The organism is Clostridium puniceum (assembly GCF_002006345.1).
GTDB classification, from domain to species: Bacteria; Bacillota; Clostridia; order Clostridiales; family Clostridiaceae; genus Clostridium; species Clostridium puniceum.
The window spans coordinates 1-57,671 of the sequence record NZ_LZZM01000223.1; the positions used below are offsets into that span (position 1 = coordinate 1).

Annotated in this window: 51 protein-coding genes and 1 riboswitch (1 of these 52 running past the window's edge); of the genes, 47 read left to right on the plus strand and 4 right to left on the minus strand. The window is 28.8% G+C overall.

Going from position 1 to position 57,671, the window contains the following annotated elements:
- Positions 1–451 precede the first annotated feature (451 nt).
- From CLPUN_RS23375 to CLPUN_RS23415, 9 genes are all read left to right on the plus strand, one after another.
- Positions 452–2,836, plus strand: a complete 2,385-nt coding sequence (locus tag CLPUN_RS23375) for an FtsK/SpoIIIE family DNA translocase (RefSeq protein ID WP_077849613.1) — start codon at positions 452–454, stop codon at positions 2,834–2,836.
- A 361-nt stretch (positions 2,837–3,197) separates the two neighbouring features.
- Positions 3,198–4,517: a 30S ribosomal protein S12 methylthiotransferase RimO gene (gene rimO / locus CLPUN_RS23380; protein WP_143329122.1), complete on the plus strand. Its 1,320-nt coding sequence runs from the start codon at positions 3,198–3,200 to the stop codon at positions 4,515–4,517.
- The gene (gene pgsA, locus CLPUN_RS23385) at positions 4,501–5,091 is read left to right on the plus strand and encodes a CDP-diacylglycerol--glycerol-3-phosphate 3-phosphatidyltransferase (protein ID WP_077849615.1); all 591 of its coding nucleotides are present in this window, start codon (positions 4,501–4,503) and stop codon (positions 5,089–5,091) included. The genes rimO and pgsA overlap by 17 nt, the downstream gene beginning before the upstream one ends.
- A 240-nt stretch (positions 5,092–5,331) precedes the next feature.
- Entirely contained in the window at positions 5,332–6,411 is a 1,080-nt protein-coding gene (gene recA, locus CLPUN_RS23390; protein ID WP_077849616.1) for a recombinase RecA, read from the plus strand.
- Between the two features lie 162 nt (positions 6,412–6,573).
- The gene (locus CLPUN_RS23395) at positions 6,574–7,557 is read left to right on the plus strand and encodes an EFR1 family ferrodoxin (protein WP_077849617.1); all 984 of its coding nucleotides are present in this window, start codon (positions 6,574–6,576) and stop codon (positions 7,555–7,557) included.
- A gap of 317 nt (positions 7,558–7,874) precedes the next feature.
- Positions 7,875–7,976, plus strand: a riboswitch (purine riboswitch).
- 216 nt (positions 7,977–8,192) lie between these two features.
- Positions 8,193–9,485: an NCS2 family permease gene (locus CLPUN_RS23400; RefSeq protein ID WP_077849715.1), complete on the plus strand. Its 1,293-nt coding sequence runs from the start codon at positions 8,193–8,195 to the stop codon at positions 9,483–9,485.
- Positions 9,486–9,596: 111 nt separating this feature from the next.
- The gene (locus CLPUN_RS23405; RefSeq protein ID WP_077849618.1) at positions 9,597–9,794 is read left to right on the plus strand and encodes a hypothetical protein; all 198 of its coding nucleotides are present in this window, start codon (positions 9,597–9,599) and stop codon (positions 9,792–9,794) included.
- A gap of 125 nt (positions 9,795–9,919) precedes the next feature.
- A complete protein-coding gene (locus tag CLPUN_RS23410; RefSeq protein ID WP_077849619.1) occupies positions 9,920–11,146 on the plus strand; it encodes an aminopeptidase in 1,227 nt (408 codons plus the stop codon).
- Between the two features lie 162 nt (positions 11,147–11,308).
- Positions 11,309–13,297, plus strand: coding sequence for a carbohydrate-binding domain-containing protein (locus CLPUN_RS23415; RefSeq protein ID WP_077849620.1), 1,989 nt, complete (start codon positions 11,309–11,311; stop codon positions 13,295–13,297).
- A 264-nt stretch (positions 13,298–13,561) separates the two neighbouring features.
- Here CLPUN_RS23415 and CLPUN_RS23420 read toward each other — a convergent pair whose 3' ends face one another.
- Positions 13,562–14,770, minus strand: coding sequence for a GGDEF domain-containing protein (locus tag CLPUN_RS23420; RefSeq protein WP_077849621.1), 1,209 nt, complete (start codon positions 14,768–14,770; stop codon positions 13,562–13,564).
- A gap of 336 nt (positions 14,771–15,106) precedes the next feature.
- On the opposite strand from CLPUN_RS23420, the gene CLPUN_RS23425 reads away from it, so the two are divergent.
- From CLPUN_RS23425 to CLPUN_RS23525, 21 genes are all read left to right on the plus strand, one after another.
- Positions 15,107–16,432 carry a DUF512 domain-containing protein gene (locus CLPUN_RS23425; RefSeq protein ID WP_077849622.1) on the plus strand — a complete coding sequence of 442 codons (1,326 nt, stop codon included), beginning with the start codon at positions 15,107–15,109 and terminating at the stop codon, positions 16,430–16,432.
- A gap of 13 nt (positions 16,433–16,445) precedes the next feature.
- Complete coding sequence (gene der / locus CLPUN_RS23430) at positions 16,446–17,762, plus strand: ribosome biogenesis GTPase Der (RefSeq protein ID WP_077849623.1); 1,317 nt, start codon at positions 16,446–16,448, stop codon at positions 17,760–17,762.
- Positions 17,763–17,764: 2 nt separating this feature from the next.
- Positions 17,765–18,757 (plus strand): NAD(P)H-dependent glycerol-3-phosphate dehydrogenase, encoded by a 993-nt coding sequence (locus tag CLPUN_RS23435; RefSeq protein ID WP_077849624.1) that lies wholly within the window; start codon positions 17,765–17,767, stop codon positions 18,755–18,757.
- 222 nt (positions 18,758–18,979) lie between these two features.
- Positions 18,980–20,458 carry a stage IV sporulation protein A gene (spoIVA, locus tag CLPUN_RS23440; protein WP_077849625.1) on the plus strand — a complete coding sequence of 493 codons (1,479 nt, stop codon included), beginning with the start codon at positions 18,980–18,982 and terminating at the stop codon, positions 20,456–20,458.
- Between the two features lie 227 nt (positions 20,459–20,685).
- A complete protein-coding gene (locus CLPUN_RS23445) occupies positions 20,686–21,108 on the plus strand; it encodes a PBECR3 domain-containing polyvalent protein (RefSeq protein ID WP_077849626.1) in 423 nt (140 codons plus the stop codon).
- 596 nt (positions 21,109–21,704) lie between these two features.
- Positions 21,705–22,586, plus strand: coding sequence for a YicC/YloC family endoribonuclease (locus CLPUN_RS23450; protein ID WP_077849716.1), 882 nt, complete (start codon positions 21,705–21,707; stop codon positions 22,584–22,586).
- A gap of 14 nt (positions 22,587–22,600) precedes the next feature.
- Entirely contained in the window at positions 22,601–22,873 is a 273-nt protein-coding gene (gene remA, locus CLPUN_RS23455; protein WP_077849627.1) for an extracellular matrix/biofilm regulator RemA, read from the plus strand.
- Positions 22,873–23,511, plus strand: coding sequence for a guanylate kinase (gmk, locus tag CLPUN_RS23460; RefSeq protein WP_077849628.1), 639 nt, complete (start codon positions 22,873–22,875; stop codon positions 23,509–23,511). The genes remA and gmk overlap by 1 nt, the downstream gene beginning before the upstream one ends.
- A complete protein-coding gene (gene rpoZ / locus CLPUN_RS23465) occupies positions 23,492–23,710 on the plus strand; it encodes a DNA-directed RNA polymerase subunit omega (RefSeq protein ID WP_077849629.1) in 219 nt (72 codons plus the stop codon). Before gmk ends, rpoZ begins: the two co-directional genes overlap by 20 nt.
- Position 23,711: 1 nt before the next feature.
- Positions 23,712–24,896: a bifunctional phosphopantothenoylcysteine decarboxylase/phosphopantothenate--cysteine ligase CoaBC gene (coaBC, locus tag CLPUN_RS23470; RefSeq protein WP_077849630.1), complete on the plus strand. Its 1,185-nt coding sequence runs from the start codon at positions 23,712–23,714 to the stop codon at positions 24,894–24,896.
- Positions 24,897–25,362: 466 nt separating this feature from the next.
- On the plus strand, positions 25,363–27,558 hold the full coding sequence (gene priA, locus CLPUN_RS23475) for a primosomal protein N' (RefSeq protein WP_077849631.1): 2,196 nt from the start codon (positions 25,363–25,365) through the stop codon (positions 27,556–27,558).
- A 12-nt stretch (positions 27,559–27,570) separates the two neighbouring features.
- Complete coding sequence (gene def / locus CLPUN_RS23480; protein ID WP_077849632.1) at positions 27,571–28,014, plus strand: peptide deformylase; 444 nt, start codon at positions 27,571–27,573, stop codon at positions 28,012–28,014.
- Positions 28,015–28,031: 17 nt separating this feature from the next.
- Entirely contained in the window at positions 28,032–28,958 is a 927-nt protein-coding gene (gene fmt, locus CLPUN_RS23485) for a methionyl-tRNA formyltransferase (RefSeq protein WP_077849633.1), read from the plus strand.
- A 13-nt stretch (positions 28,959–28,971) separates the two neighbouring features.
- Positions 28,972–29,661: a zinc metallopeptidase gene (locus CLPUN_RS23490; RefSeq protein ID WP_077849634.1), complete on the plus strand. Its 690-nt coding sequence runs from the start codon at positions 28,972–28,974 to the stop codon at positions 29,659–29,661.
- Positions 29,662–29,675: 14 nt separating this feature from the next.
- Positions 29,676–30,992, plus strand: a complete 1,317-nt coding sequence (gene rsmB / locus CLPUN_RS23495) for a 16S rRNA (cytosine(967)-C(5))-methyltransferase RsmB (protein ID WP_077849635.1) — start codon at positions 29,676–29,678, stop codon at positions 30,990–30,992.
- 14 nt (positions 30,993–31,006) lie between these two features.
- The gene (gene rlmN / locus CLPUN_RS23500) at positions 31,007–32,050 is read left to right on the plus strand and encodes a dual-specificity RNA methyltransferase RlmN (protein WP_077849636.1); all 1,044 of its coding nucleotides are present in this window, start codon (positions 31,007–31,009) and stop codon (positions 32,048–32,050) included.
- A gap of 1 nt (position 32,051) precedes the next feature.
- Positions 32,052–32,771, plus strand: coding sequence for a Stp1/IreP family PP2C-type Ser/Thr phosphatase (locus CLPUN_RS23505; RefSeq protein ID WP_077849637.1), 720 nt, complete (start codon positions 32,052–32,054; stop codon positions 32,769–32,771).
- A 1-nt stretch (position 32,772) separates the two neighbouring features.
- Complete coding sequence (pknB, locus tag CLPUN_RS23510) at positions 32,773–34,686, plus strand: Stk1 family PASTA domain-containing Ser/Thr kinase (RefSeq protein WP_077849638.1); 1,914 nt, start codon at positions 32,773–32,775, stop codon at positions 34,684–34,686.
- Positions 34,687–34,947: 261 nt separating this feature from the next.
- Positions 34,948–35,820, plus strand: coding sequence for a ribosome small subunit-dependent GTPase A (gene rsgA / locus CLPUN_RS23515; protein WP_077849639.1), 873 nt, complete (start codon positions 34,948–34,950; stop codon positions 35,818–35,820).
- A complete protein-coding gene (rpe, locus tag CLPUN_RS23520; protein WP_077849640.1) occupies positions 35,814–36,458 on the plus strand; it encodes a ribulose-phosphate 3-epimerase in 645 nt (214 codons plus the stop codon). Before rsgA ends, rpe begins: the two co-directional genes overlap by 7 nt.
- A gap of 4 nt (positions 36,459–36,462) precedes the next feature.
- A complete protein-coding gene (locus CLPUN_RS23525; protein WP_077849641.1) occupies positions 36,463–37,098 on the plus strand; it encodes a thiamine diphosphokinase in 636 nt (211 codons plus the stop codon).
- Between the two features lie 409 nt (positions 37,099–37,507).
- Here CLPUN_RS23525 and rpmB read toward each other — a convergent pair whose 3' ends face one another.
- The gene (gene rpmB, locus CLPUN_RS23530; RefSeq protein WP_008424849.1) at positions 37,508–37,699 is read right to left on the minus strand and encodes a 50S ribosomal protein L28; all 192 of its coding nucleotides are present in this window, start codon (positions 37,697–37,699) and stop codon (positions 37,508–37,510) included.
- A 207-nt stretch (positions 37,700–37,906) separates the two neighbouring features.
- Between rpmB and CLPUN_RS23535 the strand changes: the two genes are divergently transcribed.
- From CLPUN_RS23535 to CLPUN_RS23560, 6 genes are all read left to right on the plus strand, one after another.
- Positions 37,907–38,257 carry an Asp23/Gls24 family envelope stress response protein gene (locus tag CLPUN_RS23535; protein WP_077849642.1) on the plus strand — a complete coding sequence of 117 codons (351 nt, stop codon included), beginning with the start codon at positions 37,907–37,909 and terminating at the stop codon, positions 38,255–38,257.
- Positions 38,258–38,271: 14 nt separating this feature from the next.
- Complete coding sequence (locus CLPUN_RS23540) at positions 38,272–39,918, plus strand: DAK2 domain-containing protein (RefSeq protein WP_077849643.1); 1,647 nt, start codon at positions 38,272–38,274, stop codon at positions 39,916–39,918.
- 59 nt (positions 39,919–39,977) lie between these two features.
- Complete coding sequence (recG, locus tag CLPUN_RS23545; protein WP_077849644.1) at positions 39,978–42,011, plus strand: ATP-dependent DNA helicase RecG; 2,034 nt, start codon at positions 39,978–39,980, stop codon at positions 42,009–42,011.
- Between the two features lie 235 nt (positions 42,012–42,246).
- Entirely contained in the window at positions 42,247–42,804 is a 558-nt protein-coding gene (gene rsmD / locus CLPUN_RS23550; protein WP_077849645.1) for a 16S rRNA (guanine(966)-N(2))-methyltransferase RsmD, read from the plus strand.
- A gap of 2 nt (positions 42,805–42,806) precedes the next feature.
- Positions 42,807–43,286 carry a pantetheine-phosphate adenylyltransferase gene (coaD, locus tag CLPUN_RS23555; RefSeq protein WP_077849646.1) on the plus strand — a complete coding sequence of 160 codons (480 nt, stop codon included), beginning with the start codon at positions 42,807–42,809 and terminating at the stop codon, positions 43,284–43,286.
- An 11-nt stretch (positions 43,287–43,297) separates the two neighbouring features.
- Positions 43,298–43,840: an ATPase gene (locus tag CLPUN_RS23560; protein ID WP_077849647.1), complete on the plus strand. Its 543-nt coding sequence runs from the start codon at positions 43,298–43,300 to the stop codon at positions 43,838–43,840.
- On the opposite strand, the gene ylbJ is transcribed toward CLPUN_RS23560, so the two are convergent.
- A complete protein-coding gene (gene ylbJ / locus CLPUN_RS23565; RefSeq protein ID WP_077849648.1) occupies positions 43,820–45,001 on the minus strand; it encodes a sporulation integral membrane protein YlbJ in 1,182 nt (393 codons plus the stop codon). The two genes, CLPUN_RS23560 and ylbJ, sit on opposite strands and share 21 nt — an antisense overlap.
- Positions 45,002–45,137: 136 nt before the next feature.
- Positions 45,138–46,334, minus strand: a complete 1,197-nt coding sequence (locus CLPUN_RS23570) for a nucleotidyltransferase (protein WP_198944399.1) — start codon at positions 46,332–46,334, stop codon at positions 45,138–45,140.
- A 794-nt stretch (positions 46,335–47,128) separates the two neighbouring features.
- Here CLPUN_RS23570 and pta point away from each other — a divergent pair.
- The 11 genes from pta to ftsY all read left to right on the plus strand — a co-directional run.
- Positions 47,129–48,130: a phosphate acetyltransferase gene (gene pta / locus CLPUN_RS23575; protein WP_077849650.1), complete on the plus strand. Its 1,002-nt coding sequence runs from the start codon at positions 47,129–47,131 to the stop codon at positions 48,128–48,130.
- A 33-nt stretch (positions 48,131–48,163) separates the two neighbouring features.
- Positions 48,164–49,369, plus strand: coding sequence for an acetate kinase (locus CLPUN_RS23580; protein ID WP_077849651.1), 1,206 nt, complete (start codon positions 48,164–48,166; stop codon positions 49,367–49,369).
- Between the two features lie 167 nt (positions 49,370–49,536).
- The gene (locus tag CLPUN_RS23585) at positions 49,537–50,043 is read left to right on the plus strand and encodes a YceD family protein (protein WP_077849717.1); all 507 of its coding nucleotides are present in this window, start codon (positions 49,537–49,539) and stop codon (positions 50,041–50,043) included.
- A 3-nt stretch (positions 50,044–50,046) separates the two neighbouring features.
- Positions 50,047–50,229 carry a 50S ribosomal protein L32 gene (gene rpmF / locus CLPUN_RS23590; RefSeq protein WP_077849652.1) on the plus strand — a complete coding sequence of 61 codons (183 nt, stop codon included), beginning with the start codon at positions 50,047–50,049 and terminating at the stop codon, positions 50,227–50,229.
- Between the two features lie 257 nt (positions 50,230–50,486).
- A complete protein-coding gene (gene plsX, locus CLPUN_RS23595; protein WP_077849653.1) occupies positions 50,487–51,488 on the plus strand; it encodes a phosphate acyltransferase PlsX in 1,002 nt (333 codons plus the stop codon).
- A gap of 79 nt (positions 51,489–51,567) precedes the next feature.
- Entirely contained in the window at positions 51,568–51,798 is a 231-nt protein-coding gene (gene acpP, locus CLPUN_RS23600; protein WP_077849654.1) for an acyl carrier protein, read from the plus strand.
- Between the two features lie 123 nt (positions 51,799–51,921).
- The gene (rnc, locus tag CLPUN_RS23605) at positions 51,922–52,620 is read left to right on the plus strand and encodes a ribonuclease III (protein ID WP_077849655.1); all 699 of its coding nucleotides are present in this window, start codon (positions 51,922–51,924) and stop codon (positions 52,618–52,620) included.
- Positions 52,613–53,641, plus strand: a complete 1,029-nt coding sequence (locus CLPUN_RS23610; RefSeq protein WP_077849656.1) for an elongator complex protein 3 — start codon at positions 52,613–52,615, stop codon at positions 53,639–53,641. The genes rnc and CLPUN_RS23610 overlap by 8 nt, the downstream gene beginning before the upstream one ends.
- A gap of 122 nt (positions 53,642–53,763) precedes the next feature.
- Positions 53,764–53,856 carry a DUF4044 domain-containing protein gene (locus CLPUN_RS28255; protein ID WP_198944400.1) on the plus strand — a complete coding sequence of 31 codons (93 nt, stop codon included), beginning with the start codon at positions 53,764–53,766 and terminating at the stop codon, positions 53,854–53,856.
- Positions 53,857–53,873: 17 nt separating this feature from the next.
- Positions 53,874–57,437: a chromosome segregation protein SMC gene (smc, locus tag CLPUN_RS23615; RefSeq protein ID WP_077849657.1), complete on the plus strand. Its 3,564-nt coding sequence runs from the start codon at positions 53,874–53,876 to the stop codon at positions 57,435–57,437.
- 12 nt (positions 57,438–57,449) lie between these two features.
- Positions 57,450–57,671: the beginning of a signal recognition particle-docking protein FtsY gene (gene ftsY / locus CLPUN_RS23620; RefSeq protein ID WP_077849658.1), read on the plus strand. Its footprint extends 687 nt past the window's final position; the window shows 222 of its 909 coding nt (coding positions 1–222); it begins with the start codon at positions 57,450–57,452; its stop codon lies beyond the right edge, outside the window.

A 57,671-nucleotide genomic window follows, 5' to 3' on the forward strand; every position in this document is an offset into this window, starting at 1 on the left:
TCTTTACCTAAGAAAATATAATTTACTAATATATATGTTCTAAAAAATTTTGTTCATTAAGATTTAATTTCTATATTAGAGTGATTGGATAAGACAACCAACTAAATTATGAACTTTCTTAATTAGAACTTATATACAAGAATAGATAATTTAGTTAATGTGCTATATTAGTTTTTAATACTGATATAGCACATTTTTTGAATTAGAATTTCATAAAATTTTCAAGTTGAAAAAACTAATAAAATTTATCATGCTTTATGAGATTCTATTTATATGAATTTAATAAAATATAATAAAGTAGAGATGATAATTTAATCATTACAGAAAAATTAAAAAATATTTGAGTTTTAAAATTAGACATATTGTTGTAAAATAGTAGTATTGTCAAAGTAAAAATATTTATAAAACTTTTGAGTAAAAGAGAAAGTGAATAAAAACGAGGTGATTTAAGTTGGGTAGGTCTAAAAGTAAGAGTAGCACTGCAAAAGATAAAAAAAATGAAAATACAATAAATCCTGATATAGTAGGGATAGTATATATTGCAACCGGTATAATACTTGGAATAGCAATATATTCATCTTTAGCTGGAATATTATCATCTTTAGCTCAAAGTATATCATATGCACTAATTGGAGTGGGAGCAAATGCATTACCTATTTATTTAATATATTTTGGTTTTCAGTATATAAAAACAAGAGGAAATATTAAGTTTAATAAAAATTTTGTTGGTATTAGTATATTAGTAATTGTTATTATGTTAACTTTTGGAACTATAAATATCCAAAGCCTAGATATTCAAAGTGATTTTTTTGAAAATATTAAGATAATAATTAGCGATAATACCAAAACTATGCATGGAGGAATACTGGCGTATTTTATATGTTATCCACTATACAAAGCTGTAGGTGCTTTAGGAACATATATTATACTTCTTGCTTTTTCAATAATAGCTATTATTTTAATTTTTGATATTACACTATATGATCTAGGACTAAAGGCCTATAATAAAGGTGAAAAAATGAGGAATAATAGAAGTAAAAGGATAAGAGAAAGAGAACAAAATCAAGAAAAAAGAGAGCGGGAAAACTTTATAAACATAGTAGAAAAGGATGAAAGTGAGAGAGTAACTCAAAATGAAAAAGAAGCCTTTTTATCTGGAGTAAACAAAAAAATAAAAATTTTAGATTTTATGAAGGAATCAAGTGAAGATGAAGAAGCTATACCACAGGTAAAAGCTGAAATTTCATCAGATATTCAAATAGATAATTTTTTAGATAAAACGGTGCAAAACCATACGCGTAAAAAAGAAAGCTTAGATAATGAAGTTAAAAATGTAGTTAGTAAAGAAATACAAGAGCAAATATCAGAACATAAAGAATTAAAAGAGTATAAGCATCCGAACTTAGAATTATTAAAATTAAATGCTAATACAAAATTAAATAGCACAGATAAAAAAGAATTAATAGAAAATGCAAACAAACTTGAGGAGATATTATCTAACTTTGGAGTTGATGCAAAAGTGACTCAAGTAACTAAGGGGCCTTCTGTAACAAGATTTGAGCTTCAACCAAGTCCAGGGGTAAAAGTTAGTAAAATAGTAAATTTATCAGATGATATAGCGCTGGGACTTGCAGCATCAGGAATAAGAATAGAGGCACCAATTCCAGGGAAGGCAGCTGTTGGGATAGAAGTACCAAATGGGAAACAAACGCCAGTATTTTTAAGAGAAGTATTAGAAAATGATGAATTTATTAATTCTAAGAAAAAATTAGCATTTGCATTAGGAAAAGATATTTCAGGTAAGTGTGTTGTGGGAGATTTAAGTAAAATGCCTCATACATTAATTGCAGGGGCAACAGGTTCAGGTAAAAGTGTGTGTATAAATTCACTTATAATAAGCTTGTTATATAAATATAATCCAGATGAAGTTAAGCTCCTTATGGTGGATCCTAAGGTTGTTGAGTTAAATGTTTATAATGGAATACCTCATCTTTTAATTCCTGTAGTTACAGATCCTAAAAAAGCAGCAGCAGCTTTAAATTGGGCTGTAAATGAAATGACCAATAGATATAAGCTTTTTGCAGAGTGTGGAGTTAGAAATATGGAATCTTATAATGAATTATTTAATAAAGGAGTTATTGAAGCAAAGCTTCCTTATATAGTTATAATTGTAGATGAGCTTGCTGACCTTATGATGGTATGCCCAAATGACGTGGAAGATTATATAGGAAGATTAGCTCAAATGGCAAGAGCAGCTGGTATGCATTTAGTTATAGCAACTCAAAGACCATCGGTAGATGTAATAACAGGAGTAATTAAAGCTAATATACCTTCTAGAATTTCTTTTGCAGTATCATCTCAAATTGACTCTAGAACTATTTTAGATGGTTCAGGTGCAGAAAAGCTTCTTGGAAAAGGGGATATGTTATATTATCCTGTAGGAGAAAGTAAACCACAAAGAGTTCAAGGTTGTTTTATATCGGAAGAAGAAGTAGAACAAGTAATTTCATTTATTAAGAGTGAACAAGGCGATATTAATTATGAAGAAGATATAATTGATCACATTAATAATGCAGCAGACTCAAAATCCACAGAATTAAGTGAAAACAATGATGACGTAGATGAATTGCTTAATGAGGTAATAAACGTAGTAGTAGAGTATGGTCAGGCTTCAACTTCATTTATTCAAAGAAAATTTAGAATAGGATTTAACAGAGCCTCTAGAATTATGGATCAATTACAGGAAAGAGGTATAATCTCAGAGAAGGATGGAAGTAGACCAAGACAAATACTTATTACAAGGCAGCAGCTTTTAGATGAAAATAATGATGAATAAATAAATTTAAATATATGGGAATTTAAACTTTTTAGTATATGATTTGTAATTAACTTATCACATTAAAATTAAATAAAGCAAATAATTATATGTAGTTTGTTTATTAGAACATGTCCTACTATTTGAAATAAATCATTAATAATAAAATTAATTTTGTGTTAACTTTTTCTTTCATAAATATTAAAATGGGAGAATTAAAGGATTTTCAGTGCTATATAGCAATGCATATAACTAAGCATTAGCTTGTAAAATATAGTTTTAATTTGTATAATAAAGACTATTAGAACACAGGAGGATATAAGACTTGAACGAAATAAAAATAGAAAAATTAAATAATACTTCAAATAAGTATAAAGTCGGAATGGTTAGTTTAGGTTGTGATAAAAACAGAGTTGATTCAGAAATAATACTAGGAAAGATGAGTAATGAGTATGAGATAACAAGTGATCCTAAAATAGCCGATATAATTATAGTAAATACATGTGGATTTATAGAAAGTGCAAAACAAGAATCTATTGATACAATTTTAGAAATGGCAAATTATAAAATTAATTATAAATGTAAGCTTCTCATAGCGACAGGATGCCTTACTCAAAGATATGGAGAAGAACTAGGAAATTTAATACCTGAGATAGATATAATGCTTGGGGTTAATGACTATAATAAAATAAATGAATTTATAACAGATTTTATAGAAGGAAATAAAAAAGCACTCGAACTTTTAAATTATTCTGATGAAAATATTAATGAAGGAAAGAGAATACTTACAACCCAAAAAGAAAGTGCATATATTAGAATTGCAGAGGGATGTAACAATTTTTGTACATATTGTATAATTCCTAAAATAAGAGGGAAGTTTAGAAGTAGGAAAATGGAAAATATCATAAATGAGGCGAAAGATTTAAGTGAAAATGGAGTTAAGGAAATAATACTTATAGCTCAAGATACTACTTTGTATGGCAGTGATATATATGAAAAGAAAAGTCTTCACTTATTAATAAAAGAGTTGGCTAAAATTGGGGGAATTAAGTGGATTAGAGTACTTTATTGTTATCCAGAAGAAATATATGATGAACTTATTGATGAAATTGCAAATAATAATAAAGTTGTAAAATACTTAGATTTGCCAATTCAACATATAAGTGATAAAATTCTTAAGCTTATGGGAAGAAAAACTAGCAAAGAAGATATAATAAATAAAATAAAAAAATTAAGAGAGAAAATTTCAAATATTGTTTTAAGAACTACGTTTATAGTTGGGTTTCCACAAGAAACAAAAGAAGACTTTAATGAAATTATTGATTTCCTACAAGAATATAAGCTTGATAAAGTAGGGGTATTCCCATATTCTCAGGAAGAAGATACTCCAGCTGCAAAAATGGATGGACAAATCGGAGACCATATTAAAAGCAAAAGAGCAGAAGAATTAATGACGATACAAAAAGATGTTTCAGAAGAGATAAATAAATTGAAAATAGGAAGGTTATATGATATTCTTGTTGAAGGACATAATGGAGAGCATTATTATGGAAGAAGCTATGAAATGGCTCCTGAAATAGATGCAAATGTATTATTTAAATCATCAAAAAGTATAAAAAATGGTCAATTTATAAAGGTAAAAATAGTTGAGAATATGGATTATGATTTAGTGGGAGTTGTCGATTATGAATCTTGCAAATAAGTTAACCTTAGTTAGAATATTTTTAGTTCCTGTTTTTTTGGTGTTTATAGCTGTTAAGGGAATACCTTATGGGAGTTTTATAGCTACATTTATATTTATTTTGGCATCACTAACTGATAAATTAGACGGATATGTTGCTAGAAGTAGAAATCAAATAACTAATTTCGGGAAATTTATGGATCCCTTAGCAGATAAATTATTAGTTACTGCAGCTTTAATTTCTTTAGTTGAATTACAGGTAGTGCCAGGATGGGCAGCTGTAGTTATACTTGCACGAGAATTTGCTGTTTCTGGATTAAGGTCAATAGCGGCAGCACAAGGAAGAGTTATAGCTGCTAGTTGGTGGGGGAAAATTAAAACTGTTATACAAATAATAGCAATAATTTTATTATTATTAAAAGTAAATATACATGATGCTAGATTATTAAAAATTTTTGTAATAGATAATCATTATGTAAAAGAGTTTTTCAAAATAGCACCAACTGCAATGCTTATGATTGCAGTTATTGTAACACTAATATCAGGATATGACTACTTTAAAAAGAATAAAGAAGCTGTTTCAATTGATAAATAGAAAATAAATTATAGATAGAAATTTTAAAATATACACTAATTAAAATGTAGGATTCTAATTAGAATGTTTATATAAATAAAATTTATGTTTAAGAATTAAAAAAAATGGATATAAATAAAAAGATTCCTTCTTTAAATAAATTAAAGAAGGGATTTTTCTTAGAATTAATTATTGACTATAGTTTAGAATTAATTTATAATAAAAAGAGAACGTAAGTTCGATGAGGAGGAGTTTAGTATTATGGGAAATATAGATTCGGAAAAATTAAAAGCAATTGAAAGTGCCATGAGTCATATAGAAAAGCAATTTGGAAAAGGATCAGTAATGATATTAGGCGATCATAATGTTTCAAATATGGAAGCAGTGTCAACTGGATGTTTAGATTTAGATATAGCTCTTGGAATTGGCGGATTACCTAAGGGTAGAATTATTGAAATTTATGGACCAGAAAGTTCGGGGAAAACTACAATTGCGCTTCATGTAGCTGCAGAAGCGCAAAAAAAAGGTGGAGCTGTAGGATATATAGATGCTGAACATGCTTTAGATCCTAGTTATGCTCGAAAACTTGGGGTTGATGTAGATAGCTTAATAATATCTCAACCTGATACAGGAGAACAAGGTCTTGAAATTGCAGAAGCTTTAGTTCGTTCAGGTGCAATTGATGTTTTAGTAGTAGACTCTGTTGCAGCATTAGTTCCTAAGGCTGAAATTGAAGGCGAAATGGGAGATTCACATATGGGTCTTCAAGCGAGACTTATGTCACAAGCATTAAGAAAACTTGCAGGATCAATAAATAAGACTAATTGTGTCGCAATATTCATTAACCAATTAAGAGAAAAAATTGGGGTTATGTTTGGTTCACCAGAGACAACAACTGGAGGAAGAGCATTAAAGTTCTATGCATCTGTAAGAATGGATATTAGAAGGATAGATTCTATAAAACAAGGTGATGCTATTATTGGTAACAGAACAAGAATAAAAGTTACTAAAAATAAAGTTGCACCACCATTTAAGCAAGCAGAATTTGATATCATGTATAATGAAGGTATTTCAAGAACTGGTAACATAGTAGATGTTGGAGTAAAGGAAGATATCGTCCAAAAAAGTGGAGCTTGGTTTTCTTATGGTGATATAAGATTGGGTCAAGGAAGGGAAAATGCTAAGATATATTTAAAGGAAAATCCAGAAGTAGCATTGGATATAGAAAATCAAATTAGATCAAAATACAATCTTCCGTTAGCAGAATTACCTAAAACAAATATAGCAAATGAAACTAAGAGTGACAAAGCTGAAAGCAAAGTAAAAGAAGATATAAAATAATTTTGAAAAAATTATAAAAAAACAAGTCGATATGATGGATATTAAAATCATATCGACTTGTTTTTTATATTAATGCTACTGTTATCTTATATATTAAAGTATAATAGAGTAAAAGATAAGCTTTTAATGAAAAGTTATTAAGTAAAAAAGAGAGGATTATTTATGAGGAGATATCTTATTCATTATTTTTCAGGAACAGGAAATACACATCATATGGTTAAAGTAATAGAGCGAGATTTAAAAAACAAAGGATATTCAGTGGAGTTGTTAAATGTTGAGGGGGATAGTGAGAATTATCTAAATTTAAAGGATTATGAATTTCATATATTTTGTTTCCCAGTTTATGGATTTGGAACGCCTTCAATTATGCTTAAATATATTTTAAATATGAAGACAACGATACAAGCCAATGCAGCAATTATATGCACTTCTGGTGGGTTTGAGGGGCAATCTTTGAGCCATTTCAAATATTTGTTAAATAAAAAAGGATTTAAAGTATTTTTTACTGATATGGTGATGTATACTTATAATTGGACTCAAGTTTTAAATCCTCAAGACAAGAAAGTAGAAGAAAAGGTATTTAAAGAAGCTGATTTTAAAGTGATAGCAATAACAGAAAAAATAATTAATACCGAAGCTAACTTTAAGAAAAGAAATGGTATAAGTTTAATATTATGTTGGATTGTTTTTATTTTATTTAGTAAAGTGGCCAGAAAAATTTTAGGAAAAACTTTTATAGCTGATAAGTCTTGTATTAATTGTAGAAAATGTAAAGATATTTGTCCGGCAAAAGCGATAAATATTTATAATGGAAGACCAACTTGGAATTGGAAGTGCGAAAGTTGCCAAAGATGTATTAATATATGCCCTCAAAAATCAATTCAATTATCAATAGTAAAATTGATTATTTTTTTTGTCTTAGGATTAATACCAATTTGGATAATAATAGATATAAATACTTATATAATTCAGTTCTCAATAATAAATAATATAATTTTATATTTTATAATGTTTTTTATAAATAATATTCTGTCTACTATACTAATTTCATTTATGGAAAAAGTTCGGATATTTAGAGATATATTAGAAGTTAGTTATACTAAAAAATATAGAAGAAACATAGCATTTGATTTTAAAATTAAATAGTTATGCAATTTGTTGTGTATTTTAAAGGTAGCAGTAGCATAAATTTAAATACAATAATGCAAATTAAATAAAAATTTAAAAATAATAGCAGAAGATATTGTGAAAATAGTAAATTTGCGCAAAAGACGAACGTTACATTGATAATAAATAAAAAAATTCATAAAATAAGAAAAATGGTCTTGATTTATAATGAATTTTATTGTAGCATTAAATATGTAAAAAAGAGTTATATATCACATATGTAATTTATGATATTCATATTTTTGTTAAAATTAAAAATAATATGAATTAAGAATTTAATACATATATGTTGTTATGTAAATAATGGAAATTATACCTGTATATGCTTAGAAATAAGGTCTAAGTGTTTCTACCGGACTACCGTAAATTGTCTGACTATGGGTGTTTATAGATATTCGTGATTATTTATAAACCCCTTTGTAATGTCAAAGGGGTTCTATATTTTACTGAGTGTCTATGAAATTCTGGTTATATTCTTTTATTAATGTTAGCATAAGCAGCTAGCAAAAAATATTATTTCTGAGTCGAGTGTATAATACGTAACTCATAAAAATAGGAGGAATTTTAAAGTGGACAATTCATTAAAAAAATCGGTAAACGAAACGGAGAATAGTATGTTAGAAAAAATATTTCATTTATCAAAGAACAAAACAAATGTTAAGACAGAAATCCTAGCAGGTATAACTACTTTTTTTACTATGGCATACATATTGGTGGTAAATCCTGATATTTTAAGTCAATCAGGTATGGATAAATCAGCTGTATTTACAGCAACAGCATTGGCTTCTTGTATTGGTACGTTAATTATGTCATTTGTTGCAAATTATCCATTTGGTATGGCACCAGGTATGGGTTTAAATGCTCTTTTTACATATACAATTTGCTTAACAATGGGATTTTCATGGCAAACAGCTTTAGCGGCTTCGTTTATTGAAGGACTTATATTTTTAGCACTTAATTTATTTAAAGTTAGACAGGCAATTATTGACAGTGTTCCACAAAGCTTAAAGCATGCAATTAGTATCGGTATCGGATTTTTTATAGCTTTTATAGGTTTGCAAGGTGCGAAGATAATTGTACCTAATCCAGCAACATTAGTTGGTCTTGGAGATGTAAAAAGTATACCAGTTTTATTAGCTCTTGTTGGAGTAGTATTAATAGCAATACTATATCAGAAACAAGTGAAAGGTTCCTTTGTTATTGGAATGTTTGTTGTGTATATACTTGGTATAATATTTGGAGTTGCACAGTTACCTAGTGGAATAGTGTCTATGCCTCCATCGGTTGCGCCAGTATTTATGCAATTTGATTTTAAGAGTGCAATGGTAATAGGAATAGTTCCTGCTATAATTACTATGTTATTTATAGATATATTTGATAGTATTGGTACTTTAATTGGTTTAGCTTCAAAAGCTGGTTATTTAGATGAGAAAGGTAATGTTGTTAATGCAGATAAAGTTTTAACAGCTGATGCTATTGGTTCAACAATCGGTGCATGTTTAGGAACATCTACACCTGTTGCGTTCGTTGAATCAGCATCTGGGATTGCGGAAGGTGGAAGAACAGGTTTAGCTGGTGTAACAATAGCTGGATTATTCTTCTTATCATTATTCTTTTCACCAATTTTAACAATTATACCAGGTTTTGCAACAGCACCAGTTTTAATTGTTTTAGGATTATTAATGATGGAACCAATAACAAAGATAGATTTTGCAGATTTCACTGAAGGATTACCTGTATTTCTTACATTAATATTAACACTTTTAACATATTCAATTACAGATGGTTTGGCATTTGGATTTATATCTTATGTGTTGATAAAATTATTTACAGGAAAATCAAAAGAAGTTCCAGTGTCAATGTATGTTATTTCAGCTTTCTTTATTCTGATGTTCGTATTAAAATAGGATAGATTATTATTTCAATTTTATTTGTGATAATGTTCATGATTTAAGATTAATTTTCGAATATATCTTAATCATAATTAAAAAAATACTTCGTGGTTTTTCTATTGAACCATGAAGTATTTTTTTGTTAATACTAATCGAATTATTAATAAAATAAATTTAATTTTACTAGCAAACTATCCTAATTTAATTTTACTTAAAAATGATTTAACAGATACAGGCATATTAGAAATAAGTTCTGGATCAGGCCTTTTCATATTGGTTTTTATAGCTTTTTATTCAGCAAAAGGAAAAGGAATAGCAGAATAAGGTACTCATGAAGAATTAATAAGACTTGGTGGAGTTTATAAGTGATTGTATTTAGCTCAAGGAGTATAACTAGAAATGTGGTATAATTATGGTATAAATAACATGAAAAGATGGGAGCGAATAAAATGAATACAGAAAATTTAAAAAAATATGCAGAGCTTGTGGTTAAGATTGGAATAAATTTACAAGAAAAACAACAATTGTTTATAATGACACCATTAGAGTGCGCAAGTTTTGCTAGAATTATAGCGGAAAAAGCATATGAAGCAGGAGCCATAAATGTAATAATCGATTACCATGATGAAAATCTTGAATTAATAAAATATAATAAGGCTCCAAAGGAAAGTTTTGAAAAAAAACCAAAGCATCTTGCATTATCGAGAGAAGAACTGGTGAAAGAAAAGACTGCATTTATAAGCATATCTGCAAGAGACCCAGAACTATTAAGTGGAGTAGATTCGAATAAGATCTCTACTTTATCTAAGACAACAAATAAGGCCTTAAAAAACTTTAGCAATGCATTAATGAGCAATGAAGTTCAATGGTGTGTTGTTTCAATACCTACAAAAGCATGGGCGAAAAAGGTATTCTCTAATGTCTCTGAGGGTGAGGCATTAGAAAAACTTTGGAATTCAATATTTAGTATAGTAAGAGTAGATAAAGAATCACCAGTTTCGGCTTGGAGTGAACATTTGGCAAACCTAAAGGTACGAAAAGATTATCTAAATGAAATGAATTTTAAGTATCTTTATTATAAATCAGAAGGAACTGATTTAATTGTAGAGCTTCCAGAAGATCATATTTGGTTAAGTGGTGAAGAACATACTAAAGATGGAATTAAGTTTGTAGCTAATATGCCAACAGAAGAAGTATTTACTCTTCCAAAGAGAGATGGGGTAAATGGTTATATTACTAGTAAGAAGCCTCTAATTTATGGAGGAAATATAATAGATAACTTTAAATTGATTATTAAAGATGGAAAAATAGTTGATTTTACAGCAGAAAAGGGGACAGAAATATTAAGAGGACTTTTGGATATTGATGAAGGTGCACGATATTTAGGTGAAGTTGCTTTAGTTGGTTATAATTCACCTATATCAAATTCAGGTCTGATATTTTATAATACATTATTTGATGAAAATGCATCTTGCCATTTTGCTTTTGGTGAAGCGTATCCAAGTTGTTTAAAAGGTAGTGATAACATGACAAAAGAAGAATTAATAGAAAAAGGTGCGAATGACTCACTAACTCATGTTGATTTCATGGTAGGTTCAGCAGAACTTGAAATAATAGGTGAAACTGCAACAGGAGAAAGAATTGAAATATTTAAAGATGGTGAATGGGTAATGTAACAATTGATTATATTAGTTATAGGATTTATGAGTATATTTATTAGTTTTTCTCATGATATATTAACAGTTAAGCTAACATTAAGGTTGCAGTGTTAAGGTATATTTATCAACAATATTTAAATAAAAATTAATTTAACTGTAATATATAGGAGGAAATAATTTATGAATAAAAAGCTTATAACTATATTAGTAGCGTTATCTTTAAGTGTAAGTATGTTTGGATGCACAAAGCAAAGTAGTGTTTCGGCTATTAATACGGTAACAACTCAAACAGAAGATACTTCAGATGCAAAAATACTTTCAAATATTAATATATCTTCTGGTAAAACTGAAAGTGTAGGAGAAGCTGATACATTTATTGAATTAGGTGAAAATATAAGTATAAAAGGTGATGGTGCAACTGTAGATAACAAAAAGATAACTATTACTTCAGCAGGTACTTATAGTATAAAAGGTACTTTAACAGAAGGACAAATAATAGTAAATGCTGGGGATGATGATAAAGTTTATATTATTTTAGATGGAGTGAATATTACTTGTTCTAACAATGCACCTATTTACGTTAAAAATTCTAAGAAAACAATTGTTTCATTAGCTGATAACACAGAAAACTCTATAAAAGATGGAGAAAATTATATATTTGAAGATAGCTCTACTGATGAACCTAATGCAGCAATTTTTAGTAAATCAGATCTTATTTTCATTGGAAATGGTTCGCTGGTTATTGATGCGAAATATAATAATGGTATTACAAGTAAGGATGATTTAAAAATAGAATCAGGCAATATTATTGTGAATGCTAAAGCTGATGGTCTTAGAGGAAAGGATTCGGTTGTTATAACTAATGGAAATATAATAATTAATTCAGGTGAGGATGGAATTAAGTCAAATAATGATGAGGATTCAGAAAAAGGATATGTACTAATTGAAGGTGGAAAAATCAATATAACTTCTGGAAAAGATGGTATTCAGGCAGAAACAAATGCTTTTGTAAAAGAAGGAGATATAATAATTAATACAGGCGGAGGAAGCGAAAATGCTAGTGCTAAGAAAGGAGAGAGTGGTGGTCCTGGTATGGAAAAACAGTTGGAAACTAGTGAAAATACTGCTGAAGAAGAGTCCATTAGTACAAAAGCTATAAAAGCTGGTATTAATATAATAACAGAGGGTGGAACTTTTAATATAGATGCTTGTGACGATGCTATACATTCAAATAATAATTTAGTGATTAATGCAGGAACTTTTAATTTATCTTCTGGTGATGATGGATTACATTCGGATTCTACATTAACAATAAATAATGGAAGCATAGATGTTAAGAAATCTTACGAAGGTATTGAAAGTGAAACTATAACGATTAATGATGGAGAAATTATGGTTTTATCAAGTGACGATGGAATTAATGCTTCTGGTGGCAATGATTCATCAGGTATAGATGAAAACATGGGTAAAGGAGCTCCGCCACAGATGGATGGGCGTAACGCTTCTGGAAATTCACAAGAAATGACAGGAAATCAAGCACAAAGTGATCCACAAGGAGCAATAACACCAGGTGGAAGCTCTTCTGGCAATGGAATAATAAATATTAATGGTGGACATATTACAATAAATTCTAATGGAGATGGAATTGACTCAAATGGTTTAATATCTATGAAAGGTGGAACTGCTATTGTAAATGGACCTACAAATGATGGGAATGCTTCATTAGATTATGATGGAAGTTTTAACATAACAGGTGGAAATCTTATTGCAGCAGGCAGTTCAGGAATGGCACAAGCACCAAGCAAAGAATCAACTCAAAATTCTGTGAAGATAACTTTAGCTTCACAATCAGCAAACACTTTGATTAGAATTGAAAGCGAAAGTGGAGAAGAAATTATTACTTTTGCACCATCAAAACAATATTCTTCAGTTGTTGTATCATCGCCTAAATTTAAATCTGGGGAAACATATAAAGTATATTTAAATGGTAGTTCAACAGGAACAGTTAACAGTGGCATATATACAGATGGAGTATATACAAAAGGAAAAGAAATTGGAAGCTTTACAATATCAGGAACTGTAAGTGAAGTGACTCAAGATGGAGTCACTGTTACAAACCGCATGGGTGGAGGAAGAGGCCAAGGTGGGATGAAATCACCAAAACAATAAATTAAAATGTATAAAATTATAAACTTCTACAAGATATATTATTAATGAAATGAAAGTCAAGGTTGTAGTTAAAATTATAACTTTAAATTAGAATTTAACTATAAAAGATTTAATGGGGTGGCAGAGAAAAATAAAATTTTATCTACCACCCCATTAAAATTTTTCTTTAAAATTTAGAGAAGAATTACAAATGTAAAATTTGTATAGTAACTTTTCTTACAAAAAATTCTGTGAAATATGTAATCCAAGAAATTGTGAGTCTTGTTACTTACTTACACAATTTCGTCCTTTTTTCTTAGCTCTGTAAAGGGCTTTGTCAGCTCCTTTCATTACTTCGTCAATTTCTTTAAATTTAATGCTCTTCTCACATACTCCAATACTTATTGTAACAAATAATTGACTTGAACTTCCTTGTTTTGCTTTTGAAATTTGAGCTTTTGAGGATTTTTTTGTATATCCTGATTTAGATACTTGCTCACGTAAGGTTTCTAAATGAGGTATTGCATCATCTATTGATTTGCCTGGAAAGATTATTGTAAATTCTTCGCCTCCATAACGGAAGGCTTTCCCGCCACCTGTAATCTTCACTAAATTGGAAGCCACCAATTTTAAAACATCATCTCCAACATCATGGCCATATTTATCATTGAATTTTTTAAAAAAATCAATGTCTATCATTGCAATAACATATTTAGTTCCTAATTTCATCAAATCTTCTCTAAGAGCACGACGAGAAGGAATTTCAGTAAGTTCATCAAGATATGCCATGGAATAAGAGTCCTCAATGATGCTGGTAATTAAAACTAAACCAGTAGCACTTAGAAATATAGAGAAAGATAATCTATCATTAACAAAAAAAAGGGCTGCGAAGATAGAAATAATAATTCCAATTAATCGTACTTCAAAAACACTATTTTTAACATAAGCTTTTATTATAAAAAATAGTAGCGTTAAAAAAAAGATTAGTAAAGCTGTTTGATTCATGATAATATTCTCTAAAGGAAGATTTATGAATTCATAATTTAATAGATCTTGCATTAGTGGGTTATTTAATAAAGTGAATCTATAAATAGCAAACATTTCAATTAACATTAAAAAAATACGAATTTTACCCCATGAGGAGAATATTCCTTTTTCCTTTAATTGTGAAAAAGCAACAATATTAAGTGGGAGAAGAATGCACATCATTGGATAAAGAACCTTAGAATAAATTGTTGTGTCTATTGATAGCTCTAAATAATAGTTTAAAAGCAATTCAAAAAGAGTAAGCAGCAAAATCATAAGAAAGACTCTTCCTTTATTAAAGCGAATGCTTAGAATTAAGCCAAGTCCAAATATAATATATGAAGAATACTTAACAATAAGAATAACAGGAGGCGTAAATGAAGGAAGTTTTTTTATTAAGAAATAACATCCCAAAAGAATAAAAATATATGTGATATATGGTAAAACAGTTTTAAAAGTAATTTTCACTGAAGCAGAACCCCCTTAATTATGTGAATATATTGATGGTATATGTAGCTTATGAGATTAATTTGTCGATAAAGAATATATATTATATTTCGCTTAATAAAATAGAATCTTTAATTTTCCTAAAAGTAAAGGAAATATCTTAAAAATAGAATTTAATTACTAAATAAACCATATTATAATCATTTAATATTATAATTATGTTAATTTAAAATTAAGCTAAATAAGCTATAAATAAATTAAAAGCTTTATATTAGTTTGAAAATATGACTTATTGACTTAACTAAGGGATTAATGTAATATAACAAGGATAAGTATGTTATAATTAGGAGTGATGAGATGAAAAATATTATAACTAAAGTAATCTCAAATGGAATTGCAGAAGAAGTCGGGATTGAAGTAAATGATGTTTTACTATCTATTAATGATAATAAAATAAATGATATTATAGATTATAAATTTTTATCAGCAGATGAAGAAATCATTTTAGAAGTAGAAAAAACTAATGGTGAGATATGGGAAATTGAAGTTGAAAAAGAATATGGTGAGGATTTAGGTATAGAATTTGGTGGAGGTATAATGGATAAAGCAAAGTCATGTAGCAATAAATGCATATTTTGTTTTATAGACCAGCTACCAAAGGGAATGAGAGAATCGCTATATTTTAAAGATGATGATTCAAGATTATCTTTTTTACAAGGGAATTTTGTTACATTAACTAATATGAAGGATGAAGATATTGACAGAATAATACAATATCACATAAGTCCTATAAATGTATCTGTTCATACAACAAACCCAGAACTTAGAGTTCAAATGCTTAATAATAGATTTGCTGGAAATGTCTTTGATAGAATGAAAAGATTAGCAGATGCAGGGATTACAATGAATGCACAAATAGTTTCAGTTCCGGGAATAAATAATGGAAATGAACTTGAAAGAACAATTGCAGATTTATATACATTATATCCACAAGTTTCAGATGTAGCAGTAGTACCAATAGGTATAACTAAATTTAGGCAAGGACTTAAGCATGTGGATACATATACTAAAGAACAATCTGTAGAAGAAATTGAAAATGTTAAAAAACTTCAAGATATATATATGAAGGAAGTAGGAAAACCATTTGTTAGATTATCTGACGAGTTCTATTTAGTTGCAGATAAGCAAATTCCCAATAAAGAGTTTTATGATGACTATCATCAAATAGAAGATGGTATAGGTATGGTTCGATGTTTTAGAGATACTATAGATAGTACCTTAGAAGATTTGGATTTAAAGTCAGAGGGGAGTTTTTCAATTGTTACAGGTGAACTTGCATATAATGAATTACTAGAAGCTAGTAATAAAATTAAAGAGAGAAACCCTAATATACAACTGGATGTCTACAAGATAATAAATAATTATTTTGGAAAAACAATTACAATAGCTGGACTTTTAACAGGGACTGATATAATAGATCAAATGAAGGACATAATAAATAGTAAGTATTTAATATTGTCTAATAATATGTTTAGAAAAGGATATGAATTAGCAGATTCTGATGAACAAATTATGTTAGATAATACAAAAATAAAAGATATTGAATCAGCTTTAAATGTGAAGGTTATAGTGGTAGATTACACAGGAGAAGATTTAATTCAAAAACTAAATCAATACAAATAGGAGGAAATTAAAGATGGCTAAACCAATAGTTGCTATAGTTGGAAGACCGAATGTTGGGAAATCGACATTGTTTAATAAATTGGCAGGAAAAAGAATTTCAATAGTACAAGATACACCAGGAGTTACAAGAGATAGGGTGTATGCAGAAGCTGAATGGCTAAGTTATAACTTTACTATGATAGATACAGGTGGTATTGAACCAGAAAATAATGATATCATAATAAAACAAATGAGAAGACAAGCAAATATTGCAATTGAAACAGCAGATGTAATAATTTTTATAGTTGACGGAAAAGAAGGCTTAACTGCTGCAGATAATGAAGTTGCAACTATGCTTAGAAAAAGTAAAAAACCAGTAGTTTTAGTTGTTAATAAAGTTGACAATTTAAAAGATGAAAATAATGCATATGAATTTTATAACTTAGGAATAGGTGATCCTATAACAATATCAGCAGGTCAAGGTTTAGGTCTTGGAGATATGCTTGATGAAGTGGTAAAATATTTTGATAAATCAATTTATGATACTGACGAAGATGAATATATTAGAATAGCTATGATTGGCAAACCTAATGTAGGAAAGTCTTCTTTAATAAATAAATTGCTTGGTGAAGAAAGAGTAATAGTTTCAGATATTCCGGGAACTACAAGAGATTCAATAGATAGTTATTTAGAAACTGAAGAAGGTAAATTTATTTTAGTTGATACAGCTGGGATTAGAAGAAAAAGCAAGGTTAAAGAAGAAATTGAAAGATATAGTGTTATAAGAACTTATACAGCAATTGAAAGAGCAGATGTTTGTATACTTATGATTGATGCAACAGAAGGTGTTACAGAACAAGATGAAAAGATCATAGGATATGCTCATGAGCTTAGAAAAGCTATTATGGTTATAGTTAATAAATGGGATCTTATTGAAAAGGATGATAAGACATTAGATAAATTTAAAAAGGAATTACAATCAAACTTAAAATTCTTAAGTTATGCTGAATATTTATTTATTTCTGCATTAACAGGGCAAAGAACACAAAAAGTTCTTCAAATGGCTAAATATTGTTATGATAATTATAACAAGAGAATTTCAACAGGAATATTAAATGATGTTATAAGTAAAGCAGTTCTTATGAAGGAACCACCTACTGTTGGAGTTAAGAGAATGAAAATATATTATGCAACTCAAGTTGCAACTAGACCACCAAAATTTGTTTTCTTCGTAAACGATGAAAGTGCTAGACATTTCTCATATGAAAGATATCTAGAAAATCAATTAAGAAGCAGTTTTGATTTTAAGGGAACAGGAATACAAATAGAATATAGACAAAGAAAGGAATAATTATGAGTAAAATTACTTTTCTAGGCGGAGGAAGCTTTGGAACAGCTTTAGCTGTTTTACTCGCAGAAAAAAATAATATTGTTAATATATACGACAGAGACAAAAATGTTGTTAATGAAATAAATATTAAAAGAACAAATGGAAAGTATATGAAAGATCTAAAAATTCCTAGTGAAGTAATAGCTTTTGACAATGTTGAAGAAGCAATTGAAGGTACTGATTATGTAGTATTATCAGTACCTTCCCATGTTATCAGAAGTATGTGTAAATCGTTAAAGGGAAAAATATCTAAGAACATACCAATAATATCAATTGCTAAAGGAATTGAGGAAAACAGTGATAAAAGATTATCCAATGTAATTGAAGAAGAATTAGATAATCCTGTGGTTGTTTTATCAGGACCAAGTCATGCAGAAGAAGTTAGTATGAAGCTTCCAACTACAATCGTAAGCACTTCTAAAGACATGAAATATGCCGCAGATGTTCAAGATTTATTTATGAATTCATATTTTAGAATTTATACTAATGATGATATTATAGGTGTTGAAATTGGTGGTGCAGTGAAAAACATAATAGCATTAGCAGCTGGTGTTATTGACGGTCTTGGATATGGTGATAATACGAAGGCGGCACTTCTTACAAGAGGTATGAAAGAAATATCTAGAATTGGAATAGCGCTTGGTGGAAAAGCAGAAACCTTTTATGGGCTAACTGGTATGGGTGATTTAATAGTTACTTGTACATCAATGCATTCTAGAAATAGAAAAGCAGGTTTTTTAATAGGAAAAGGAATGTCTGTTGATGAGGCGTTAAAAGAAGTAGGTATGGTTGTTGAAGGCGTAAAAGCATGTAGGGCTTTCTATCAATTAAAAGAAAAGATTAATATTTCTATGCCTATAACAGATGGACTTTACAAAGGGTTATTTGAAGGTAAGGATCCTAAAGTTATTATTGATGAACTTATGATGAGAGATAAGAAAAACGAAATATTTTAAAGTTTGGATATAATAAACCTTAATAAGAAACCTAATATTACTATTTATTATAAAAAACAAAAAAATGAGAAGATTTAAAAATAAAAAATAAGATTCTAAAGTAATTTTAATCTAATATTATATTAAAGTTACTTTAGAATTTTTTTATTTAGCGTAAGTTGTATATTTTAAAATTGTCATGAATATATATATATTGGTAAAAAGAATATAGGAGGGAAATATATGGATGATTTTAACATATACAAAGATATAGCGAATAGAACTCAAGGGGACATATATGTAGGTGTTGTAGGTCCAGTTAGAACAGGAAAATCTACATTTATAAAAAAGTTCATGGATCTAATGGTTATACCTAAAATTGATAATACTTATAAAAAGGAAAGAGCAAAAGATGAATTACCACAAAGCGGATCTGGAAAAAATATTCATACAACAGAACCTAAATTTGTACCTAACGAAGCGATAGAAATAAATTTAGGAGATGAAATTAAATTTAAAGTGAGGATGGTAGATTGTGTAGGATACATTGTAAAAGGAGCACTTGGATATTTAGATGGTGAAGAAAATAAAATGGTTCATACGCCTTGGTATGATTATGAAATACCTTTTGAAGATGCAGCTGAAATTGGAACGAGAAAAGTTATAAAAGATCATTCTACAATAGGCCTTGTAGTTACAACTGATGGTAGTATAACAGGAATTGATAGAAATGATTATGTAGATGCAGAAGAAAGGGTAATATATGAATTACAATCTTTAAATAAACCGTTTATAGTTGTTCTTAATACAAATAAACCTAATTCTCAAGATACTAAAATATTAAAAAAAGAATTAGAAGATAAGTACAATGTAACAGTACAAGTTATGGATGTTTATAACATGGAAGAACAAGATATAGAAGATTTATTTAAACATGTACTTAAAGAATTTCCTATTAAAGAAATCAATATAGATATGCCTGAATGGTTAGAAAAATTAGAATGTAATCATTGGCTAAAAAAAGATTTTTTCAACATAATAATGAGCATGAGTCAAGATGTTTCAAAAGTAAGAGATATAAAATATTGTTTAAATAATTTTGAAGATGAAGATTTTATGGGAACTGCTGCAATAAAGGAAGTAGATTTGGGAAAAGGCATGGCAAAAGTGTTCATGAAGCCTAAAGACGGAATTTTTTATAAAGTTCTCAGTGAAATATGTGATTTAGACGTTAATTCAGAAAGTGATTTGCTTGGTATAATAAAAGATTTAACTTATGCAAAATGTGAATACGATAAAGTTAAAGATGCCCTAGAGGATGTAAAGGAAAGTGGATATGGATTGGTTGCTCCTCAGCTTGCAGAAATGAAGTTTGAAGAACCTGAAATAGTTAAACAAGGAAATAAATATGGAGTTAAGTTAAAAGCAAGTGCTCCAAGCTTACATTTTATAAAGTGTGATATAAAAACAGAAATAAGCCCTATAATGGGATCTGAAAAGGAATCAGAAGAACTTGTGAAGGGACTTCTTGATCAATTTGAAACAGATCCAGCACTTCTTTGGCAAAGTAATATGTTTGGAAAATCTTTGGAAGTTTTAGTGAAGGAAGGATTGCAAAACAAGTTATATAAGATGCCTGAAGATGTGCAAGTCAAGATTCAAAAAACACTGCAAAAAATTATTAATGAAGGTAATGGCGGGTTGATTTGTATAATACTTTAATAATATAGAATAAAAAGTGTTGATTTTAGGCATATGAAAGAAAATGGACTAGTACACTAATCTGTTAATTTTTTATATGCCTTAAGGTATATAAAATGGCGACTACATAATTTGGAATTATATAAAGGCAATATAATCAACACTTTTTAAGAATTTTTTGTTTGACTAAGTAGAAAAATACATAAATTTGGTGTATAATAAAAGAAAGGATATAAATGAGGGGTATTATGAAAAGAGAGTATAAGGCTTATAAGAAAGTTGGTAAAATAAAGATCTCTATTAGTGAGCTCCTAGAGCTTGAGTTACCACGAACTGTTTATGCCTCTCCTGGCGTTATAAACCACATTAAGAAAAGACATGGCAGGCAATTCACCAAAAAAATGAAAGACAATGTAATAGATATTATAGAAAAGATAATAAAAGATCCAGAATATGTTGGCTTAGATTATAGAAGAGTAGCTGGCGGGTCTATTGAACTTGTGAAAATCCTTGACAATATTATATTACTTTTGGGATTAGAAATTGACTTAGAAGATCAATATATATATGTTGCAACAATGTATCCTATAACATTTTCTAAAATGAATGCAAGAATATGCAGAGGAAGGTTGATGAAAATCGAAAACTCCGAATTAAAAAAGAGTATGTAATTTGTATTGGAGAAACTTATTTTTGAGGTGAGAAAGGCTCCTCATGCGCTAAATCTAGTAATCAGAGATGCAGGATACGCCGCCCTGCCAAAAAATAAGATCCCAATTATAAGATTACTTAACAATTGTATTATAAATGATTGTTAAGTGATTTTTTTTGTATATATAAATTTTAATTAAATATTGTACATTTTAAATTAGATATTAATTTTAGAAATTCCGAAAAAAGTGAGAATCCAAAAGTGATGCTAAAATCTTGCCTTTGGTTAGCATAACTTTGCCTGTGAATATTTTATATTTTGTTTTCAAATTATTGCTAATAGAAACATATATCTTATTTTAATGTGATGAAAATAATTAGAAGTTTATATATTGTTTGTAAATGTTAATATTTCGTGAACAAAATATTGACAGTAAATATAGAATTAATATATGATTAGTTAAAATGTTAATTGTTATAAAGGAAACTCGACTTACTGCGTTCGCTGAGTAAGTTGGAATAACCAAATATAAAAGCTCCAAGGAGAAAGTTCATGTTTCCAAATGTAAAATTTGGACATTCACTTTTTGGATTCTCACTTAAAGGAGGTGTAAAATTGATAAAAAGTATGACTAGTTTTGGAAGGGCTCAAAGTGAAGAAGGCAAAGATTTATGTTTTTCAATAGAAATGAAAAGTGTAAATCATAGATATTTAGATATAAATATTAGAATGCCTAGAATTATGCTTGCTTTAGAAGAAAAAATTAGAAATATAATTAGTAAAAAATTAAATAGAGGAAAAGTAGATGTTTTTATTAATTATAAAAACTATGGAAACAATGCTGGTAAACCCAATTTAAATATTAAGTTAGCAAAGGAATATTATGAATGTCTAAAACAAATTCAAAATGAATTAAATGTTATAGATGATATATCTATAACTAAAATAGCTAGACTTTCAGATGTTATTACATTAGAGGAACCAGAAGAAAGTTTGGATAATCTTCTAAATGAAATTTCTCCACTGATTGAATCAGCTCTGGACTTAATGGACGGAATGAGAAAAAAAGAAGGCGAAAAATTAAAAGAAGATATTTTAGCAAAAGTTCAAATGATAGAATTATATGTTAAAGAAATTGAAAAAGTATCAGACAATATTCCTAAAAACTATAAAAAGAAGCTTGAGGAAAGATTGAGTGAGTTACTATCAGGAGTAGATATTGATGAAAGTAGAATAGCACTAGAAGTAGCAATTCTTTCTGACAAAGCAGCTGTAGATGAGGAAATAACTAGACTTAGAAGTCATTTGAGTCAAATCAAAAGTACTTTAGATTTGGAGGAACCAATTGGAAGGAAATTAGATTTTATAATTCAAGAAATAAATAGAGAAGCGAATACCATAGCATCTAAATCAACAGATATAAATATGACTAACAAAGTGATAGAAGTTAAAAATACAATTGAAAAGATAAGAGAGCAAGTTCAAAATATTGAATAATTAGGAGGATTAAAATGGGAATCAAGTTAATAAACATAGGTTTTGGGAATATAGTTTCTGCTAATAGATTAGTTGCAATTGTTAGCCCTGAATCAGCACCTATTAAAAGAATTATTCAAGAAGCAAGAGATAGAGGAATGTTAATAGATGCTACTTATGGAAGAAGAACTAGAGCAGTTATAATAACAGATAGTGATCACGTTATACTATCAGCGGTTCAACCAGAAACCGTAGCACATAGATTAGCAACAAAAGATGACGTAGCAGTTGACGAGGTTGATGAATAATGAATGGTAAAGGGCGAGGACTATTAATAATTATATCTGGACCATCAGGTGCAGGAAAGGGTACTATTTGTAAAAGCTTCATGGAAAGAAATGAAAATGTAGCTTTATCTGTATCTGCAACTACACGAACTCCAAGAACAGGAGAAGTTGAAGGTGTTAATTATTATTTTATGTCAAAAGAAAAATTTACAGAAAAAATAGTAAGTAATGATTTTCTTGAGTATGCTGAAGTATATGATAACTACTATGGAACACCTAAATCTAATGTTGAAGAAATATTAGAAAGTGGAAAAGATGTTATTTTAGAAATAGATATACAAGGAGCATTAAAGGTTAAAGAAAATACAGAAGAAGGCGTATTTATATTTGTACTTCCTCCATCTATGGAAGAGTTAAAACAAAGAATTATAAATAGAGGAAGCGAAACCCCTGAGTCTTTAATGAAAAGATTCAAATCCGCATATAAAGAAATAAATTATATTTCTAAATATAATTATGCAGTGGTAAATGATAAAGTAGAAATTGCAGTGCAAAAATTAGAAGCTATAATATCTGCTGAAAAATGCAGAGTAGATAGAATAAAAGAAAGTATATTAGATTCTAAGGAGGGAATAATACATGAACAACTCTATGATTAATCCATCAGTGGTAGACTTATTAGAAAAAACAAAGGATAGATATTCGTTAGTAATTTTAACATCAAAGAGAGCTAGACAAATAATTGATGGCTCTAGTCCAAAGATTTCAATAAATTCAAAAAAATCTTTAACAATTGCAATTAATGAAGTAGATCAAAATGTACTTGAATATGATATTGTAAAAGAAGGTCATAAATAAGATGAAAAAAAATGTAGTATTAGGGGTAAGTGGAGGAATTGCAGTATATAAAGCTCTAGAAATTGTAAGTTTACTTGTAAAAAAAGGAATTAATGTTAATGTTATTATGACAAACTCAGCTACTGAATTTGTTACTCCACTTTCTTTTCAATCTTTAAGTCAAAATATGGTTACATGTGATATGTTCAAAGAACCAAAGGCTTGGGAAATTCAACATATAAGTTTAGCAGAAAAAGCAGATGTGTTTTTAGTAGCACCTGCTACTGCTAATATAATAGGAAAAGTTGCGAATGGAATAGCAGATGATATGCTTTCAACTACAATAATGGCAACTAAAGCTAAGGTTATGTTTGCCCCAGCTATGAATACAAATATGTATGAAAATCCTATAGTTCAAGACAACATTAAAAAACTTAAGTCTTTTGGATATGAATTTATAGATCCAATTGAAGGAAGACTAGCTTGTGGAACGACAGGCGCAGGAAAATTTGAAAGTCCAGAGGCTATAGTAGATAGAGTTTTAATGGAGCTTTATGAAAAAAAAGATTTATTAAATAAGAACGTTATAATAACCGCAGGACCTACAATAGCACCCATAGATCCGGTTAGATTTATTACCAATAGGTCAACAGGAAAAATGGGGTATGCAATAGCAAAGGAAGCAAGAAATAGAGGTGCCAATGTGACGTTAATATCAGGACCAACAGCTTTAGAAGTCCCAAAGAATGTTAATGTTATTAAAGTTTCAACTAATGAAGAAATGAAAAATGAAGTTATTAATCGATTTGATAATGCAGATATAGTGATTAAATCAGCAGCTGTTTCTGATTACAAACCTAAAAATTATAGTGCTCAAAAAATAAAAAAAGGCGAAGGTGATTTGAGTGTAGAATTTATTAGGGATAATGATATTTTAATGGAACTTGGAAATAGAAAAGAAAAGCAGATTTTAGTTGGTTTTGCGGCTGAAAGTCAAAATTTAAAAGAAAATGCTATGTCTAAGCTTCAAAGAAAGAATTTGGATTATATTGTAGCTAATGATATAACTGCCGCAGATACTGGTTTTGCTTCAGAAGATAATAAAGTAATAATCTTATCTAGCAATAATAAAGAAATACATTTAGATAAGATGAGCAAAGAAAAAATTGCAAGCAACTTATTTGATATCATACTTGAGAAGCGCTAGAACTTTTGCGCTTCTTTATTACTATTTAAGGCACAAGCAAAAAAATAATAGACCAGTATGTTGCCTATTTTGCGCATAGGAAAGCTAGACTTGTATTTACTCGCTGAGTACTCACAGAGTAAGCGACCATTATGAAATCATAGATTTGAGATGTCTGCTTAAGTGTGATTCACACAAAATCGTAGGTTGCACTGTGAGAAAGTTCGAAGAATGAAATGTAAAAGCTCCAAGGAGAAAGTTCTGATAATAGTCTTGCTTCAGCAAAACTTGTTTCCTTGTCTGACATAAAGTAAAACTTTTTAGGTAGAATTTTATATTTCAACTGAATTTAGCTGAACTTATAACCTCAAGGGGTATCTTGTCTTAAGACAAAATATGTATCGCATCTTTGGTCTACTATCTTCTTTTATGTACCTTAAAGTTTTTGTGATGAAAATAATCAATTTGGGCGTAAGGTGGAAAGATTATGTATGCTGAAATAATTTTAAATAATGATGCTGTCGAGATAGATAAGCCATTTACATATAAAATACCTTATGAACTTATAGAAAAAATAGATATAGGTTTTAGAGTCAAGGTTCCTTTTGGACAAAGAAATAAGCCAGTAGAAGGATTTGTATATTCATTACTTGAGGATGAATCTATAAATTTCACTTATAAAGTAAAAGAAATTATAGATTTGTGTGATGATGAAGCTATTTTAACTGATGATAATATTAAAATGATTCAGTTTTTAAGGAGAAAATATCTCTGTAAATTCATTGATGCGGTTCGTCTTATGATTCCAGTTGGTATTATGAAAGGCTCGAAAAATAAAAAGAAGAAAGTAATATCTATTAATAAGGAAATAAATATAGATGAATTAAAAAAGGAAAATTATATAAATCTGTATAATTTCATACTGAATAATAATGGTATCTATACTAAAGCAGACGTTACTAATAGTGGTAAGTTTTCTTTGTACACATTAAATAAACTTATAGAAAAAAATATTTTAATGGTAGAAGAACAAGTTGTTTTTAGATATAACACTCGGAAATATGAAAATAATAATAATAAATTATTAAATGAAGAACAGGAAAATTGTTTAAATACGATTTTAAATAATAAAGAGTTAAAGTATCTTATAAAAGGTGTTACTGGTTCCGGAAAAACAGAAGTTTATATGAGATTGGTTCAAGATGTACTAAACCAAGGTAAAAGCGCAATTGTATTGGTGCCAGAAATTTCATTAACACCTCAGATGATTGAAAGGTTTAAAGGAAGATTTGGCGAAAATGTAGCATTATTTCATAGTAAATTAAATGATGGTGAAAGATTTGATGAATGGTATAGAGTAAAGTTGGGAAAAGCTAAATTGGTTATAGGCGCAAGAAGTGCATTATTTTTGCCATTAGAAGATCTCGGGCTTATAATAATTGACGAAGAACATGAGAATACATATAAATCTGAACATAACCCTAAATATCATACAAGAGAAGTAAGTGAATTCTTATGTGAACTGAAAAATTGCAAGTTAGTTTTAGGGTCAGCAACTCCAAGTATTGAAAGTTATTATAAAGCTCTTAAAGAAGAATATAAATTAATTGAAATGCATAAAAGAGTTAATGGAAATAAAATGCCTCAAATGAAAATCGTAGATATGCGTAAGGAACTAAAAAATAAAAATCTTTCTTTATTTAGTAAAGAACTTTTTGAACAAATTGAAATAGCTTTAAAAAGCAATAATCAGGTGATTTTATTTTTAAATAGAAGAGGTTATTCTACATTTATATCATGCAGAAGCTGTGGATATGTATTTAAGTGCCCAGAATGTGATGTTTCAATGACTCATCATAAAAATGGATATTTAATATGCCATTATTGTGGAAGAGCAGAAAAGGTAAGCAAAGAGTGTCCAGAATGTCATAGTAAATATGTTAAATTTTTTGGAGCAGGAACAGAGCGGGTAGAGCTAGAAGTAAAAAAATATTTTCCGAAGGCGAAAGTGCTGAGAATGGATGTAGATACGACTAGACATAAAAATTCTCATGAGTCTATTTATAATTCTTTCAAAAATGGAGAAGCAGATATTTTAATAGGAACTCAAATGGTTTCAAAAGGGTTAGATTTTAAAAAAGTTACTTTAGTAGGGGTTTTAGCAGCGGATATGTCACTTAATTTGCCTGATTACAGAGCAGCTGAAAGGACATATCAAATAATAACTCAAGTTGCAGGAAGAGCAGGTAGAGGTGAAGATGAAGGAACAGTAATCGTCCAAAGTTATACACCTGAGCATTATAGTTTGAAATATGCTAAAGAAGAAAATTATGAAGGACTATTTAAAGAAGAAATAAACATTAGAAGGTTGATGGAAAATCCTCCTTTTGGTAAAATATTATTAATTAACGGATCATCGAAATTTGAAGAAAAATTAAAAAAATTTATGTATACTTTAGAAGCTAATTTGAAAAAATTAATAGTAGAAGACTTAACAATATTAGGACCAGTTCCTTGTATTATTACTAAATTAAAAGATAATTATAGATGGCAAATTATTATAAAAGGAAACTTTGATGATGATTTTAGTGAAAAAGTGAAAGATACACTTTATCTATTAAATAAGAGTGTATATAATGAAATAAGGATTGGTATAGATATTAATCCTAATAATATGACTTAGGGGGATGCAAATATGGCATTAAGAAATATAAGAAAATTTGGAGACGACGTATTAAGAAAGAAATGTAGAGAAGTTGAAGAAATAGATAACAGATTATTAACTTTAATTGAAGATATGAAAGAAACAATGTATGATGCAGATGGAGTTGGTCTTGCAGCACCACAAGTTGGAGTATTAAAGAGATTATTTGTTATAGATATTGGAGAAGGTCCATTAGTATTTATAAATCCTGAAATAATAGAAACAAAAGGTTCACAAATAGATGAAGAAGGCTGCTTAAGTTTACCAGGAGAAACAGAAGAAGTTATGAGACCAAACTATGTTAGAGCAAGAGCTTTAAATGAAAAAGGTGAAGAATTCGAAATAGAAGCAGAAGAATTACTTGCAAGAGCTATTTTACATGAATATGACCACTTAAATGGAACTTTATTTATTGACAGAGTAAAAAATAAATAATGACAGGAGAAAATAGAATGAATATAGTATTTATGGGTACTCCTGATTTTGCAGTTCCTTCTTTAAAAAAATTAATTGAAGAATATAATGTTACTGCTGTATTAACTCAGCCAGATAAACCAAAGGGCAGAGGCAAGAAAATGGCTTATTCAGCAGTTAAAGAAGAAGCCTTAAAACATGGAATTCCAATATATCAACCTATAAAGCTTAAAAATGACTTAGAGTTAATTCAAAATCTAAAAGATTTAAAACCTGATTTTATTATAGTAGTAGCTTTTGGACAAATTTTAACTAAAGAAGTTCTTGATATACCTAAGCATGGATGTATAAATCTTCATGCATCATTACTGCCAATGTATAGAGGTGCAGCGCCTATAAATTGGTCAATAATAAATGGTGAAAAAGTTACTGGAAATACAACAATGCTCATGGATATAGGTCTTGATACAGGTGATATGATTCTTAAAGATGAAGTTAAAATTACTAATAATATGACAAGTGGAGAATTACATGATATATTAATGGTAAGAGGAGCAGACCTTTTAATAAAAAGTATAGAAGGAATTGTCAAAGAAAAAATAGTTCTACAAAAACAGTCTAATGAAACTTTCTATGCTAAAATGTTAGATAAGGAACTTGCTAATATAAATTGGGATATGAGTTCTAGGGAAATTCATAATCTAGTAAGAGGATTAAACCCTTGGCCTATTGCGTATACTGATTATAAGGGCGAAAGAATGAAGATATACGAAACAGAAGTTTTAGAAGAAAAGATATCAGTGAAACCAGGAACAATTTTAGATGTAAATAAAAGCGGGGTAAAAGTTGCATGCAAGGAGAAGGTACTTCTTATAAAAAAAGTACAGTTTCCTAATGGTAAGCCATTAACTATCGAACAATATATAAATGGGCATAATATAGAAAAAAATATAGTTTTAGGATAATGGAGGGATGAAAATGCCTTTTTATTCAATTTTTGATCCGACAATGATAATATTAATTCCAGCAATGATAATTTCATTTTGGGCTCAAATTAAAATTAGCAGTACGTATAATAAATACAATCAAGTTAGGACTATGAAAGGTTATACTGGAAAAGAAATTGCAAGGATGATGTTAGATGAAGCGGGGCTTTTCAATGTTAGAATAGAAGTCATAAATTCTAAACTTGGTGATCATTATGATCCTTCTAGTAGAATATTACGATTATCACCAGAGGTATATTCGGGAGGATCTATATCTTCAGCAGGAATAGCTGCTCATGAAGTTGGGCATGCACTTCAGCACAAAGAAAAGTATAAACCATTAACTATAAGGAACTCAATAGTACCTGTAGTAAATGTTAGTTCAAGTATATCTTGGATATTATTCTTTATAGGGTTATTATTAGGATTTAAAGGACTTACAATGCTTGGAATTATTTTATTTTCAGCAGTAGTAGTATTTCAGTTAATAACATTACCTGTTGAATTCGATGCATCCACTAGAGCTTTGAATATATTGAAATCAAGAGGAATACTATATGGGGATGAAACTAAGAATGCACAAAAAGTTTTAGATGCAGCAGCAATGACGTATGTAGCTGCAACATTAATGGCAGTATCACAACTAATAAGACTCATTGCCTTAAGCAATAGAGACGATTGAAAAAGAGGTAGCGTATGAATTGTAGAAAATTAGCAGTAAAGATATTAGGTAGAGTTATAAATGAAGGAGCATATTCTAATATAATACTTTCAAAGGAATTAAACGAAGTAGAACTTAGCGAAAAAGATAAGGCATTATTAACTGAAATTGTATATGGAGTTTTAAGAAGAAAGAAAACTTTAGATATTATAATTTCAAACTTTGTAAAAGACATTAAATTAATGAACAAAGATATTTTAAATATCTTAAGAGTAGCGATATATCAAATGAATTTTTTAGATAAAATACCAAGTTATGCGGCTTGTAACGAAGCTGTAGAAGAAGCAAAAGAAATATCAGAAAATGATTCGAAATTAGTAAATGGTATACTTAGAAGCTTTACTAAGAATCCAGATGATATTGAGGTTTTAGGAAATAAAATTGATGAGTATGCATATAAATTTTCATTTGAACCTTGGATGATAAGACTTTTAATAAAGCAATATGGAGAAAATTTATCAAAGAAAATAATGTCAGGATTAAACGTAATTCCACAAGTTAGCGTAAGGGTAAATGGAATAACAGCGGATTATGATGAAGTTTTTGAAAACTTAGAAGAGCTTGGATATGAAATTGAAGAAGGTGCTATCTGCCCAGAAGCGATTTCAATTAAGGGTGGAAAATCTATAGAGAATAATCCTCTTTTCAACGAAGGAAAAATTACAGTTCAAGATGAAAGTGCAATGATTATAGCTCCTTTATTAGAATTAGAAGAAGGAATGACAGTTTTAGATTTATGTAGTGCACCAGGTGGAAAAACTACTCATATAGCTGAAATACTTCAAAACACTGGAAAAGTATTAGCTTTTGATATTCATGAGCCGAAGCTTGGATTAATACAAGAAAACTGCGAAAGATTAAGAATAACTAATGTTGAATTAAATACAAATGATGCGACTAAATTAAATTCAGAATTAATAGCATCTAGTGATAGAATTTTAATAGATGTTCCCTGCTCAGGTATTGGCATAATAAGAAAGAAACCAGAAATAAAATGGAATAAGACAAGAACTGATTTGAGAGAAATTATACCGATTCAAAGAGATATAATGGAAAATGCATGGATGTATTTAAAAGATGGTGGAATAATGATATATTCAACTTGTACTTTAAATAAAGAAGAAAATGAAGAAAATATTGAGTGGTTTGTGAGTAGGCATAAAGATTGTACTGTGAAGAAAATCTTTATTGGTAAGCAAGATAACTTAGTATACAATAGAAATGGATCTTTAACTATTCTGCCAAATGAAAGTATGGATGGATTTTTTGTGGCAAAGTTAGAAAAAAGATAATAGTAGGTGAATAAATGGACAATTTACTAAATTATACCTTAGAAGAACTTAAAGTATGGATGAAAGAAAATGGTGAGAGTGAATTTAGAGGAAAACAAATATTATCTTGGATTTATAAAGGCATAAATCAATTTGATAATATGAGAAATATACCTAAATCATTAATATCCAAATTAAATGAAAATTTTATTATTGATTTACCTAAAATAATAGAAGTTTATAAATCTGATATCGATGGAACTGAAAAGTTTTTGCTTGGATTTAAGGATGGAAATTTAATTGAATCGGTGCTTATGAGGTATAAACATGGAAATTCTATATGCATATCTACTCAGGTTGGTTGTAGAATGGGTTGTAAATTTTGTGCATCGACGTTAGAAGGGCGCATTAGAAATTTAACAACTGGAGAAATTTTATCTCAGGTTCTTGTAGTTCAAAACCATATTGATGAAAGAATATCAAATATAGTACTTATGGGAAGTGGAGAACCTTTAGATAATTATGAAAATGTTGTTAAGTTTTTAGAAGTAGTTTCAGCAGAATATGGATTGAATATTGGGCAAAGACATATAACATTGTCTACTTGTGGAATTGTACCAAAGATATATGAATTAGCAGATAAAGAATATAGCATAACACTTGCTATTTCTTTACATGCATTTAGTGATGAAAAAAGAAAAGAGATTATGCCTGTAGCAAATAAGTATAGCATTGATCAAATCTTAGAAGCATGCAGACATTATATTAACAAAACTAATAGAAGAATTACATTTGAATATGCACTAGTAAAGGAAGTAAATGATAGCAGAGAAGATGCAAAGGCATTAGGAAAGTTATTAAAAGGAATGCTTTGCCATGTGAATTTAATACCTGTAAATGAAATAAAGGAAAATACCTATAAAAGATCATCAAAGAAATCCATAGATGATTTTTCCGAAATATTGAAAAGTTACGGGATAGAAGTTACTACAAGACGTGAAATGGGAAGTGATATTAATGCAGCATGTGGACAACTTAGAAGAAGTTATATGGAAACCCAAGAAATGAGGGAAGAATAAAATGGTAGGCTTAGTAAGTGATGTTGGATTGAAACGCACATTAAATGAAGATTTTGCTTCTTATTTAGAGAAGGAAGAATTTAAGATTTATGTAGTAGCAGATGGAATGGGTGGACATAATGCAGGGGAAGTTGCAAGCCAAATGGCTGCAGAACAAATTGTTAGCTATGTAGATGAAAAATTTTCTTCCTCCAATGCAAAAGATTTGATTGAAGAAGCTATTAAAAAAGTTAATAGAGATATATTTAATTTTTCTAATACTAATGAGAATTTAAATGGAATGGGAACAACGGTTACAGTTTGTTTTATTACTAAGAGTTTTATACATATTGCCAATGTAGGTGATAGCTGTTGTTTTGCAATAAGAAATAATGAAATAAAAAAAATTACTAAAGATCATTCTTTAGTACAAGAGCTTGTTGATAGTGGAAGTATAAGTGAAGAAGAAGCTCAAAATCATCCGAAAAAGAATATTATCACAAGAGCTTTAGGTACTAGTAGTACTGTAAGTGTAGATGTATTTGAGTTAGAGAATAATGAATATGAGTTATACATATTGTGTTCAGATGGATTGACGAATGAGTTAACTAAGGAAGAGATTCTGCAAGTTGTCACTGAAGAACAAGATTATATGAAGAGTACTAATAACTTAGTAGCCTTAGCAAAAGAAAATGGTGGCAGAGATAATATAACAGTATTGTTGTTTGGAGGAGATATATAGTATGGATGGAATTGTACTTGGAAACAGATACGAGTTGTTGGAAAAAATAGGTGAAGGTGGAATGTCAGAAGTATTTAAAGCAAGATGTAATAAGCTTAATAGATTTGTTGCAGTTAAGATTCTAAAAAAAGAATTTTGTAATAATCCTGACATCGTTGAAAAATTTAAAGGAGAAGCAACTGCCATCGCAACTTTATCTGATAACAATATAGTAAATATACTTGATGTTGGAACTCAAGATAGTATAAATTACATTGTAATGGAATATGTTAAAGGTAAGACGTTAAAGGATATTATAAAGCAAGTTGGCAAGATGAATTACGAAACAGCAATATCTGTTGCTATGCAAATTGCTAGAGCATTAGATTGTGCCCATAGAAATAATATAATCCATAGAGATGTTAAACCACAAAATATTCTTGTAACGGAAGATGGAATTATGAAGGTAACTGATTTTGGAATAGCAAAATCAGCAAGTTCTGAGACTATTACAAATACCAGTACAATAATGGGATCAGCTCATTACTTATCTCCAGAACAAGCTAAAGGAAGTTTCATTGATTGCAGAACAGATTTATATTCATTAGGAGTAGTATTATATGAAATGGTTACAGGGACACTTCCATTTCAAGCAGATACAGCTGTAACTATAGCATTAAAACATCTTCAAGAAGAAGTTATACCACCTAAAAATATTAATTCGAAGGTTCCTGATAGTTTAAATCAATTAATTTTAAAGGCTATGGAGAAAGAACCTATTAGAAGATACCAAACAGCTAAAGAAATGATTTCAGATCTCCAAAAAATAAAAGATGATCCTAATGCAAGAATAGACACAAAAGAAGATGATGATGATCATACAATTATAATGTCAGCAGTAACACAACAAATATCTAAACAAAACAATAGCATTAAGGACGAAGATTACGAAGATGAAGATGATGACTATTATGAAGATGATGATGACGACAAAACAGGATTAATAAATAAGAGTAAAATAATAAAAATTGGAATAGGTGTAATTTTAGTTTTATTATTGGCTGGGTTAGGTGTTGCAGCCTTTAAAATGGCAGATGGTTCAGTTACGGCGACTACTAAAGAAGTTAAAATACCGGATGTAGTTGGTAAAAATGTAGATGATGCCAAGAAAGAACTTGAAGCTTTAAATCTAGTTTTTGTAGAAGCTGATAAAGATGTTAATGATGCACCAGAAGGAACTATTCTTGAAATGAATCCAAAGGCAGATACTATGGTTAAAGAAAAAAGTGAAGTTAGAGTAATTGTTAGCTCTGGTCCCAAAGGAACTAAAATGCCAGATTTAGAAGATAGTGACTTAGATAGAGCAAAGGTTATTTTAAAATCTTATGGTATTGAAGAGAGTGCTATAACAGTTACTGAAGCTTTTAGTGATGATGTGCCAAAGGGACAAATAATGGATCATACACCAAAAAAAGATGCTGAAATTAATTCAAAAACTAAAGTAACTCTTATAGTAAGTAAGGGGCCAGAAATTAAGCTTACAACAGTACCTAATTTAAAGGGATTAGATGTTGAAGTAGCCAAGAGCCGATTGGCTGATGCTAAGTTAAAAGCTGTTGTTAAAGAAGTAGAAACGCAAAATCAAAATGAAAATGGTAAGGTGTTAAGTCAAACAATTGAAGGTTCCAAAGTTGAACAAGGCACTCCAGTTACTATAGAAGTGGGAAAATATGTAGCAAAACAAGAACCACCTACAGATGCAACTACACCAGGAACTCAGAAGACACCAGGAACTACGGATAAAAATACAACGACAACGCCAGGAACTACACAAGGCAAAGGAACAACTCCAGGTGCTGAAACGTCACCAAGTACAAAAACTACTCAAGGAACGGGAAGTACAACAAGCCCATTTAACAACACAACTAACAATTAAAGTAATGATAAAAAATAAGACATCAAATCGGAAAATGTAATAATAAAATATGAGGAGAGGTTGATAAAAAAAACCTCTCCTTTTATAATAAAATTATATTTAAGATAGGATTCAATTTTTATTAAGTAAAATAAAAAAATAGTATGATATAGAATAGAAAATTGAATTAATTTGCTAAGTTAAAGCTATATAAAGTGAAGAAGTATATTATTAGTTTATTTATTAGAATATATAAAACATATATGATTATGGAGGGAAAATATGAATGGCAAAATAATAAAAGGTATAGGAGGTTTCTATTATATTAAAACAGAAGAAGGTATAATAGAGTGCAAGGCTAGAGGTAAGTTTAGGCATATAGATATAAAACCTATGGTAGGCGATAATGTTACTATTAAAATCGAGAATGGAAAAGGTGTTATTGAAGAAATACATAAAAGAAAGTCTGAATTAATTAGGCCAACAGTTGCAAATGTTTCTTTAGCATTTATTGTTTTTGCAGTTAAGAATCCAGATATAAATTTTGATTTATTAAATAAGTTTTTAATTTTATGTGAATATAATAATATTGAAGTTGTAGTATGTTTAAATAAAATAGATTTAGTATCAGAGGAAGAACGTGAAGAAATAAAGAAGAGAATAAATGATATAGGTTATGAAGTTCTTTATATAAATGCCAAAGCTGGAATTGGAATTGAAATATTAAAAGAAAAAATTAAAGGAAATACAACTGTTTTTTGTGGTCCATCTGGAGCGGGAAAATCAACATTAATCAATAAACTTTCAAATAAAGAACATATGGAAACAGGCAAAATTAGCGAAAAGATTGGGAGAGGTAAACATACGACAAGACATAGCGAACTTATAGAAGTTGCAGATGGTTTTATTGTAGATACACCGGGCTTTTCTACTTTGGAAATCAAAGATTTGATGGATAAGAAATCTTTGAAATATTGTTTCCCTGAATTTAGTGAATATAATGATAAGTGTAAGTTCAGAGGATGTCTACATTATAAAGAACCAAGCTGTGCACTAAAGACAGCAATGGAAGATGACAAAATTAATAAATATAGATATAATTTTTATATAAAAACATTAGAGGAAATAATGGAGGAGGAAAAAAACAAATGGTAAAGATTGCACCATCAATATTATCAGCAGATTTTTCAAAATTAGGAGAGGACATAGAAAGAATAGATAAGGGAGGCGCAGATTTTATTCATATAGATGTAATGGATGGATCATTTGTACCTAACATATCACTAGGGTTGCCTGTAATTAAATCAATAAGAAACAGAACAAATAAGACATTTGATGTTCATTTAATGATAAACAATCCATCAAATTACATAGATAATTTTATAGAAGCTGGAGCAGATATAATTACTGTGCACTATGAAGCTGATAAACATATAGATAGAACCATCAATTATATTAAATCAAAAGGGAAAAAAGCAGCAATTTCGTTAAATCCAGGTACTCCAATAAGTGTATTAAAAAATTTAATACCAAGCTTAGATATGGTATTAATAATGACTGTAAATCCTGGATTTGGAGGGCAAAAATTCATACCATATTGTTTAAATAAAATTAAAGAATTAAAGGAAATTAGCAATGAAGTTAATCCATCTTTGTTAATCGAAGTTGATGGAGGAATAGACCAATCTAATGTAAAAGAAGTTATAGAAGCTGGCGCAAATGTAATTGTTGCAGGTTCAGCTGTATTTAATGGAGGAGAAGTCAGTGAAAATATAAAAGCTTTAAGGGGGTAAAATATTGATTGTAGCAATTATAAGTGGAGGAACACCACCGTCAGAAAAGCTATTAAAGAATTATCTTAAGAAAGTAGATTTTATAATAGCAGCTGATAAGGGATGTGAATGTTTATATGATTATAATATTATTCCTGATTTGCTTTTAGGTGATTTTGACTCGGCTAATAAACAAATTTTAGATACTGCCAAACTGCAAATAAAAGAAGTTTTGGAGTTTCCGCCAGAAAAAGATTATACAGATACTGAAATTGCAATAATTGAAGCTATTAAAAGAGGAGCTGAAAAAATATATTTATTTGGAGCAACTGGATCTAGGATAGATCATACGCTTGGAAATATAGGGCTTCTTTTAACTGCTAAGAAAAAGGGTATAATTTTAAAAATAATAGATGATAATAATAAACTTTATCTTGGCAAACGTAAAATGACATTACGAGGAAAGTGTGGAGAAACTATATCTTTTCATGCTCTAAGTGATAAGGTGGCTAATTTAGAAATTAAAGGTGGCAAATATAAATTGGAAAGTTATGATATGAACTTGTTAGAACCAAGAGCTATATGCAATGAATTTGTTGATTCTCCGATAGAAATTAGGTATGATTCAGGTGAATTACTAATTCTTCATTCAAGAGACTAAAATATAATGCAAAAATCTTATTTAGTTTGAATTACATTAAAATAAGTAAGTTTTTCTAAACAGTATGTTACAGGAAAATTTGCTTATTTTTATTGAAGATTTTTTGATAAAGTTGAAATATTTTACTTGGAAACTGAATATTATTATAATAAGACAATTATAGTTTTAAGAGAGTTTTATATTATTAATGTTTAGGAGATGGGATTATGAAAATAATAGCATTTAAATTACCAAAATTTTTATCAAATATAATAAAATTTTTTAGAAGAAAAAACTAGAGTACATAAGGCATATTATAAATTTACCTTTGAAGCATATATGAAATATATCATTCCATATGCCTTAAATGCAAAAAAATCTAAAAATAAAAAATGCAATTGGGATAACAATTGCATTTTTTATTATGAACTTATATTGCTCTTTGAACCTTTCCAGATCTAAGGCATCTTGTACATACATGAACAGTTTTTGGTGTTCCGTTAACTAAAGCTTTTACTTTCTTTATGTTAGGAGCCCAAGTTCTCTTTGATTGACGATGTGAATGGCTATAGCTAACTCCAGCTACAACACCCTTATCACAAATTTCGCATCTTCTTGCCATTAGAAAACACCTCCTTATATTGCAAAGATAATCATCTTCAATAGGACAGAATAAATTATAACATAGGAAAATATTATAGGCAAGAGAAAATGTTAATTATTATGGAAAAAATATTATTTATAATATATATTTCGTCCATACTTGAATAAAATATAGTTCTAATATAAAATATAGAGATAGGATAAGAAGAGTTTAGGAGGAATATGAATGGTTGGATTTTCAAATGAAAATGGTAATATAAATTATTCAGAAGAAGTTTTAGCAAAGATTGTTGGATTATCAACAATGGAATGCTATGGAGTTGTTGGCATGGTTTCAAGAAATGCTGGCGAAGGACTTTGGCAACTTATGGGGATCGAAAATTTAAGCAAAGGTGTAAAAATAGAATTAACAGGTGAAGATAAATTGCAAATAGAATTATTTGTTATGGTTGAATATGGAACTAAGATATCAGTAATATCTAATAATATAATTCAAAAAGTTCGTTATAGTGTTGAAAATTATACAGGACTTAAGGTTTCATCTATAACAGTAAATGTGCAAGCGGTTAGAGTTTAGGAGGTTAAAACTAAATGGAATATACAAAAATTAACGGCCGTGATTTTTATAACATGGTTGTAAATGCTAGTAATAGACTGTTAGAACAAAGTGATTTTGTAAATGCACTAAATGTATTCCCAGTACCAGACGGAGATACAGGAACTAACATGTCGATGACATTTAAAGCAGCAGTAAAGGAAATTGAAAATATAAATACTGATTCTATAGGAGAAATATCTAAAAAGTTAGCTAAGGGCGCTTTAATGGGAGCTAGAGGAAATTCTGGTGTTATATTATCTCAAATACTTAGAGGTATTTCTAAAGGGTTAGAAGGAAAAAAAGAAGTAAATGTTACTGAGTTTGCGATTGCAGTTCAAGAAGGATCAAAATCTGCATATAAAGCAGTAATGAGACCAACAGAAGGAACTATACTTTCAGTAATTAGAGCAGCAGCAGAAGCAGCGGTTATATCTAATGCAAAAGATATGAAACATTTTATGGAAGAAATAACCATCGAAGCCAAAGAGATGTTAGATAGAACTCCAGAATTGTTACCAGCACTAAAAAAAGCTAAAGTTGTTGATTCTGGTGGAATGGGTTTGTATATTATACTTCAAGGTATGTTTGAAGCGTTAAAAGATGAAATCCAAGCAGAAATAAGTGATTTAACAGCTAATTCATCTAATAATACTTTAGCTAAAGATACTGAAGAAATTGATATTAAGTTTGGTTATTGTACAGAATTTATAATACTTGGAGATGCTAAGTTTGCAAAAAAATTCCAAGGTGAAATAGAAACTCTTGGTGATTCAATGATTGTTGTTGGATACGATGATGTTATTAAAGTTCATATACATACAAATGATCCAGGGTTAGTATTGTCAAAAGCTGTAAAAATAGGTGAATTATCAAAAATTAAAATTGATAATATGAGGGAAGAACATAGAGAAATTTTAGTTAATGCTAAAGATAAAGAAGCAGCGACTGCTCACGTAGAAGCTGAAAATTCAGAAGAAGAAATTAAAAAATATGGATTTGTAACAGTAGCTATGGGTGATGGGATTTCAAATATATTTAAGGATTTAGGAATTGATTATGTTATTGAAGGTGGGCAAACTATGAATCCATCTACTCAAGATATTTTAGATGCTATTAATAAGATAAATGCTGAACATATTTTTATTATGCCTAATAATAAAAACATAATTATGGCAGCTAATCAAGCGGCAGAAATATCTGATAAAGATATAAGAGTAGTTCCAACAACAACTATTCCTCAAGGAATAGTATGTGCTACTATGTTTAATTTGGATTCAGAAGTAGATGATAATTTTAATAATTTAAAAGATACTATTCAAGAAGTAAAAACAGGCTCAGTAACTTATGCAGTTCGTGATACTGAAATTGATGGTATAGATATTAAAGAAGGCAATATGTTAGGACTCGTAGAAGGAAAAATAAAAGAAGTAGGCGAAGATAAGAAAATAGTTGCAATCAAAGTGCTAGAAAAAATGATAGATGATGAATGCGAACTTATTACAATATATTATGGTGAAGAAGTAAGTGTTGAAGAGGCTAATGAATTTGAATTAGAATTAAAAGATAAATACGAAGATTTGGATATTCAATTTTATAAGGGAAATCAACCTCTTTACTATTTTTTAATGTCAGTAGAATAAAATAATAATAAAAGCGCCTATAATAGGTGCTTTTATTATTTTGGGAAGGAGATAAAACTTTGGATATATACAGTAATATTTCTGCTTTAAAAGGGGTAGGCCCAAAAGTTACCGAAAAATTAAATAGATGTGGAATTTTTAATATATTAGACATTTTATTATATTTTCCAAGAGATTATGAGTTTATAGATGGAAATGTAGAGTTTGAAGGTATAACAGGGGAAGAAAAACAAATTTTAAAATGTGAAGTTGTTAGATTTAAAAGTGACGTTAAAACTAAGACTGGAAAATTATTGACAACAATAGAATTTAATTATAATGGGTACAAAGTATCAGGGAAATGGTTTAATCAAAGATATGTAAAAAATTCTTTCGTGCAAGGAAAAATATATAACTTAATGGGGAAATTTAAAAGAATAGGGAATATGTTAGAAGTAGTTAATCCAATAATTACTTGTGAAGAGGCATTATCTAGTGAAATTTTACCTAAGTATCCATTGAAAGCAGATATAAGTAATAAATTATTTGAGAAATTGATTAATGAAATTTTATCACATATGGCGGTTAAAGAAAATTTGTCTAATGACATAGTAGATAAGTATTCTTTGATTTCTTTAAATGATGCTATAAGAAGTATACATTTCCCAGAAAATAAAGAAATGCTAGAAAAGGCTAAAATAAGATTAAAGTTTCAAGAGCTATTTACATATTCGCTAAAATTACTACTTTTAAAATATAAAATTAAAAAAAATACTAATGGGATATTTTTTGAATGGTCAGAGGAATTTAGCCAGTTTAAAGAAAGACTGCCGTTTCCACTTACTAATGCTCAGACTAGAGTGGTTCGTGAAATTTTAAGAGATCAAAAATCAAATTATTCTATGAATAGATTGATTCAAGGAGATGTTGGAAGTGGAAAAACAATAGTTGCATTAATAGCTATTTTTAATGTTATTAAGAATGGATACCAATGCGCATTTATGGCACCAACAGAAATTCTTGCAAGCCAACATTTTGAAGAAGCTAAAAAGGTATTTAGAGATTTTAATATAGAAATAGAATTGTTAACAGGCACAACAACTTCGAAAGAAAAGCAAAGAATTAAAGAGAGAATAAAAATAGCTAAACCTATTTTGGTAATAGGAACCCATGCACTTTTTCAAGATGATGTGGAGTTTGTAAAACTTGGGTTAATAGTGACTGATGAGCAACATAGATTTGGTGTAGAACAAAGAAGTAAGCTTATAAATAAAGGAAGAAGGGCAGACTGTTTGGTTATGACAGCAACACCAATTCCTCGAACGCTGGCTTTATATCTTTATTCTGATTTAGATGTTTCTATAATTGACGAATTGCCACCAGGCAGAAAGAAAATAGATACTAGATTTTATACAGATTCACAAAGAGATATAGGTTATGAATTGGCTCATGATGAAATAAAACAAGGAAGACAAGTGTATATTGTTTGTCCGCTTATTGAAGAAGATGAAAAGGACGAATTAAATTCAGTTGAAACTGTATATAATAAAGTTACTAATGGGGTTTTTAAGGATCTAAAAGTTGAAATTCTTCATGGAAAGATGAAAGGATCGGAAAAAGACGAAATAATAAAGAGATTTAAGAATAATGAATTTAATGTTTTAATTTCAACTACTGTAATTGAGGTTGGAGTTAATGTCCTTAATGCTTCTGTTATGATTGTAGAAAATGCAGAGAGATTTGGTCTTTCTCAGTTGCATCAGTTAAGAGGACGAGTGGGAAGAGGTGAATATTCATCTTATTGTGTATTAATAGCAAAGGCTAAAAGTAATACCACTAAAAAGAGAATGCAAATAATGACAGAATGCAGTGATGGTTTTTTAATATCAGAAAAGGATTTAGAACTTAGAGGTGCGGGTGAAATGTTCGGGCGAAAACAAAGCGGTGATGAGGGCTTTATACTTGCAAATTTATATGATGATATAAAAATTTTAAGATGCGCTAAACTTGAAGCAAATAATATTTTAAAAAATCAAACAGATTTAAATAAAGAAATGATAAATGAACTTGGAAAAAATTTGGAGAAAAGCAGTAAATATATTTGTTTTAATTAATTTGAAATTATATATGTATATATGTTAATATATAAAATATATACAATTAGGCATATTAAAAAATTAATAAGTCAATATGCGGGTTTATTTAGTGTTAAATCACTTGATGAGGTTAATCTAATAATAGGGTGAGTGTACTAATAAGAAAACATATTTTCTTATTAGTACACAAAATATATATATGATATCTTTGACTCATTATTTCAATTTATATGACTGAGGGAGGAATAAAATTTTGAGAATAATAGCAGGAAAAGCAAGAGGGCATAAATTAATGCCTCCAGCAACAATGGAAACAAGACCTACACTAGATAGAGTTAAAGAAGCTATGTTTAGCTCAATTCAATCATATATACAAGAGGCAGTTGTTGTTGATGTCTTTTCAGGAACAGGAAGCTTAGGGTTAGAAGCTGCGAGTAGAGGTGCAAGCGAAGTTTATTTATTTGATAAAAGTGATGTAACTTTTCCTTTATTAAAGCAAAATGTGGAAAATCTTAAATTTCAGGATTTTTGTTTTCCAATAAAGACTGATGCGTATGCAGGGCTTAAACAATTGGCAAGTAAAGGAAAGATGTTTGATATAATATTTATAGATCCACCTTATTGCAAGGAAATGATTCCAGAAGCTATGAAAATTGTCAAGGAAAATGAATTGTTAAATAAAGATGGAATAATAGTTACCAAAATAGATACTATAGAAGGTATATATGAAGGATATGTAGATATAAAATTAACTAAGAGCAAAAAATACGGAAATACTACCGTATGCTATTACAAATATGAGGAGAAATAATAATGAAAATTGCAGTATATCCAGGAAGTTTTGATCCTATAACTAATGGTCATCTTGATATCATAAGGCGAGGAGCAAAGGTTTTTGATAAGGTTATAGTAGCTGTATTAGTTAATGTGGATAAGAAGTATCTTTTTGAAATTGATCAAAGAGTTGAATTAATAAAAAAAGTTACAAGAGATATAGAGAATGTTGAAGTTAGAAGTTTTGATGGACTTTTAGTAAATTTTTTGAAAGAATGTAATACCAATATAATTTTAAAGGGACTAAGAACTACTTTTGATTTTGAATATGAGTTGCAAATGGCATTTATGAATAGTGAATTAGATTCTAATATTGAAACTGTATGTATGATGTCATCTTCTAAAAATCTACATATAAGTTCTTCGTGTGTTAAACAAGTGGCAAAATTTGGTGGAAATATTGAAGGACTTGTTCCAAGTGAGATTGTCTCAGATATAATATCTAGAATAAATATCTAAGGAGTGTTTTTATGGAGAAAATGGATGTAAATATTATAGAGCTATTAGAGTATTTGCAAGATTTGGTGGAAAATTCACCCAAGGTGCCAATGAGTGGTAAAGTTATGATTGATAAAAGAGAAATTATTGAAGTTGTTGATCAAATAATCAATTATTTGCCAGATCAATTTAAAAAAGCTGAATGGGTTATGAATGAAAGAGAAAGAATATTAAATGAAGCTAAAAAGGAATATGATTCAGTTCGAAAAGAAACTATGACAATGATGAGGCAAAATGTTGAAAATCATGATATTGTGAAGGAAGCAAAAGTCAGAGCTCAAGAAATCATAGCCTCAGCACAACGAGATGCTAAGGCTATAAGATTAGGTTCAAGAGACTATTCAGATGAGATATTAACTCAATTAGATAACGAAATAGAAGAACAAAAAATAAGGTTAATAAAAAATCTACAAGAGAGTTTCGAATCAGCTGCAAAAGAAATAGATTCTAATTTATCTAATGCATGTGAGGTTATAAAAGACAATGTCAAAGAATTACGCAGCATGAAAAAGTAGTTTAGAAATCTTATTAAGAATAATAAGTAAAACTGTTAATGCAATTATTATTAATAGTGGTTGTAAATATGTATATACACATGAAAAAGAATTTGACATAAGCTTAGATGTGTATATACTTGTAGGTAATAATTTAAATAATACATAAGTTGTAGCAAAGCTAAAGATTCCTTGAATTATCTTAAAAAAAATATATTTATTATAATTAATTTTAGTTTCACTAACAAAGGAACTAACTTGAACAATTACAGCAAGACCAGAAAATGAACATAAGAAGCTTATTATACTTAATTTAAGTGAAAGAGGAAGAGAAAGTGTAGATATAATGTTACAACCATTTGTCATTTCTATGCTTCCTAAAAATAAACAGTATAAGGTCCCATTAGGTAAGGTTAAAAAAGTTTCTAATTGCTTAAATATAATATAAAAATAATTATTGTTTTTAACTAGAGAAATTACAACAGAAAAAATTACGATAAAACCTCCAATAGATAATGTAGTATTTATTCCATTTTGAACTGCATTTTTTATTGAGGTGCCAAAATTCACTGTTTCATATTTAGAATATGTTGGAGAACTTAATTTAATATTGGTTCTCTTTTTTTTGGTTACAAGTCCTATGAACAGAATGGACAGGTAATTCCCAATAAGTAAAATATAACCTAGTGATATATTTTTTAATAAAATTCCGGCTACAGATCCAATTAGAAATAATGGACCAACATTAGATGCGATGTTCAATAGTCTTTCATACTCCTCTTTTTCTATGTAATCCATAGCGTATAAATCAACACAATACTTAGCACCTAGTGGGTAACCGCACAAAATGCTTGCAACAATAGGAAACGAGCAATTTTTAGAAAGTCCGAGTGGTCTACAGATCAAAGGCCCAAGAAACTTAGAATAAAGGCTAATTCCATCATAATATATTAATAAATTACAAATAACTATAAATGGGAAAGTTGTTGGTAATATAGACTTGTACCATAATTTGCAGCCATCAATAGCAGCAGAAATACATTGGTTTATATTTAATATAAAAAGAATTATAAATATGGAAATAAACATGCAAATTATAATATTTCTTTTTATATTAAGTAGTCTAATCAATAAAATAATTAAGCTGATAATTAGAAACCATAAGATAATAATATATATCATGAAATCAACTCCAATCTGTATTTCACACCTTTAAGGCATATAAAATGAAATAACAAGCCAAATTTATCAGTATATTGACTTGTTATTTTTTCATATACTTAATCTATATATATTATTATGTTTATATAAATTATTACTATATTATTATTGGACCTTTTAAATAATCTGCCATAGGATTTATATTTTGATTTAAAAGAGAATATGCTTTAGTTGCTAAAATATCAATTTTCATATGATCACACAAATTATTTCTAGGAACCTTTGTTATTATATCAATACTTTCATTTGATTTTATGTCTTTTAGCATATTGCGACCGATAGAATTAAAGCCAAGAACTCTTGCGTATGGTGCAATCATTTTAGATAAATTAAGCAAATCAAATTCTTCAAGATTTAAAAAGCTTTGAGCAAGTATTCTATTAATTCTAGTATAGGTATATCTTTTGCTTTTAGAATTTAGTATTAGTTCATTTAAAGAATTAGAATTTAAAACCTCTTTTAGTATTTTATTTTCTAAGCCTTCAGAAATATCAGGTAAATTTAAAAGGGATTTTTCATTTGTAAATAGTTTATATTTAATGTATTTAAACATATCATCTTCAAAAATGAATGAATAATTTGAAGATGATAGATCACATAAAATATCATAACTAGCTTTTGGAAGAACATCAATTAATTCGTTTAGTGAATTTTCTTTTAGATGCTTTCTTATAGACGTAGCGGAGGAATAAGAAGCATTTAAATAATTATCATTATAGGAGGAACCTTCTCTTTTTAAAGTTTTAGGGGTTATTTCACTTTGTAATATCATTAAAGCTTTTATATATTCAATAGCCAAAATATTATTTGAACTAGATAATACATTAAAAACAGCATTAGAATTTAAATATTTATTAAGGGCATTTGCACGGCTCAAATGAAAAGGTAAGCCTAAATTTAAATTACTTTTTAAAAGCTTTTTATACTCAATAGGCTCAATAACTAAGGTTTTAGCTATACTTTCTAAAATATCTACGCTGCCTTCTTCACTTCCAAAATACAAATTATCTACGATACCTAATGAATTTAATAGAGAAACACTTCCAAAAGCAAAATATTCAGCAGAAGATAATGCATATACAGCAGGTAATTCTAAAACTAAATCGACTCCGTTCTTAATAGCCATTTCTGCTCTTTTCCATTTATCTATAATTCCGGGGATTCCCCTTTGCATGAAATTACCACTCATAACACAAACTATTCCATTAGCATTTGTGTCAGATTTTGCATTTTTAAGATGATATTCATGTCCTTTGTGAAATGGATTATATTCTGTAATTATTCCTGTAATCATTGATAATATTCTCCTTAATTTAATAAAAAATATATATTAAAATTTGAAATCTAATATTTACATAAGCATGTGGATATATACCTATTCTATGATAATCTAATAATAAGTATAGCATATATATTTTGATTAACAATGATTGATGAAAGCCTAAAAAGAAAGTTCGAAGAACGAAATGTGAAATTTCCAGTCTCACTTTTTCTTTGGAATTTCTAATCTATAGCCTAATTAAAATGTACAATTGTAATTAGGCTATTAATTAGAAATTTGTATAATATTAGTAAGTGGATTATAATTACTAATACTTAGTTACAGGAAGTGGAAATCCTAAAAAAATATTGTTAAAAAAAAAACTTTAGCTATATTCCTAGATTAAATATAAATTTTAAAAATAGTTAGAAAATTCTGAAAGAAAAGATTTTTTGAACTTAGCATATTAATATGTAAAAGTAGAGCTCATTTGATGATTTTGCTATAGAAATATGAGTTTTAGAGGAGAGAAATCCTTATAAAGACTTAGAATGGTAGAGTTTTCAATGTATAAAAACTCCTTAAATTAATACATTTTAAGGAGTTTTTATAGAGAATATATTAGAAAAATAAATTAATAAAAAAAAAAATTAAATTGTTAAAAATTATACTTTTACTATATAGTTATTTTGCAATATCATTGTTAGACAATTCAGATTATTGCCAATCTAAAGACTTCAATTTTGTAAAGAATTTATGTTGAAAAAACCATCAATATAGGAGTATAGTAATACTAGAGATAGAATATAGAGAGGAGCAAAATAGATATGGACCTTATGAAAAAAATATGGAATGCGGCTCAAGTAGATAAGAAAAAAATTGTTTTACCAGAAGGTAATGAAGAAAGAACTATAGTAGCTGCAGAAAAGATACATGAATTAGGACTGGCTTATCCAATTTTAATTGGAAATGAAGAAGAAATTTTAAATAAATCAAAGGAATTAGATGTTGATTTATCAGGAGTTCAAATAATAGATCCAGATAAAGCAGAAAACTTAAACAAATATATTACTGCCTTTTATGAGCTTAGAAAGAGTAAGGGCGTAACAATGGAAAAAGCAGATAAAATAGTTAGGGATCCTCTATATTTTGGAACTATGATGGTAAAATTAGATGATGCAGATGGTATGGTTTCAGGAGCTGTTCATACTACTGGAGATTTACTTAGACCAGGGTTACAAATAATAAAGACAGCACCGGGGGTATCTGTTGTTTCAAGCTTTTTTATAATGCAAATTCCTGGATCAACTTATGGAGAAGAAGGAACTCTTATATTCTCAGACTGTGCGGTTAATCCAAATCCAAATGAAGATCAATTGGCAGCAATTGCAATTGCAACAGCTGAAACAGCTAAGAATTTATGTAATATGGATCCTAAAGTAGCAATGTTATCGTTCTCTACAATGGGAAGTGCAGATAATGAATTAGTAGATAAGGTGAGAAATGCTACACAAAAAGCAAAGCAATTAAGACCTGATTTAGATATAGATGGAGAATTACAATTGGATGCCGCTATTGTTAAGAAAGTAGCAGATCAAAAAGCATCTAATAGTACAGTAGCTGGAAAAGCAAATGTTTTAGTATTCCCAGATTTGCAATCAGGAAATATAGGATATAAGCTTGTTCAAAGATTTGCCAATGCAGAAGCTATTGGGCCAGTTTGTCAAGGTTTTGCAAAACCAATAAATGATTTATCAAGAGGTTGTAGCTCAGATGATATAGTGAATGTTGTTGCATTAACAGCAGTTCAAGCGCAAACTAATAAATAAAATTAAAGATGGATATTAAAAGGAGACGAAGTTATGAAAGTATTAGTTATAAATTGCGGTAGTTCTTCATTAAAATATCAACTTATTGACATGAATAATGAAGAATCTTTAGCACAAGGTCTTGTTGAAAGAATAGGAATTAATGGGTCAATCTTAACTCAAAAGGTTGAAGGAAAAGATAAATATGAGGTTCAAACTACACTTAAAGATCACCAAGATGCAATTGAACTTGTTTTAAAAAGTTTAGTTGATGAAAAACATGGTGTGATAAAATCAATGGATGAAATATCAGCTGTTGGACATAGAGTTGTTCATGGTGGAGAAAAATATGCAAGTTCTGTAGTACTTGATGAAACTGTAATTAAAAATCTTGATGAATTTACAAAATTAGCACCACTTCATAACCCTCCAAACATAATAGGAATAAATGCTTGTAAAGCTCTTATGCCAAAAACTCCAATGGTAGCAGTTTTTGATACAGCATTCCATCAAACTATGCCTGAAAAAGCATATATGTATCCACTTCCATATGAATTATATAAAGAAGATCATATAAGAAGATATGGATTCCACGGAACGTCTCATAAATATGTAGCAGGAGAAATTGCAAAGTGGATGAATAAGGATGTTAAGGAATTAAAAACTATCACTTGTCATATAGGAAATGGTGTAAGTGTTACAGCAGTTGAAGGTGGAAGATCAGTAGATACTACAATGGGCTTTACTCCTTTAGATGGTATTATAATGGGATCAAGATCTGGAAGTATAGATCCTGCAATAGTTACTTATTTAATTAAAGAAAAAGGATATTCTATAGATGAAATAAATGATATCTTAAATAAGAAATCAGGAATTTTGGGAATATCAGGAATAGGAACAGATTTTAGAGATATTAGAAGTGCAGTTGAAAATGAAAATGATTCTAGAGCATTATTAGCTATGGATATATTTGGATACCAAATTAGAAAGCAAATAGGTGCTTATGCTGCAGTAATGGGTGGTGTAGATGCTATTGTATTTACAGCTGGAATTGGAGAACATGCTCCAGAAATAAGATCGAGAGCATTAGTTAATATGGAATTTTTGGGAATTGAAGTAGACTTAGAAAAAAATGAAAGCCATAATATTGGTGATGGAATGGAAATTTCTAAAGAAACTTCAAAAGTTAAAGTGGTTGTAATACCTACAAACGAAGAATTAATGATTGCAAAAGAAACTTTAGAATTAGTTCAAAAATAATTTAAGCACCTAAAAAGTTTGATGCTATAAATAAAATACCTTGACTTTTAAGCGCTTGCTTTATATAATAAATTGTGTTTGTTTTATAAATATATGCGCTAAGGAGTGAAGAAAGATATTGTTGCGTGATTTATAATAAATTTATTATGCAATATATATCTGTAATTATGAAAGTACAAATTTCAGATATTGTTTCAGGAAAAGATAGAAATAAAAAAATTGACTATGAATTTGAAATTCCACAATTTGATTTTGAGGGTACTAAAATTAAATCAGCAGGCTCTTGTCATGTGGATGGTATAATTTCAGCCAATAATTATGTTTTAATGCTAAATGCTGAAATTAAAGTTAATTTAGAAATGATATGCTCAAGGTGTTTAGATACCTTTATCTATCCAATAGATATTGATATAGAAGAAAGGTTTACAACTAACAGTAAATCACAAGATGATGAGGCTGTTGTTGTATTTGATGATGTTTTAGACATCACCGAAATAGTTGAAACGAGTATAATTTCAACTTTACCTATTAAAAGAATTTGCAAAGATGATTGCAAAGGTCTTTGCCAAGAATGTGGATGTAATTTAAATTTTAATACATGTTCTTGTAATAATGAAGACGTAGATATACGTTTTGAAGCCTTGAGAGGCTTGTTTGATAATAAGGAGGTGTAAAGTATGGGTTGTCCAGCAAGAAAAACTGGTAAAGCAAAAACTAAGTCAAGAAGAGCTCAAACTTTTAAAGCTAGTTTACCTGGTATAGTAGAATGTCCACAATGCCATGAAATGAAACTTGCTCATAGAGTATGTAAAAGCTGTGGTTTTTACAAAGGTAAGGAAGTTGTAGCTTCTGCAAACTAGAAGAAAGTCTTTATGACTTTCTTTTCTTATATACAAAAGAATATTATAAAGGTTTATTTTTATATGGATACATATGTTACGATTCAATTTTCAATTGAAAAAAAGTACGAAAATTAATTTAGATGTTAAATATTCAAAAAGTTAATTATTACAAAAGCATAAATTTTAACAAAAAATTAATGATAAAAGTGAATAGAGATGTTTAATGATTAAGACTGCTTTATTATTTGTATAAATACAATAAGAGGGGGATTAGAATGAAGATAGCTATAGATGGTATGGGTGGAGATAATGCACCTGTAGCTGTAATAGAAGGCGTAATTCAAGCCTTAAAGGAATATGATAACGTTGAATTATATATTACTGGACCAACAGAAATCATAAATTCAGAATTGGCTAAATATACTTATCCCAAAGAACGTATTACTGTAGTTGATGCTAGAGAGATAATTCTACCTAGTGAACATCCAGCTATGGCCCTAAGAAAGAAAAAAGATGCCAGCATAGTTAAGGCGTTAAATTTAGTTAAAGAAGGAACTTGTGATGGAATAATATCTGGGGGAAGTACAGGGGCATTTTTAGCAGGATGTACTTTAATAGTGGGTAGAATTAAAGGTGTAGAAAGACCTGCACTTGCACCTTTAATGCCAGGTAGACGTGGGAATTTTATGATAGTAGACGTTGGAGCTAATGTGGATTGTAAACCGTCATTTTTAGTTCAATTTGCAAAAATGGGAAAAATATATTACCAAAAGATCTTCGGTGTAAAAAATCCTAGTATAGGACTTATTAATATTGGAGAAGAAGAGGAAAAGGGGAATGAGCTTACAAAAGCTACGTTTAAACTCTTAAAAGAAGAAAAAGGTCTTAATTTTAAGGGGAATATAGAACCGAGAGAAATACCTACAGGAGATACTAATATTTTAGTAAGTGATGGCTTTGTGGGAAATACAGCTTTAAAAATGTATGAGGGAGCTGCTTCAAGTATTTTGGGAATAATAAAGGATGAGGTGATTAATTCATCAATTATATCCAAGTTAGGAATAGCGCTTTTAAAACCAGTGCTTAAAAACTTGCTAAAAAAGTTTGATTATAAGGAATATGGTGGAGCACCATTTTTAGGTGTTGATGGAATTTGTATAAAAGCTCACGGTAGTTCCGACGCAAAAGCCTTTAAAAATGCTATTAAACAAACCAAAATTTTCTATGAAAATAATGTGTTAGAAGATATAAAAAATGAATTTTCTATAGAAAAATAATAAAATATATTGAAACTAATATTGACGATTTAAACAATATATACTATTATCTAAATGTAGAACTTGGGAGGTGAAACAGATGTTTGAAAAAATCCAAGCAATTATTGCTGATAAATTAAGTATCGATGTAGAAAGCGTTGTTATGGAAGCATCTTTTATTGAAGATTTAAATGCTGACTCATTAGATATAGTTGAGCTTATAATGGCTCTAGAAGATGAACTAGATATCGAAATACCTGACGAAGATGTTGAAAACTTTAAAACAGTTGGAGATGTTGTCAATTACGTAAAAGCTCATCACGAAGAATAAAATAATCCCGCATGTCTGCGGGATTTTATATTTTCAGATTTAATTAGTTTATTCTTGAATTTGTTATAGTTGAATCTAAAATGTTTTAGCAGGTTGAAGAATACACTTCAAGGAGTGGAATTGATGAATAGATATACACTTAAAGAAATAGAGGAAAACCTAGGAGTTTATTTTAATAATCCTACTTTATTAAAAACAGCACTTACACATAGTTCTTTTGGAAATCAATTTAAGGACGCTGAATATAATGAAAGGCTTGAATTTTTAGGTGATTCAGTATTGCAGCTTTGTATTACGGAATATCTTTTTAATAACTTTAAGCATAAAAGTGAAGGGGAATTAACTAAGATAAGAAGTTTGATAGTTTGTGAAAATTCTCTTTATGAAATTGCAAAAAAGATAAATCTAGGGTCTTATATTAGAATGAGTAAAGGTGAAGAACTTACAGGCGGAAGAGAAAGAATTTCAATACAAGCCGATGCAGTTGAAGCAGTAATTGCTGCTGTCTATTTAGACAAAGGTATTGGATTTGTTAGAGATTTTATATTACTACATTTTGAAGAGGTTATAAAGAAGGCCATAAATAATGAAATAGTATTGGACTTTAAGACAAAGCTTCAAGAGCTACTTCAAAAAGATGGAGAAATAGTAATTCAATATGAATTAACAAAATATGAAGGTCCGCCACATAGAAGAAAATTTTTTACTAATGTGATTATAGATAAAAAACTTATGGGTGAAGGTTCGGGCTATAGTAAAAAAGAAGCAGAACAAAATGCAGCTAAACAAGCGTTAGATAAATTGGATGGTATGAATGAGTAAGAATTATTATATAATACCTATATTTGTGCCACATGAAGGATGTCCTCATAATTGTGTGTTTTGTAATCAAGATAGAATAACAGGAGTAACGGAGGTTGTTACAGCAGAAACTGTAAGAGGTACAATAAATGATTACTTAGAAACAATAAAAAATAAAAGTGCAACTATCGAGGTTTCATTTTTTGGTGGAACATTTACGGGTATAAGAGAAGAAAAGCAAAGAGAATTGTTAGAAGTAGCAAAAAGTTTTAAAGATAAAAAGCTTATAGATAAAATAAGACTTTCTACAAGACCAGATTATATTGATGAATATATATTAACTTATCTTAAAGAATATAGAGTTGACATAATAGAACTTGGTGTTCAGTCATTGGATGATGAAGTATTAAAAAAGGCAGGTAGAGGACATAGCGCTCTAGATGTTATAGAAGCTTCTAAGCTTATTAAAGAGTACAAATTTATTTTAGGTCATCAAATAATGCCAGGGCTTCCTGGAGATACTTTTGAGAAGAATATAAGCACAACTAAAGCATCTATTGAAATGAAACCAGACATTTGCAGAATATATCCATCATTGGTCATAAAAGATACACCTATGGAACAAATGTATAAAAGTAATGATTATGTTCCATATTCTTTAGAAGAAGCTGTGAATATAAGTAAAGTTATGTATGAGATGTATAGGAAAAATAAAATAAATGTAATTAGAATAGGTCTTCAGCCAACAGAAAGCATAAATGAAGGTAAGGATATCATAGCGGGTCCATTTCATCCTTCTTTTAGAGAATTAGTTGAAGGCAGTTTAATATCGGATATAATACTGAAAAATATGAATAAAGAAGAAGTCGCAGTAATTCATATTAATTCTAAAGATTTAAGTAAGCTTTATGCAAATAAAAAATTATATTTCAACAGGCTTAAGGAATTTAATAAAATCATTACAGTAGAGCAGGATGATAAAATAGAAAGAGGATATATAAAACTCTGTCTAAAAGATAAAAAATTAGATATAATATATTAGCGAGGGGAGACTCTCGCTTTTAATATTCTAGTAAGGTTATAATATTGCATATGTCTTAAGATTGTTGCATTGATATTTATTAATCTTTACTATAAACTAAGATACAATAAGGAGTGTTTAATATGAGAAAAAAGACTAGGGAAAAAATGAAAATTGTAATGGCTATTTTCGTTATAATAATATTTATTATAGGATTATTACCTACTATACTTTAGTTGTAAGGAGTGGGCACATGTTTTTAAAATCTCTGGAGATAAGAGGATTTAAATCCTTTGCTGATAAAACAGAATTAAATTTTAGAAAAGGCGTAACAGCTGTTGTAGGACCTAATGGAAGTGGGAAAAGTAATATTTCTGATGCAGTAAGATGGGTACTTGGAGAACAAAGTGTTAAAGTACTTAGAGGCGGAAAAATGGAAGATGTAATATTTTCTGGAACTCAGTTCAGAAAGGCAGTAGGACTTGCACAAGTTTCTTTAACACTTGATAATAGTGATGAAAAATTAGCTACAGAATATAATGAGGTAACAGTATCTAGAAGGATATTTAGATCTGGTGACTCAGAGTATCTAATAAACAATTCAAAATGCAGGCTTAAGGATGTAACTAATCTTTTTATGGATACAGGAATAGGTAAAGAAGGATATTCATTAATTGGACAAGGTAAGATTGAAGCTATTCTAAGTGGTAAGCCTGAAGAAAGAAGATCTCTTTTAGAAGAAGCAGCAGGTATCGTAAAATTTAAAAATAGAAAAGAAGAAGCAGAAAAAAAATTAAGTAATACTGATGATAATTTAGTTAGAATAAATGATATTTTATCTACATATGAAGAGCGTATAGAGCCTTTGAGAATTGAAAGAGAAAAAGCATTAGAATTTAATGAATTATCTAAGGATTTAAAGAAAAAGGAAGTATCACTTATAGTCCATACTATAAAGAATATGGAAGATGAATTAAAAAGTTTTAATGAAGATTTAGAACTGAAAATTAAGGAAATTGAAGATAAGCGAAAAGATATAGCAAGTGATAAAGAAAAGATTAAAAATTTAGAAGAAAAGATAGAAGAAATAGAAAAGAAAAACCTAGAAGAAAAAGAGCAATATTATAATTTAAAAGAATTAGTTAGTGAAGATGAAAAAAATATTGATCTTTATAATGAGAGAATCAAGAATTTTGAAGAAAAAATTAATAGAAATAACTATGAATTAAGTGATATAGCAAATAAAACAAACCAAATAAATGAAAATAAGATATTACTAGAAGACGAGTTGACTAGAAGGTTAGAAGAGCAAAAACATAGAAATGAAGAAATTGAAAAATTAGAAGAACATAATATAAAAAATTCTAAGGAACTTAAAAATATAGAAGAAGAACTTAAAGCTTTAAAGGAAGGCGAATTTGAATTATTAAGAAATAATTCGGAAATAAAAAATGAAATTACTATATTAAAAAAGGATATTTCACTTAGGGAAGAAAAAAGAGAAACTTTAAATGCATCAATATCATCTTTAGAACATAATATAGTAATCAATTCAGCAACCCATCAACGTTTAAATAATGATGTTGAAAATCAAAAACAAAAAATAAAGAATTTAGAGTTAGAAATTTTAGAAGATAAGAAGAAATTAGCTGTATTATCTGCTAATTTAACTAAAAAGGAAAATGAACTTAGAGAATTAAACAGTGTCTTAACTAAACTTGATGCTAATAAAGCCATGTTGGAAAACTTGGAAAAGCATTATGAAGGATATAATAGACCTGTAAAATCTTTAATGGAATCAATTCACAGAGAAAGAATCACGTCAGCTAATGATACTAAAGTTTTAGGTGAAGTTTTTACTGCCCAAAAGAAATATGAGACTGCTATAGAAATAGCATTAGGAGCAGCAATATCTAATGTAATAACAAAAAATGAAGAAATAGCTAAAGTTCTTATTGGATATTTGAAAAAAAATAATTTGGGAAGAGCAACCTTTTTGCCTTTGAATATAATAAAAGGGAGAAAATTAGAGTTAGATAAGAGTATTACTGAAGCTAATGGATATGTTGGTATTGGAAGTGACATAATATCTTATGATAAAGAATATGATCATATAATGAACTATGTTCTTGGGAGGACAATAATTTGTACCAATATGGATTGTGCTTTAAATATTGCACGTATTGGAAGGTATAATTATAAGATTGTTACTTTGGACGGGGAAGTGGTAAATCCAGGAGGAGCTTTAACGGGTGGTAGCATAAAAGGAAAAAATTCCAATGTTCTAGGTAGAAAAAGAGAAATTGAAGAATTAATTGAAGGTATAAATGAAAAGAAAAAACATTATGAAGAATTAACAGTTTTAGTTCAAGGTATTAAAGAGCAAATAAAAAAAATAGATGAAGGCATACTAAATAAAAGAGATGAAGTTCATGAAAAAAATATTGAATTAACTAAAAAAGAAAGTGAAATTCAAAGGCTAAAAAGTGATACGGATAAATTAAAGAGAAGTTTGGAAGTAACTAAAGAAGAACTTGAAAGAACAATAAATGAAAAAGAAAATATATTGGAAAGACTTAAAGTTAAGGAAGTTGAAATCGAATCACTTGAAGATGAAAATACATTTAATAAGAGTAAGAGTGTTGAATTACAAGAAGTAATAAATGTAAAAGCGCAAGAAGTAAATGATAATGATACTAAGCTTACAGAAATGAAAATAGATAAGGCTACTTTGGATGAAGCTATACAAAATAGAAAAAATGAATTATCGAGAATGGGAAATGAAACTGAAAATATAACTATTAAAAATGAACTTCTAAATAAAGAAAATAGTGAAAATAGAAATAGTATTGAGAGTTTAAATTTAGATATAAAAGTTAAAAATAAAAATATACAAGAAAATATTATTCAAATTAAAAATTTAGAATTAAACTTTAAAGATGATGAATTATCAAAAGAAAAGCTAAAACAAGAATTCAAAGAAAAAGATAATATAATAAGTAGGATTCTAGATGAAATCAGTCAAAAAGAAATGGAAGTCAATAAAAAAGAAGTAATTAAGGCTAAAAAAGAATCTGATAAAGAGTATATTTATATAAAACTTAATGAAGAATTAGAATTGACGTATGCAGAAGCTTTAGATATATGTGAACCTGTAATTCATGAAGATGCTTTAAAACAGGAAATTTCATCTACAAAAAGCAAGATAACAAAACTTGGAATAATAAATTTAGCTGCCATAGAAGAATATGAAGACATAAAGGAAAAGTATGAGTTTATGTCAGCACAAGCAGAGGATTTAGAAAAAGCTAAAGAGGAATTAAAGACTGTTATTAAAGATATGACTAATGAAATAAAAATTTTGTTTAAGGAAAATTTTAAAATTTTAAATCGTAACTTTAATGAAACTTTTAGAGATTTATTTAAAGGTGGAAGTGCAGAACTCATTTTAGGTGAAGGTGATGAACTTACAGCTAATATAGATATCAATGTAGAGCCGCCGGGTAAGAAGCTTCAAAATATTAATTTAATGTCTGGTGGAGAGAAGGTTTTATCTGCAATAGCATTACTTTTTGCAATTTTAAAAATGAAGCCAACACCATTTTGTATACTAGATGAAATTGAAGCAGCTCTAGATGATGCAAATGTATATAGATATGCAGAATTTTTAAAAGTGTTTTCTAAAAACACTCAATTTATTATAATAACTCATAGAAAAGGTACCATGGAAGTTAGTGATATTATATATGGAGTTACTATGGAGGAAAAAGGTATATCTAAAGTAGTATCAGTAGACTTATCAGAAAATTTTAATTAGGAGGAAATGAATTTGTTTGAAAATTTATTTAATAAACTAAAAGAAGGATTAACGAAAACTAGGGATGGATTAACTGATAAAATTAATGAAGCTTTAAATTTGGCAATAACTATTGATGAGGATTTATATGAGGAATTAGAAGAAATATTAATTGTGTCAGATGTAGGCATGGAGACTACAGTAGATATTATAGAGCGATTAAGAGTTAAGATACGTAAAGAAAAAATAAATGAT

Coding starts and splice junctions, on each gene's coding strand:
- rimO (WP_143329122.1), top strand. CDS start 3,198: ATGGTTAGTTTAGGTTGTGATAAAAACAGAGTTGATTCAGAAATAATA.
- pgsA (WP_077849615.1), top strand. CDS start 4,501: ATGAATCTTGCAAATAAGTTAACCTTAGTTAGAATATTTTTAGTTCCT.
- recA (WP_077849616.1), top strand. CDS start 5,332: ATGGGAAATATAGATTCGGAAAAATTAAAAGCAATTGAAAGTGCCATG.
- CLPUN_RS23395 (WP_077849617.1), top strand. CDS start 6,574: ATGAGGAGATATCTTATTCATTATTTTTCAGGAACAGGAAATACACAT.
- CLPUN_RS23400 (WP_077849715.1), top strand. CDS start 8,193: ATGTTAGAAAAAATATTTCATTTATCAAAGAACAAAACAAATGTTAAG.
- CLPUN_RS23405 (WP_077849618.1), top strand. CDS start 9,597: ATGAAGTATTTTTTTGTTAATACTAATCGAATTATTAATAAAATAAAT.
- CLPUN_RS23410 (WP_077849619.1), top strand. CDS start 9,920: ATGAATACAGAAAATTTAAAAAAATATGCAGAGCTTGTGGTTAAGATT.
- CLPUN_RS23415 (WP_077849620.1), top strand. CDS start 11,309: ATGAATAAAAAGCTTATAACTATATTAGTAGCGTTATCTTTAAGTGTA.
- CLPUN_RS23425 (WP_077849622.1), top strand. CDS start 15,107: ATGAAAAATATTATAACTAAAGTAATCTCAAATGGAATTGCAGAAGAA.
- der (WP_077849623.1), top strand. CDS start 16,446: ATGGCTAAACCAATAGTTGCTATAGTTGGAAGACCGAATGTTGGGAAA.
- CLPUN_RS23435 (WP_077849624.1), top strand. CDS start 17,765: ATGAGTAAAATTACTTTTCTAGGCGGAGGAAGCTTTGGAACAGCTTTA.
- spoIVA (WP_077849625.1), top strand. CDS start 18,980: ATGGATGATTTTAACATATACAAAGATATAGCGAATAGAACTCAAGGG.
- CLPUN_RS23445 (WP_077849626.1), top strand. CDS start 20,686: ATGAAAAGAGAGTATAAGGCTTATAAGAAAGTTGGTAAAATAAAGATC.
- remA (WP_077849627.1), top strand. CDS start 22,601: ATGGGAATCAAGTTAATAAACATAGGTTTTGGGAATATAGTTTCTGCT.
- gmk (WP_077849628.1), top strand. CDS start 22,873: ATGAATGGTAAAGGGCGAGGACTATTAATAATTATATCTGGACCATCA.
- rpoZ (WP_077849629.1), top strand. CDS start 23,492: ATGAACAACTCTATGATTAATCCATCAGTGGTAGACTTATTAGAAAAA.
- coaBC (WP_077849630.1), top strand. CDS start 23,712: ATGAAAAAAAATGTAGTATTAGGGGTAAGTGGAGGAATTGCAGTATAT.
- priA (WP_077849631.1), top strand. CDS start 25,363: ATGTATGCTGAAATAATTTTAAATAATGATGCTGTCGAGATAGATAAG.
- def (WP_077849632.1), top strand. CDS start 27,571: ATGGCATTAAGAAATATAAGAAAATTTGGAGACGACGTATTAAGAAAG.
- fmt (WP_077849633.1), top strand. CDS start 28,032: ATGAATATAGTATTTATGGGTACTCCTGATTTTGCAGTTCCTTCTTTA.
- CLPUN_RS23490 (WP_077849634.1), top strand. CDS start 28,972: ATGCCTTTTTATTCAATTTTTGATCCGACAATGATAATATTAATTCCA.
- rsmB (WP_077849635.1), top strand. CDS start 29,676: ATGAATTGTAGAAAATTAGCAGTAAAGATATTAGGTAGAGTTATAAAT.
- rlmN (WP_077849636.1), top strand. CDS start 31,007: ATGGACAATTTACTAAATTATACCTTAGAAGAACTTAAAGTATGGATG.
- CLPUN_RS23505 (WP_077849637.1), top strand. CDS start 32,052: ATGGTAGGCTTAGTAAGTGATGTTGGATTGAAACGCACATTAAATGAA.
- pknB (WP_077849638.1), top strand. CDS start 32,773: ATGGATGGAATTGTACTTGGAAACAGATACGAGTTGTTGGAAAAAATA.
- rsgA (WP_077849639.1), top strand. CDS start 34,948: ATGAATGGCAAAATAATAAAAGGTATAGGAGGTTTCTATTATATTAAA.
- rpe (WP_077849640.1), top strand. CDS start 35,814: ATGGTAAAGATTGCACCATCAATATTATCAGCAGATTTTTCAAAATTA.
- rpmB (WP_008424849.1), bottom strand. CDS start 37,699: ATGGCAAGAAGATGCGAAATTTGTGATAAGGGTGTTGTAGCTGGAGTT.
- CLPUN_RS23535 (WP_077849642.1), top strand. CDS start 37,907: ATGGTTGGATTTTCAAATGAAAATGGTAATATAAATTATTCAGAAGAA.
- CLPUN_RS23540 (WP_077849643.1), top strand. CDS start 38,272: ATGGAATATACAAAAATTAACGGCCGTGATTTTTATAACATGGTTGTA.
- coaD (WP_077849646.1), top strand. CDS start 42,807: ATGAAAATTGCAGTATATCCAGGAAGTTTTGATCCTATAACTAATGGT.
- CLPUN_RS23560 (WP_077849647.1), top strand. CDS start 43,298: ATGGAGAAAATGGATGTAAATATTATAGAGCTATTAGAGTATTTGCAA.
- ylbJ (WP_077849648.1), bottom strand. CDS start 45,001: ATGATATATATTATTATCTTATGGTTTCTAATTATCAGCTTAATTATT.
- CLPUN_RS23570 (WP_198944399.1), bottom strand. CDS start 46,334: ATGATTACAGGAATAATTACAGAATATAATCCATTTCACAAAGGACAT.
- pta (WP_077849650.1), top strand. CDS start 47,129: ATGGACCTTATGAAAAAAATATGGAATGCGGCTCAAGTAGATAAGAAA.
- CLPUN_RS23580 (WP_077849651.1), top strand. CDS start 48,164: ATGAAAGTATTAGTTATAAATTGCGGTAGTTCTTCATTAAAATATCAA.
- CLPUN_RS23585 (WP_077849717.1), top strand. CDS start 49,537: ATGAAAGTACAAATTTCAGATATTGTTTCAGGAAAAGATAGAAATAAA.
- rpmF (WP_077849652.1), top strand. CDS start 50,047: ATGGGTTGTCCAGCAAGAAAAACTGGTAAAGCAAAAACTAAGTCAAGA.
- plsX (WP_077849653.1), top strand. CDS start 50,487: ATGAAGATAGCTATAGATGGTATGGGTGGAGATAATGCACCTGTAGCT.
- acpP (WP_077849654.1), top strand. CDS start 51,568: ATGTTTGAAAAAATCCAAGCAATTATTGCTGATAAATTAAGTATCGAT.
- rnc (WP_077849655.1), top strand. CDS start 51,922: ATGAATAGATATACACTTAAAGAAATAGAGGAAAACCTAGGAGTTTAT.
- CLPUN_RS23610 (WP_077849656.1), top strand. CDS start 52,613: ATGAGTAAGAATTATTATATAATACCTATATTTGTGCCACATGAAGGA.
- CLPUN_RS28255 (WP_198944400.1), top strand. CDS start 53,764: ATGAGAAAAAAGACTAGGGAAAAAATGAAAATTGTAATGGCTATTTTC.
- smc (WP_077849657.1), top strand. CDS start 53,874: ATGTTTTTAAAATCTCTGGAGATAAGAGGATTTAAATCCTTTGCTGAT.